A 57,671-nucleotide genomic window follows, 5' to 3' on the forward strand; every position below is an offset into this window, starting at 1 on the left:
ATAAATAAGTTACCTTTAGATATAAAAAATAAAGTAAAAGCTTTTGTTTTGATTACTACTCCATATGATTATGAGTTAGATAGATTAAAGAGTATAGCATCAGAAATTCCTGACAGAACTCCTTTAATTACTCATTTTGAAATGCTTAATTTTGAAGAACCTGGAATGACTAGACATGACTATGGAACTGTAATGTTATTTGATGAAAAGAATAACATGATAGCATATTATACAGCAAGAATTTAATGCTTGAGGATAAAAATAGAGGAAGATAAATGAAAGAAGGGTAAACTAAAGAGTTTATCCTTCTTTTGTATTCTAGATACAGGATATATAACATAAATCTCTTGAATAACTTAATGAAAACAGGTATATTATATAAAGAAGCTTCTCTATGTGGTAAAATTTACTGATGGGGAAGCATATATTTTTATTTTTTCAATTTTAAATTTTTCTGTAATATTAATGAATAAAATTAGTTGTGTTATTGTTAATTAAAAAGTGCATTGCACTTTAGTAATATGGGAGGTCTTTTCATGAAAAAGAGAAATAAAAAAGCACTTGTAAGTAGTCTTGTTACTACATTTATTTTAACATCTACATTAGTACCATTAACAAAGGCTAAGGCGGCAACATCAGTAGAAAGAATGTTTGGCGCAGATAGATTTGTAACAGCCCAGAATGTGGCAACACAAGCTTTTGGTAAAGCTGAAAATGTAGTAATTGTAAACGGACTTGGCTATGCTGATGCAGTAAGTGCAGCGCCACTTGCAAAAATATTAAATGCACCAATACTTCTAGTGGATAATACAAAAAATCCTTATGTAAGCTTGCTAGAGACTTTATGGAAGCTTGGAACAAAAAAAGTATACATAGTTGGTGGACAAGGGGTTGTAACAAAGGAATTAGAAGATAACTTAGCTAAAAGTTATGCAGTAGAAAGAATATCAGGAGATCCTAAGGATGGAAGATATGGTACAAATGCTGCAGTAGCTAAAAAGGTTTTAGAAAAAACAAATGCTACAAAGGCAATTCTTGTAAGTGCTGAAGGCTATGCAGATGCACTATCAGTAGCATCTATTGCAGCTACAAAAGGATATCCAGTTTTATTTGGAAATAAAAATGAAGTTCCGAAGGTAGTAAAAGAAGCAGTACAGGGATTGGAAGTTAAAGCAGTAGGAGGGGAAGGTGTTCTTCCAGAGAAGGTCTTATCTCAGATAGGAGCTGAACGAATTGCTAAAGGTGCGGATAGGTTTGCTACCAATTTAAATGTATTAGATTATTTTAAAAATGAATTAAAATTTGAGAATATATTTGTAGCTGCTGGAGGAAATGATAGTAAACATAAATTTGCAGATGCTTTAGTTGCTTCAGCGGTAGCAGCAAAATACGGATCACCATTAGTTTTAAGTGGATTAGGTACTACAGATATAAGTAAACAGGCTGCAAATCAATATATAAAGGAAAATATGAATAGTAATAACAAGGTTACTATTGTAGGAGGAGGAGCTTCTGTAGATGCTTTTATAGAAAGTGAATTAAAAAATAAAGCAGAAGAGATAAATTCTAAAAAGGAAGAAGTAAATAACGAAAACAAAGATGGATCAAATAATAATAATAATAAAGATGAAGCAAATAGTAACGATAAGGATGAAACAAATAATAATAAAGAACAAGGCCAAGCTAACACCTCGAAATTTAATAGTGTAGAATCAATAAAAATTTTAAGTTTACATCAAATAAAAATTAATTTTGCTAAAGAGATAAATAAAAATTTAGCAGAAAACTTAGGAGCATATCAATTAGATGGTGCTGATTTGAAGGGGAATAGTGGAACAGCTAATGTTTTAGAAGATAAAAAATCTGTTCTTATAACATTTCAAAAACCTTTGAAAGAAAGAACTAATATAACATTTACAGTTAAAGGAAACTTTATAGAGGATAAAGAAACTGGTAAGGATATAGAACAAGCAGAAAAAACATTGTTAGTAATAGACAAGAAGGAACCAACTGTGGAAAAAGTAGAAGCCATAGATAATAGCAGAATATGTATTACTTTTAGTGAGGGAGTAGATTATAAAAGTTTATCTAAGGCAAAGAACTTTAAATTAGATGGAGAAACATTAGATTCCTCAAGGGATATTATAAAGGAAATAGGACCGATTTCTAGTATTAACAATATCAATGGTGATAATATGGATATTGTCAATGGAATAATAATTGAAATTAAATCATCACTAAATAAGGGAAAGCATACATTAATATTTCCAGCAGACAATGATTTAAGAGTAGTAGATACTTCTAATATGCCATTGGATAAAAATGAATATATATTTGAAGTAAAGTAAATTTGTTTAAAAAACTCTGTACATAAATGGAAAGCGTACAGAGTTTTTTATATTTAAGGAATTCTTAAGCAATATTTAATATTATTTATATAGAAATAAGAAATGCCATATGCTAGAATAATTTTATATGGAAATAATTTTTTATATAAAAGGGAGAGAAGTCATGGAAAAGAAAGCAAAATTCAAATTAAGCAAAAAAAGCATAATTATTATTTTAATAATTGTTTTGGTAGCTACAGTAGGAGTTATATATTCTAAAAAAAGCAAAAAAACTACATCTGTTAGTGTAGATATTGGAAAAGTTGAAAAGAAAAAACTTATTCAAGCTACTACTGCAACGGGAAATATTGAAGCAAATTACAGAAACGATATAATATTAAATCCAGCACAAAAGGTTATAAAAGTTTTTGTTAAAGAAGGACAAAAGGTTAAAAAGGGAGATATTTTAGTTAAGTTAGATGATAAGGAATATAAGACTCAATTAGAAAAACAACAGTTAAATCTCCAAAGTGCTAATTTAACTTTATCACAACTTCAAGGTACAAGTACTATAAATGAAAGAAAAAATGCGATAAATGCAGCTGAACAGGCAGAATTAACATTACAAAATGCAAAAAATAATTATTCAGATTTAAAGAAAAAATTTGATCAAAATAAAACATTATATCAAGGCGGATATATATCAAAAAATGATTATGACGCAGCTGATAAGGCGTTAAAAGAAGCTGAAAATAGTGTGAAAAATGCTGAACTTGCTTTAACAAATTCAAAGAATTCTTTATCAAATACAAATGCAAGTACACAGGATAAAATAGCAACCCAAAGAAATCAAATAGCAATTATTGCAGCAGATATTAAGAGTTTACAAGATAAAATAAATGATTGTAATGTAAAAGCTAATGTAGACGGAAAAGTAGTAAAGATGGATGCAAAAGAGGATCAGTATCCAAATACAGGAGATATGATTATAATTGATGATATTTCTAAATATAAACTTTCATTAGATATCAATCAATATGATGCTGTTAATCTAAAAAATGGACAAAAGGCTACAGTGAAGATAAAGGGTATAGATAAAAAATATTCAGCTGTAGTAACGGAAGTTGGACAGGTTGCACAAACAAAGATAAATACAAATGCAAATTCTGGAGGAAATCAGGAATTTAAAATAAATGTAAAGGTAACTATAAATGATTCTGATGATAAAATAAGAGCAGGATATGAAGGCGATGCAGAAATTGTTCTTAATGAAAAAAATTCATCACTTTCAATTGGTTTTGATGGAATTAAAGAAGACAGGGCTAAAAAGGAAAAATATGTGTATGTAGTAGATGGAAATAATAAGGTTTCTAAGAAATACATAAAGAATGGATTAGAAACAGAATATGATGTAGAAGTTTTAGAAGGGCTTAAAGAAGGAGAAAAATATGTAATTAACCCTCCTGAAAATTTAAAAGAAGGGGATATAGTTTCACCAAGAAAATAGTTAAGGGAGGGATTTAATGTGATAATAAGCCTAGAGGATATTAGAAAAGTATATGATACTGGTGCCATTAAACTAGAAGCATTAAAAGGTGTTAATCTTTCTATTCAAGAAAAAGAATTTGTAGCTATAATGGGAGCTTCTGGTTCAGGTAAATCGACGCTTATGAATATTTTAGGTTGTCTTGATAGATTAACTTCAGGTAAATATATTTTAGATGGAGTAGATATATCTTCACTAGATGATAACAGCTTAGCACAAATAAGAAATAAAAAAATAGGATTTGTGTTTCAGGCATTTAATCTTTTGCCTAAGCTTACAGCTTTAGCAAATGTAGAGCTTCCTATGGTTTATGCTGGGGTACCAAAACAAGAAAGACATGAAAGGGCAGTAAAAGCCTTGGAAAGAGTGGGATTAGGTAATAGAATTCACCATAAGCCTAATGAAGTATCTGGAGGACAAAAACAAAGAATTGCAATTGCAAGATCGTTGGTAAATAATCCTTCTATAATACTTGCAGATGAACCTACAGGAAATTTGGACAGTAAATCTAGTGAAGAGATTATGGAGATATTTCAAGGACTTAATGATGAGGGAGTTACCATAGTAATGGTAACACATGAACCAGATATTGCAATGCATACTAAAAGATCCATAGTATTTAGAGATGGAAATATAATTTCAGACAATATAGTAAAGGATAGAATAATAGTAGGGGGGCAGAAATAGATGAATATTTTTGAAAGTTTTCAATCTGCCTTTCAAAGTGTAAGGGCTAATAAATTAAGATCTTTTCTTACTATGCTAGGTATTATAATCGGTATATCCTCTGTAATTACCATAGTATCTATAGGGGATGGTGCTAAGAACTTTATATCAGGAGAATTTGCCGATATAGGTACAAATTTGATAAATCTTAAGGTGAATTCCTCAATAGAGGATACTGTAGAAGAAAGAGATTTCTTTACCATGGAAGATGTAAAACTTATAAAAGATAAAATTCCTGAGGTTACTCATGTAATGCCTGAATTGCAGGGATTTGGTGTGTTAAAAACCGAAAAAAAATTAAAACCTGTAAGGGTAGGACTAAGTAATCCTGATTCACAAAAAATTTATAATATAAAGATGATAAAGGGAAGGTATTTAACTGATCATGATATAGATGCAGCAAAGAATGTAGCCGTCTTAGATGAGCCTACAGCTAAAAAGTTATTTAACAGTGTAGATATTGTAGGAGAAAAGGTAAAGTTTAATGCAGGAGATAGATATATAGATTTGAGTATAATAGGAGTTTGCAAAGATCCTAATGGTAATTTATCTTCAGCTTTTGGTGACAATATGCCAGGACTTATTCTTACGCCTATAACTATAGCAGATAGAATATTTAAATATACAGATATATCAGGTCTTTCAGTTATACTTTCTGATATGACTAATGCAGATGAAATAAGTAATAAGATGATAAGACTTATGGAAAATGTTCACAAGAACAAAGATAAATATTCTGCTCAAAAGGGATTTAAGGAACTAGAAACAATTGATAAGGTTTTAAGTACTTTAACTGCAGTTTTAGGGGCTATAGCTGCTATATCACTTTTAGTTGGTGGTATAGGGGTTATGAATATAATGCTTGTGTCTGTAACTGAAAGAACAAGAGAAATAGGTATAAGAAAGGCAATAGGAGCTAAGACACGAGATATAAAAATACAATTTTTAATGGAATCTATAATACTTTGTCTAATAGGAGGAACTATTGGAACTATACTTGGAATTTCAGTAGGAAAGATAGCAAGTAGTCTTATACATGTAAATGTACCTGTATCAATAAAGGTTATTTTAGTATCATTTGGATTCTCATCTGCGGTAGGTATATTCTTTGGATTATATCCAGCAAATAAAGCTGCCAAATTAGATCCAATAGAAGCATTAAGATATGAATAGTTGACAATAACTAGGAATTAAGAATTAATAGTTAATTCTTAATTCCTAATTATTAATTAGACAATGGGGGTGGTTTAGTGAAGAAATTTAAGATATTTTGCATGATAACAGCAGTAGTATCAATGCTTTCTACTCCAGTTTTTGCCCAGGAAATAAAGGGAAATGTGTTGGATTTAGATACTGCTATTAATAATGCTGTAAAAAATTCTTATATAATTAAACAAAGAGAAAGTATATTGGAAAGTACTGAAAGATCATGTAAAGATCAAGTGAAAATGGCAAATAATATAGACAAGAGAATAAAAGATAATGAAAGATTTAAAGAGCTAATCGGAAAAAATGAAAGAACAAAGGAAGAAGAGGCAGAGTATCAAGTATATGTTAGAATGTATGGAAAACCAATGAGCTATGATGAACTGACAAGTTATTCAAAAACATCTAACATTGTACCAGTAAAAAATAAATTCACAATATTTCAATACACAAATGCTCTTCAAGTAGCAAAAAATAATATTAAGCAAAATGTATATGAAGAATATGGAAAGCTTATTAAGGCTAAGGATGATTTAGATTTAGCAGAAAAGAAGTTTAATGTAGCGGAAAGTGAATTTAAAAAAGTAAATTTGAATGCATCATTAGGAATAATTTCAAAGTTAGAAGGTAATGAAAAGAAAAGTGACTACCTAAAGGAAAAAGAAAATTATGAAAAACTTAAAAGAGAATTGAAAATACAAACTATGAATTTTAATAGACTTATAGGTGTTCCTATAAATACTGAATATTCTCAGTTTACTAAGGAATATTCTAAAGGAACAACATCATTTAAAAGCTATGAAGAATACGTAAATGAAGCGTTGAAAAATAGAGCGGAAATAGTAAATGGAAAAGAATATATATATTATAAGGAGTACGAAAGAGACCTTTCTTCTGGATCAAATTTTGAAAAGAGAGAGAAAGAAATAGGGCAACAGTACTTAGAAACTGCAAGAGATACTGTAGAAATTAAAAAGTTAGATATACAGCTAGAAGTAAAAAGATTATATGATGATTTAGAAGTAAAATATAAAAATTTTGAAAGTATATCAAATGATTATAAGGAAGCTAAAAAAAGTTATGATGAAATATCAACTAAATATTCTATTGGAGTAATAAGTAAAATAGAATATGACAAAGAAACAGCAACTTTTACTGAAAAAATGCTAAATTATCTGAATAAGGATAGGGAAATATTTATATCAAAATTAAAGCTTGAAAATGCATGTTCTTTAGGAACAGATATAAATAAGGGATTATATTAGTGATAGGTAAAAAAGAAGGAGGTACGGTTATGAAAAAATTCACATCAATTATATTAACGGCTTGTATGGTTGCATCATTTAGCAATAATGTGTTTGCTCAAGAAGATAAAAAAGAAGTAAAAAATGAAACAGTGATAAATTTAACAATAACAGACGTGGCAAATAGATTAAAAAATGATAATATAGAACTAAAAATGATAGATGAAAAGATAAAGCTTTATAATAAATTATATGGTAGAGATCATGCAAAGGCTATTGAAGCAGATAATAGTGGTAGAAGTGATGTAGAAAGCAAAAAAACAGCGTTACTATATGCTGGACAATCAGCACAAAGGGCTGAAGATGCAGAACATGAAAAGGATAGTAGGTTTAAAGAAATAAAACATGATTTAGAAAGACAATATTTAAATATTGTAAATTGCGATAGGGAAATAGATATTATAAATAAATCCATGAAAAATGTGGAAGAAGAAATAAAAAAAGTTAATGCCAATGTAGAACAGGGAAAAGTAACAGCTAATACATTAGACTCTCTAAAGGTAAAAAAGGCTCAGCTTTTAGCCTCATTAAATTTGCCTAAAGCTCAAAGAGAAGAGGCATTATTAAAAATAAAACAATATTTAAATATAGATAAGAATACACAGATTAATTTTTATGGAGCTAAAAAAGATTTTATAAAATTTGAAGATACAAACATAAATGATTTAATTAAAAATGCTTTAGATAAAAATTATAATTTAAAAAAGCAAAAACAGAATATTGAATTTGCTAAATTAGAAGAAAAAATATATATGGAATATGGTAGAAATAGTGAAGATGAAGAAACAGATTTAAAAATAAGAATGAATGATTTACAAAATTCTTTTGAAAATGATAAGACGAATTTAGAAGTAGATATATGGAAAGCTTATTATGATTTGATGAGTAAACAAAATATTGCAGAAATAGAGAAATTAAATTTAGAAAATATTAAATCTAAGTATAATGAAATGGAAGCAAAATTAAAGCAGGGGTTAATTGATAAGCTTACATTAGATTCCACAGAACTCCAAATGGAAAAACAAAATGTTACTGCAGAAAAAGCAATAAATGAATATATGATAACTTTAGAATATTTTAAAGATTTATTGGAAGGTTTTTAGTAAAATTTTATGATAAATATCTTATTTAAAAATCAGTTTGTAAAAATTTTTTACAAGCTGATTTTTTCTATATTTAGCTATTGTTAATTATTAAAATATTAGTACGATAATGGGTATGGATTGATATTAATATTTGGCCATGATTTACATGTATAAGACAAAATTAACAATTTATTTTCAAATAGTTGGTTGACAATAAGTCAAAAAAGTTGTTTAATAAAACTGACCAGTCAGTACTAAGTAATAATAAAATGCAAAAATTTAATAAAGAAGAGGGAGAGGGCATGAAATTTCTAAAGGTATTATGGAGCGATATTCGCAACATTTCTAAAAGCAAGTTTTTAAAAATGACAATAATAGCAATAACATTGTTGCCACTTGCGTATGGAGGGCTTTACCTTGCAGCCTTCTGGGATCCCTATGGAAAAACGGAAACTTTGCCCGTAGCTGTAGTAAACCTTGATAAAGGAGGGGAAAGGGAGGAAATACGGGTAAATTATGGTGATGATGTAGTAGATGGACTAAAGAATAATGATAAGCTAGGATGGCGGTTTGTAAAAACCTTGAAGGAAGCGGAAGACGGGCTTGAAGGCGATGATTATTATGCAATGTTAGTTATTCCTAAGGACTTCAGCCAAAGAATACTAGATGTAGAGAATGGTAAACTAAAAAAACCAAAGGTAATATTTAAAGGAAATAAAAAGAAAAATTATGTAGTAGGTCTTATAACTGATAAGGCGTCTGAGGCTATAGAAAAAGAGATAAGAGAAAAAGCTGGATCTAAATTTACAGAAATAGTTGTAGATAAGGTAGAAGAGGTAAGAGATGGGTTAGAGACAGCATCAGAGGCAACTTCCCTTATGAAGGATGGGGTAACACAGTTAAAAGATAAAATTCCTACTATGACAGATGCAATTGGAAAGATTCATGATGGATCTTCTACATTAAATGAAAAATTAGAGGATGCTAAAGATGGAAGTAGTAAATTCATGGAGGGTGTAGGTACCCTGAAGGGCAAGATGCCTGATCTTCTTGATGGAGTGGATAAGCTTGATAATGCAACTTCTATACTAAATAATAATGTAAAGGATGCCTATGATGGAAGTGTAATTCTTAGAAACGGGGCTCTAGGCTTATATGATAAGCTCCCTGATCTATCTGATGGAATAGATAAAATTAATGATGGGTCACAGTCTCTAAAGGAAGCAGTTGGACAAGTAAATGATAACATGCCAGATATGATAGATGGAGTAGAAAAATTAAAGGATGGAGCTTTTGATTTAAGGAATGGGATTGGAAAAGTATCAAAAAATATAAGTGATAAATTAGATACTGAGGAAGATAAGAAAAAAGAAGATAGTGATGAAAAAGATGATGGCAAGTCTAAGAAAAAAATAGATGAGCAAGTAGTTAATAAATTGGTAGAAGGCTTAAAACCATTAATACCTAAATTAACAGATGAAAAACAAGGATTACCATACTTAGCAAGTGGATTAGGAAAAGTAAGTATGGGATTAGATAGTTTAAAAGATAGAGTGCCTGAAGGACAGAAAAAAATTATTCTAGGACTAAAGAGTAAGATTGATGTGGATAAATCAGATATGGATGCTTTAGTACAAGCCTTTAAAGCTGTAGGCACTGAAGATGAAAGTGAAGTTAAAGGAGGACTTTTACAACTCTCAAAGCTTCTTGTTAGAAAGGATATTGATACCACATATTGTGTTATAGAAAATACAATTAAGGATTCAACTAATATTCAAGAAGTAATAAAACAATTAGGAAAGAATTATGGTATTGATATTGAAAATGTACCTAAGGATAAATTACCAGAACAATTAAAACCTCTTAAGGAATTATATGATGGATGCAAGATTATATCATCAACATTAAGTAAATTACATCCTAGTTTTAAAGAATTAGAAGATGGACTAAATATGTATCAGGTAATGTATCAAATGGTGAAATATGATACAGAAACAGTAGATAAATTATCAACAGTTGTAGAAGGACTTAATGCTTTATACGAGGGTTCAGATAAGTTGTATAAAGGATTAGATACACTTTATGACAAGACTAAAGCTTTACAAGATGGAGTAGGTCTTTTATATAATGGATCTAAGGATTTAAATGATGGAACAGATAAGTTCCAAGGAACAATACCTTTAGTTATTAATGGTATAGCTCAACTTTCAGATGGTACAAGAGATTTAAGTGATGGTCTATTCAAATTGGATAAAGGAACACAAACACTTAATGAAAAAGTGGGAGAGTTAAACCAGAAAGTACCTGATATGCAAGAGGGAGTTAGTGAGCTTTATGATGGATCATTCCAATTAACAGATGGTATCTCAAAATTAATTGATGGTTCAGGAAGAATTAAAGATGGATTATCCAGTTTACAGGGAAAGATGCCTGATTTACAGGATGGTGTAGATAGACTTTATGAAGGAACTGCAACTTTAAATTCTAGTCTTACAAAAGGTGCAGAAAAAGTATCAGATAAACTTGTGAGAAGCAGTAAAACCATGGGTGATTTCGTAGCTAAGCCTATAGATTTAGATGATACTCCAGTAGTGGAAGTTGATAAATATGGTCTAGGACTTTCACCATATTTCGTATCTTTAGGATTATGGGTAGGAGCTCTTATGATGTTCTTCTTAATTGGAGATGATGTAGGAAAAGACTTAAATAATGTTAGACCTTCATCAGTAGTATTAGGGAAATACTTGTTCTGTTGTATTATAGGAGCTATTCAGGCTGTATGTTTAAGTTTAGCTGTTTTCAAATTAGGATTAAGGCCTACTAATATACCAGCCTACATAGGATTTAATATATTCCTATCCTGTGTGTTTATTGCTGTAGCCCAGAACTTAATATTCTTATTTGGAGATATTGGAAGATTAAGTGTAGTTTTAATTTTACTATTACAGCTTACAGCATCTGGAGGTACATTCCCAAGAGAACTGCTACCAACGTTCTTCCAGAAGGTAAATCCAGTATTACCATTTACTTATTCAATATCTGCATTAAGAGAAATAAGCTGGGGTGTAAATTCCAATGTGCTTATTAAAGACATAGCAATATTATCTGGAATAGCTATAGCATTCCTTGTAATGTCTATGATATTAAAACGATATACTGATAAATTTAAAAATTTAGTATCAATAGAACATGAAAGGGAAAAATCACTACAAGAAGAAGAAACAATAGATGCACCTACAAATACTATAAGTCAATAATAAATGTTAAATACCAGTTATAGTAGATCTTTTGAATTGGACTATTATAACTGGTATTTGAATAAACAGATCGAATTCAATATTATTCCAAAATACAAGCGAGGTGAAAACGACTTTATAAAGTCGAGTTGTTATGGGAAGAAAAAAATTAATGTTTTTTATACTAACTACTTTTTTATCAGCAGGAATTATTCCTAATATTTCAGACACTGTTTATGCAAAAGATAATTTTAAAGATAATGCTACTGTAGTAGCTTTTGAAGAATATTATGCATCAAGCTCTGATAAATCACAGGGAGATGGAATAAAATTTATTGATAAGAATTTGGAAAAGGTAATAAGAGAGCAAATAAATAAACCAGTAGGACCTATAAAGGAAAGTGATGTATGTAATATAATTGACTTAGATATAAGAAATAAGGATATAAAAAGCATTGAGGGATTACAATATTTCACAGGGCTCAATAGTATAGACGCAGCTAATAATAAAATAAGGGATATATCTCCAATTAAAAAGTGTACATCTCTAGGTAAAATAAATTTTTCCTCTAATAAAATAAAAGATATATCTCCACTTAGTAATTTAAAAATACTTGAGAAGGTGTATTTAAAAGATAATGAAATAAGTAATGTAGAGGCACTTGAAGACTTAAAAGATATAAAAGAGTTAGATCTTGGCAGTAATAAAATAAAAAAACTAAAGCCTATTGCTCATCTAAATAAACTGAAAACTTTGATGCTTTCTGATAACGAGTTAAAGGAGATCGATGATTTAGGTGGATTAGAAAATCTTGAAAGCTTAACTTTAAGTAAGAATAAGATATCTGATATAAGCACCATAGGACTTTTAAGAAATTTAACCAAGCTATATATAGATGAAAATGAAGTAACAGATATAAATCCTCTTGTTAAAATGCCTTATCTTGAAAGAATAAATCTTGATAAGAATAAAGTTAAAAATATTGAGCAATTGGAAGAGAATAGAGAAGATTTAAAATGGGTTAAATATAGAGGAAAAGAAATAACCAATATAGGAAGTTTACATCGTATAATAGAACAAGCTAATGTGAATGTAGCTTTTAAGGATAAAAATTTAGAGAGAGAAGTAAGAAAAAAGATAGAAAAACCAATAGGGCAGTTAAAACTTGCAGATGTAGAGTTTATAAAGGATCTAAATTTATTTGGCAAAAATATAAGAGATATTTCAGGAATTGAGTACTTACGGGGATTAAAGTCATTAAATATTGGAAGAAATAACATAAAAGATTTAACACCAATTAAAGAATTAGATAATTTAGAAGACCTTTATATTTATAAGGGCAAGACTAATGATATATCAGCATTAGAGAATCTTGAAAGTTTGAAAAAACTTCAAATAACAGAAGCAAATATATCAGAAATAACAGCACTTAAAAATTTAACTAATCTTGAGAGTTTAGACTTAAGTGACAATAAAATTTTAGATGTAGAGGACTTAGCAGAATTAAGAAAGCTTGAAACATTAAATCTAAGCAAAAATCATATAAAGGATATAAGATCATTAAAAAATTTAGATGATATGAAAGAACTAAATTTAAATGAAAATAACATAGAAGACATTAGTGCTGTATTATATATGCCAGATCTAGAGAGGATTAATTTTGATAAAAATAAGTTAACTACATTAAAATCTTTAATGAATAATAAGGAACTTAAATGGGTTTCAGTTAATGAAAATAATATAACTAGTTTTGAAGGTTTAGAGAAACTTATAAACATTAAGGAAATTCACGCAGATGACAATAAAATATCAAGGTTAGATGCAATTAAAAATTTAAAAGACTTGGAAACACTAAGTGTTAAAACAAACAAGATAAGTGATTTAAAACCAATAGAGGAGCTGGATTATATCAAAAATTTATATTTATATGAAAATAATATTTCAGATATAACTCCATTAAAAAATATGACAGGTATTACAAGGCTTATTGCAGACAAGAACAATATAAAGGATATAAGCCTTGTAGCAAATATGTCTGAAATTAGGACTCTTTCTTTAGGAGATAACAAAATAACAGATATAAAAGCTGTGAAGAACCTTCAAAGTCTTGAGACTTTAGATATAGGAAACAATGATGTAAGGGATATAAGTGTGTTATATGATTTACCTGAACTTGATAAGCTTGTGGTAACAGATAATGATAACTTACCAAAGCATCAAATAAATGGATTACCAAAAGAAATTCAGATAGTACATTAAATTATAGAAAGTGAATTTAAAAAGTGCATAGTACTTTTTATATGAAGAGGAGAGGTGAGAACTGGTTTTATACCAGGAAAGCTATGAATAAAAAGAAGATTTCTATAATCATTGCAGCCACATTAACGTGTGTAATTAGTTTTTCAGCTATGGCTTATTCTAAGGATGGAAGCTTGAGCATAAAAAATAAAGTTGACAAAGTATTTGCAGCAGGAAATATAGATTCAAATAATATAAAATTCCCTGATAAAAATTTAGATAATGCTGTAAGGGAAGCAATAAATAAGACTGAGAACCAAACCCTTACTAAAAATGATTTGAAAAATGTTACAAAGTTAAATTTGAAAAGTAAAAATATAAAGGATATATCAGGATTAGAATTCTTTGAAAGTCTTCAATACCTAGATTTAAGTAATAATGAAATACTAAATATAAGTTCTTTAGGAGAATTAACTTATTTAAAAGACTTAAATCTTTATAAAAATAAAATAACAGATGTAAAACCTTTAGGAAAACTTAAAAATTTAGAAAAACTTAATTTAAGAGACAATAAAGTTAAAAATATTGAGGGATTAAAAGGTCTTGATAAATTAAAAGATTTAGATTTAGGAATAAATGGTGTATTTCAACCTCAAACATTAAAAGAATTAAAAAGTCTTAAAACCCTTAATTTAGAATGTAATGGTATAGGGGACGCGGAAGATCTAGAAGAATTAAATCAGGTGGAAAACTTAATATTAACTGATAATTCAATAGAAGATGAAGAACCTTTAGCAGTTCTAACTAACTTAAAGAAGCTTTATTTAGATGATAATCCTTTACATCAAATAGGTAAACTTAAGAACTTACCAAATTTAAGAAGGTTAAATATAAATAATAATGATATAGAAGATTTAGGGGAATTAAAAAGCTTTAAGAGCCTTCAGTGGGTAAAATACAGAAATAAAGAAACTGTGGATATGGCAAAGTTAAATGATCTAATCTCCGAGCCAAATAAGGAAGTAAAATTCGCCGACAAAAATCTTGAGATGGCAGTAAGAGATAAAATAGAAAAGCCTACAGGAGCTATAAAAAAGGCTGAACTTCAAAGAATTACTCAACTTAATTTATGGGAGAAAAATGTTACAAATCTTTCAGGTATAGAAAACTTAATAGATTTAAGAGTTTTAAACCTAGGAAAAAATGATATAGTAGATTTAAATCCACTAAAGACATTAAGCAATCTTGAGAATCTTTATTTAACTAAAACTAGTGTAAATAATCTTGCAGCATTAAGCAGTTTAACTAATTTAAAAGCTTTAGTAATAAATGAAACTGATGTATCAGACTTAAAGCCTCTTAAAAATTTAGTTAACTTGGAAAGATTGACTGTAGGGGATAGCAATTTGACATCATTAGCGGGGCTTGAAAATTTAGTTAATCTAGAATCATTAGATGTAAGTAAAAACAATATAGCAGGATTAAATGAAATAAAGGGACTAACTAATCTAACTTCTTTAGGTATAAATGAAAACAATGTGGCAGATTTAAGTCCGTTATCTAACTTGAAAAAGTTAGAGAGAGTATCTTGTAACAAAAATGGGGTAGCAAGTTTAGCCCCTCTTGCAGGACTTCCAGAACTTGAATGGGTAACAGCTAAAGAGAATAATTTAGCTAATGTAGCGGGACTTCAAAATGCATTAAAATTAAAAGAGTTGTTCTTAGATAATAATCATATTTCAGATATATCAGCTTTGGCAAACTTAAAGTCACTAGAAACACTTAGCTTGAGAACAAATAATGTAAGTAATATAAATCCTTTAAGTAATTTAACAAATATGAAGAGTTTATATCTATATAAGAATAATATAAGTTCTCTTGCGCCACTTGGAAACTTAAAAAATCTAGGTACACTTTATGCAGATAAGAATAATATATCTGATATAAGTGCAGTAGCTAATATGAAGAATCTTGAAGTTTTATCTGTAGGAGAAAATACTATTTCAAGTATAGCACCGGTTTCAGGACTACCAAGACTTAAAACATTAGATGTTAGCAGTAATTTAGTTACTGATATAAGCCCAGCTATGGGATTGCCTAAATTAGAAGACTTAGTTATAGTTAGTAATAGAGTTCCAGAGGGACAAATTAATGCAATGCCACCAACTGTAACTGTAACTAAATAGGAACTATATTAAATAGTTTAGATATGTCTGTTAAAAACAATAGTCAACAGAATAGCAGAGGAAAAAATCCTTTGCTATTCTGTTTTTATATTCTATTATTTATAAATTACCATTTAGCAGAGGGAAAAAGTATTAACTACTTTCTACGCTTTATTATATATATAAAATATAACTTACTTTTAAAATAGAAAAGTTTTAAAACATATATGAATTTTCAGAAAATAATGGTATAATTTAACCTATAAAGGATATTTGTTACATAAATTAACATAATATTCTTGAAAACGTTATCTATTAAAGGGGGAAGGACTATGTCATATTTTATTAAAAGGAGTGCCCAAAAGTTACACTTACCTAAAATTTTTAATGGGATATTTTTTACTTTAGTTTTAGTTTTCTCATTTACTTCATTTGTTTTTGCTAAAGAATCAGACAGCTATAATCAAGGTGTGAATTTCGGTAAGGAGTATAAAACTCAAATATTGCAGAATTTAAAAGATATGAAAGAAAAATCTAAACAAAATAATGTTAATTACTCTGACTTGAAAAATAAAGTAGTCCAAACAGAAAATATTTATAAAGAACTTTTGCCCCAAAAATTACAGTGGATAAAAGGTATTTCAGATAGTACTGGTATTTCATATGATGATTTATTAATATTCAATACATTTGATAAAAATTTAGTGGGGTTCGAGGGAGAATGTACAACATTTTTAGCTCATGGAAAAGCACTAAAAGATGGACAAGGTACCATGGTAATGAAAAATCGTGATGTTGGAGCAACTTCACTTTGCGAAGTAGCAATTGAAGAAGGGGCTTCACATGCGAATGATGCTATATATGAAGCAGCTTATATAGATATTCCTCAAGCTAATAAAACTTATAAATTTATAGGTAGTCGTACAGCAGGTCGTTGGGGATATGCTATGGGAATAAATGAGCATCAGGTTATAGTTTCAGATAATGATGCTCCATCAAGAGATACTTTGGCATTTAAATCAGGTTTACATGATAATGATGTTATAAGATTAATACTTGAAAGAGCTAAAACTGCTAAGGAAGGTGTTGAAATAGCAGCTAAACTTTCAGAGAAATACGGAATCGCATGGGGTGGCATAATGTTTGAAATAGGTGACCAAAATGAATTATGGGTTGTAGAAGTTACTGGTCACAGATGGGCAGCAAAGAAATATGACAACACAGTTTCTGCAAGATCAAATCAGTATCAAATTGAAGATGACTATGATTTATGTTCATCTGATTTAGTAAGTTTTGCTGTTAAGCAAGGTTGGGTAAAAGAAGGAACTAAAAAATTAAATTTTAAAAAGACTTATGGTAGTGATATACTTTATCCTGAAGATAATGATTTATCTAAACGTAGAGCAGCTGAAAAAATGTATACTACAGAACAACGTTATCAAAGGGCTTTATCAATAATGAAGAATAACTTTGGTAAAATTACTTTAGATACAATGATGACAGGCTCTCGTGATCACTATGACACATATACTTTACCAAGTGGAAAAGTTGTAGAAACTAATCAAATTCCTTTCTATAGCATGGATGATCCAAAATACGCAGATTGGACAAATAATGAGTTTGTTATAAATACACCAAAAGAAGATAAAGTTTCTGTAAATTTATATATACGCGGATTATGCAGTCATGATTTAGGATGGGGACGTACTATGTCATCAGCAGTTTTGTATTCTAGACCAAATGTACCTAATGAGTTGGGATTAATGCTTCACAGTTTTGCTCCTCCATGTAATTCAGCTTATGTTCCTTTCTATGTTGGTGCAGATAAGGTTCATCCTGATTTCGAAGGACCTGAAGCTGCTGCGTTATTCCAGCAGATAGATACAAGAACATTTGGGTTCTATAAAGTTTATCATGATGCTATAAGAGCTAGATTTGCTCCTTATGAAAAAGATACTTTAGACAAATTACCTGAAATTGAAAAACAATATATTCAATTGAAAAGCAAGGATTCAAAGAAAGCCATAGAATTATTAAATAATTTCTCAATGAATAAATGTAGTACAGCTATAGATTTAGCTAAAGAAGTGCAAAAAGATATTACGAGATTAGCTGTAGAAAAGAATTCTTGGGCTCCAAGAAAAAACGTACAGGTTTTTGTTAATGGAAAAGAAGTTAATTTACCAAATAAAAACTTATTATTAGATCAAAAGTCTCCTTCATTTGTTCAAACAAAGTTTATATTTGAATCAATGGGATATAAATTTGATGTAAAGACTGAATCAAACGGACAAACTATTATAAACATAGTAAAATAGGGGACAGACCCCTGGATAAAAATGTAAAAAGGACAGCTCTTATAGCTGTTCTTTTTTATTGCTTACATAGGAATATGGCAATTGTTTAAAATTTTAATAAATGTATAGAATTAAAAATAAATGAATTAAAAATAAAGGATGATGATAAATGCCTAGAAAAAAGCATCAGTGGTATACAGGAGCTATATTACATGTTATTGCAAGAGGAAATCGCAGAAATGATATATTTAAAGAGCTTACAGATTATAAGCTGTATCTAAGTTATTTAAAAGAAGCTATGGAGTATTATAAAAATAAATATTACATTATTGCATATGTTTTGATGACTAATCATGTACATATCTTGATTGAAACAACTGATAAGGATGTATCTGACTTTGTAAAGAGGGTGCATAGCAGATATGCGTCAAATTTTAATGAAAAATATAATTATGTAGGACACTTGTTTCAAGGAAGATATAGAGGAGAATTAATACAGGATCATAGCTATATGTTGGAAGTTAGTAGATATATTCATTTAAATCCAGTAAGGGCTAATATGGTCAGAAGGCCAGAAGAATACAAATGGAGTAGTTATAATATGTACATAGGAGAAAAAAGAGAAAATATTATATCTTCGGATAGGGTTTTTTCATATTTTCAACAAGATAATAAAAGAGAGCTGTATAAAAGATTTGTGGAAAGTGCTATGTGAATATTTTATTTGGAGGGGGGTCAGACCCCTGGGATATAATCCCAAGGGTCTGACCCCAATATTAAAGTAGCTCATAACTACTAACTATTACAGGTAACTTTAAAGTATCAAGAACTTTTTCTAAAAGAACACCTTCTCTATTAGGATATTTAAAACCATAACTAGCTTTTATACAAGCTGTTATAAATTGAACACTTCTATCTAAGGCAATGGGCAAGCTATCTCCACTAAGTAGGCTACCAACTAAAACACTAGTAAAAGCATCTCCGGTACCAGGATAAAAAGTAGGAATATACTTGCAACTTACCTTCCAAAATATATTATCTTCTTTGCTATATGCTATGACATTAGTAGTTTTATCTCCTCTAATATCAGGAACGCTGGTTATTATTACAGTGTCCGGTCCCATTTCTGAAAGTCTTATCATCCATTCTTTAATTTTAGCTTCACTAATATTTGTATTACATTCTTCTCCTAAAAGATAGGCAGCTTCAGTGAAATTAGGAGTTATTATATTTGCTTTAGCAACAAGTTTTCTCATGTTTTCCACCATTTCAACTGTCATAGTTGTATAAAGCTCACCATTATCAGCCATAACAGGATCAACCACTACTAGACAGCCATTATGACCAAATAAATCTATAAATTTTGAAACAATATTAATTTGTTTAACAGAGCCTAAAAAACCACTGTATATGCAATCAAAATCAATTTTTAGATTATGCCAATGTTCTATATATGCTTCCATAGAATCTGTAAGATCAACAAAGCTATAGCCTTCAAAATCTCCAGTATGGGTAGATAATATAGCAGTAGGAACAGGACAAACCTGTATACCCATAGTAGAAAGTATTGGTATTATAGCAGTTAAGGAAGACCTTCCAAATCCAGATAAATCATGAATAGCAGCTACTCTTTTTACAGGTCGTATCATTTATATCATCCCTTCATTTAAAACAGTTAAAATTAACGACAAAGTTTCATCTCTATTTTTTTCATCAACCCTAAACAAAATTACATCATCTCTTGAACGAATACTATTTATAAAGTCTCCATTGAATTCCTTTAATACTCCAAGAACTAATTTATTTGAATTTAAAGCGTTTATTATGGCGTTTTTAAAATTATTGCAATTGGATTCAATGAACCCTATTTCATCTAAAACAATTATATCATTTGTTTTAATGCAATTATTTATTAATTCAGCTCCAAAGTTATTTAATGAATCCTCATAAATATTTATAATTTTTCTTTTTGTGATATCTCCTGTAGCCATTAAAGCTTTTTTAGTATGATCTTTAATTGAAGTAATATAAAAATCCTTTAGAGTACCGTGAACTATAGACTTTACAGTATATCCATCTACATCACAATTAAGATGGTCTAGTATTTTATATATAATTGTAGTTTTTCCTATGCCTTTTTCACCAGTTAAAAAAATATTATGCAAAGTTTCATCACCCAAGGATATTATATCAAATTATTTACAAAAAATTTAGAAATATTATTTCATATATAATAAAATGGTTAAAACTAATTGGAATTATATGAAATTACTCATCATAATGATAAAGGTTATAGTGGTGGAAGATATACTATAGGTTTTAGTGGCAATATGGATTTATGTAGTTTATTTGTATATAATTAAAAATGTAGAAGGTTGAAAAGTGAATTAAAATATTGGAAGTGATTATTTTGATTTCAGCTATAGTAATGGCATCAGGTTTTGGAAGAAGAATGAAAGCAGAAAAGCTAACAATGATTGTGCAAAACATTCCTATGGTGGAAAGGGTAGTAAAAGAAGCAGAAGGTTCAAAAGTGGAAGAAGTTATTTTAGTATATAGAAGTTATGATGTAAAGTCTATATTTAATAGATATGATATAAAAACTGTTTATAATAGTAAAGCTCATTTAGGTCAAAGTGAATCTATAAAGTTAGGAATAAAAAACTCTAATGATAATACAGAAGGGTATATGTTTTTTGTAGGGGATCAGCCTTATTTAAGCAGGGAAACTATAAATTTATTGATAGATGAATTTAATAAAGATAAATGTTGTATTGTAATGCCAATCTATGGAGGACATAAAGGAAATCCTGTTATATTCCCAGTTAAATTTAAAAAAGAACTATTAATGCTTCAAGGAGATATAGGTGGAAGGGATATAATAAAGAATAATATCCACAATGTAAAATTTATAACAATAGAAGATGCAAAACAGGGAAGAGATATTGATAATATGAAAAGCTATCTAGAGCTAGAGAGGTAATTTAAAATTAAGAATGGAAAATTTAATAATTAGGAATTAGAAAGTTACAAGTTATACGTTATATGTGAGAGATAAGGAAGATGGTAAAATGTTTGAAGATTTAGTGGTAGTAAGAAGCGGAGGAGATTTAGGTACAGCTATAGCACATAAGTTGTTTAACAGTGGATTTAAAGTAGCTATAACAGAAATAGAAAAACCTTTAGTAGTAAGAAGAACTGTATCCTTTGCCCAGGCAATATTTCAAGGATCTATTACAGTAGAAAACATTAAAGGACTAAAAGTTTCGAATTATAAGGATATAGAAAATACATTAAAAGAAGGGTGCATACCTGTAATAATAGATCCTTATTTAAATATACTTAAGGAATGTAATATAGATATTTTAATTGATGCTACTTTAAGAAAGAAAAATGTGGATATGAATGTTAATATGGCTCCATTTACCATTGGTGTAGGACCAGGATTTTATGCTTCAAAGGATGTACATATAGTTATAGAAACAAAAAGAGGACATAATCTTGGAAGAATAATATATGAAGGCGAAGCTGAAAAAAATACTGGAATTCCGGGAGCAATTATGTCATATACTATTGAAAGAGTACTTAGGTCACCTGCATTTGGAATAGTAAAAAGTAAACTAAATATAGGGGACTATGTTAAAAAAGGTGATGTAATAGGAAGCGTAGCAGGGATTGATTTTAAGGCTGAAATAGATGGTGTACTGAGGGGACTTATAATGAATGGAGTTTATGTCCAAAAAGGATTAAAGATTGGAGACATAGACCCTAGAGAAAATAGAGAATATTGTTACAGTATATCTGATAAAGGAAGGGCCATTGCTGGAGGTGTTTTAGAAGCTATACTTTGGCGTAAGAGTTTTTTAAGGAGGAGTAATGTATGGAGCTAGATGTAATGGAAAGAGTTTTAAAAGAGATGCAAGAAAACAGAACAGTAGCTTTAGCGACAATAACAGAAGTAGAGGGAGCATCTCCAGGGAAAATAGGAACAATGATGGGTGTTTTTGAAAACGGACAAACTATAGGTACTGTAGGTGGAGGAAATCTAGAGTACGTAGTAATAAATGAAGCATTACAATGTATAAAAAATGCTGTAAGTAAAGAGTATGAATATAGACTTGAAAACGATGAAGGTTCACTACATATGGAATGTGGAGGCAAGGTAAAGGTATTTATTAAAACTTTTATGGCCTGTAATAAGCTTTTAATTGTTGGAGCAGGGCATGTTGGACAAAGTATTTATAAATTAGGAGAACTTTTAGATTTTCACATTACAGTTTTTGATGACAGAAAAGAATTTGCAAGCGAAGATAATTTTCCAAAGGCTAATGAAATAATAGTTGGGGATATAAAAGAAAGTCTTTTAAAATACCCAATAGATGATAATACATATATAATAATTGTAACAAGAGGTCATAATTTTGATGAAGAAGCTCTAGAAGCTATAATTCATTCTAAAGCAAAATACATAGGGATGATAGGAAGTAAAAATAAAGTTAAAACTATAATGAATAATTTGAAAAATAAGGGAATTGCCGAAGAGGTTTTAAATAGAGTATACGCACCTGTTGGAATAAAACTAGGTGGAGACACCCCTATAGAAGTAGCTTTTAGCATAATGAGTGAAATACTTTTAATTAAAAATGGTGGAAGACTTACACACATGAAACAAACTTTAGATTAGGCTAAAGGCTGATTAAGTCAACAATTATGAACTGAAAAGAGGTGAGATGCTTATGGAGAAGGATTTGCCATTGGAATCAGTGGTTAAAAAAGCTAGCAATAAAAGACGTGGAGTTTCTAAGGAAAGTAAAGTAAATATCATTTTATTTATTTTACTAGTGATATTAATATTTATATCTTTAATTATTGGAAAGTATTACATATCGCCCAAAGTAGTATTAAGTAGTATTGGAAGTAAAATAGTTGGTCAAAGGTTAAATGTTAGTGAGGAAATTTATACTGTTATATTTAATATAAGGTTTCCTAGAGTTTTAGGAGCACTTCTTATAGGAGCAGCCCTTTCTACAGCAGGAGCGGCATATCAAGGTATGTTTAAAAATCCTATGGTATCTCCAGATATTTTAGGAGCATCTTCGGGAGCAGCATTTGGAGCGGCACTTGGTATATTATGCTCATTTAGTATAATTGGAATCCAAATAGTATCTTTCCTATTTGGAATATTAGCAGTATCTGTAACTTGTTTCATAAGCAATAAAGTTAGTAAAAATGCTGATACAACCTTGGTACTTATTCTCTCTGGAATGCTTATATCTACTCTTTTTTCTGCTTTTGTATCTTTAATAAAATATGTGGCAGATCCATATAGCAAGCTTCCGGATATAACTTTTTGGCTTATGGGAAGCCTATCTTCAATAAATAATAAGGATATATACATTATAACTGTTCCAATAATTGTGGGAATAGGGGTAATAATGTTAGTAAGATGGAAGCTTAATATAATGGCTTTTGGAGAAGAAGAAGCTATGGCTATGGGAGTAGAAACTAAAAAATTAAGAGGAATTGTAGTAGCATCATCCACTCTTATAATAGCGTCTTCAGTATCTGTAGCAGGTCTTATAGGGTGGGTAGGACTTATCATACCTCATTTTTCAAGAATACTTGTAGGACCAAATTATAAATATCTTATTCCTACATCAATACTTACAGGAAGCAGTTTTCTTATCTTAGTGGATAATTTAGCAAGAAATTTAGCCTCAACAGAAATACCTATAGGAATACTTACATCTATAATAGGAGCACCATTTTTTCTATATTTAATGATGAATATAAAGAGAGGATGGGTATGATGCTTCAATTAAAAAATGTATGTAATGGATATAAAAATGAAAAAGTAGTAAAGAATATAAATTTAACTGTAAAGCAGGGAGAAGCGGTTTGTATTTTAGGACCAAATGGCGTAGGGAAAACTACTCTTTTTAAAACTATATTAGGATTTATAAAACCTAAAAGTGGAGAAATACTTTTAGAGGGAAAAAACATTTTCAGTATGGATAGAAGAGAGATAGCTAAAATTATAGGATATGTTCCACAGGGGCATATTCCACCATTTCCATACAGAGTGAAAGAAGTAGTGATTATGGGTAGATGCCCGTATATAGGAAGTTTTGGCTCTCCAAGTCTGGAGGATGAAAACTTTGTGGATAATCTTCTCAATAAGTTAAAGATATATGATTTAAGAGACAAATATTATACTGAAATAAGTGGAGGAGAAAGGCAGCTTGTTTTAATAGCTAGAGCTTTGGCTCAAGAACCTAAGTTGCTTATAATGGACGAGCCTACTTCAAACTTGGATTTTGGTAATCAGATAAGAGTATTAGAACATATAAGAAATCTTGTAACTTATTCAAATATAGGATTAGTTATGACAACCCATCATCCTAATCATGTATTTTTGTGTGGTACAGAGGTAGTTCTTATGAAGAATGGAGAAGTATTCAAAAGTGGAGATCCATTAAAAATTATGACAAAAGAAAATTTAAAAGAAATCTATGGTGTAAGTACATGTTTTATTGATGAAGAAAATATAAAGGCTTTTGTGCCTATAATATAAAGGAGGATTTTGTAGATGAAGAAAAAAATATTTTCATTTATTTTATCAATGGTATTTATAATTACTCTTTTTACAGGATGCGGTAGTAAACAGAGTGAAGTGGCTAGCAAAAATTCAAAAGGAGATAAAGTTCAATCAGCTGTTATAAAAGATATGGCAGGAAGAGAAGTAAAATTGCCAGAAAAGATTGAAAGAATATATGGTACTAATCCAGCTGGAACAACTATGATTTATACATTAGCGCCTGACAAATTAGTAGGATGGAATGTTAAGCTTACAGAAGAAGAAAAAAGCTACCTTCCTGAAAAATATAGAAATCTTCCTGAATTAGGAGGATGGTATGGAAAAAATACTACAGGAAATCCTGAAGTTATATTAAAAGCTAAACCTGATATTATAATTCATGTGGCATCAATTAATGATAAGGAAAAGTCAACAGCAGATAGAATACAAAAGCAGTTAAATATTCCTGTTGTAGTTGCAGATACAAGTTTATTAAATTCAGATAAAACTTATGAATTTTTGGGAAAAATATTTAAGGAAGAAGAAAAAGCTAAGAAGTTAGGAGATTATTGTAGAAAAACAATAGATGAAGTTAGAAATGAAGTAAGCAAAATACCTGAAGACAAAAGGATAAGAGTATACTATGCAGAAGGATTAAATGCTTTAGAAACAGAGCCAAAGGGTTCTGTAAGAAATGAAGTTTTAGAGATGGCTGGAGGAGAAAATGTAATAAAGTCAAGTTCAAACAAGAGCAGTTATGGACACACTAAAATATCATTAGAACAGCTTATAAAACTAAACCCACAGGTGATAATAACAAGAGCTACTATAGAAAATGGTAAGATTCAAAGTTCTTATGATAATATAGTGAAAAATAAAGATTGGCAGACTATAAGTGCAGTTAAAGATAAAAAGGTATATCAGATACCACAACTTCCTTATAACTGGTTTGATAGACCAACAACTATAAACAGAATAATAGGAATTAAGTGGATTAATGGACTTTTATATGGCGGAAACAATAAAGAGAACATAAAAAATGAAGCAAAAGAATTTTATAAAGAATTTTATCATTATGAACCTACAGATAAGCAGCTTCAAGAGATTTTATACAGAGCACAGTAGGTAGGAGGACAAAGTAAAGAGTATAGCGTTATAAATTTGTAAAGAATAAAGTGTTAAGTGTAAATTTACTATACAATAATAAAATAAGTTGTTTTTAACAGGTTTAAAATAGTTGAGGCCTTGCGTAATGCAAGGCTTTGTTTTTTAGGTGACAGTTGAGAATGACTTTTTCACTATCTGTACTCTGTAATCTGTGATTTGTACTCTGAGAAAATAGTGTTCCATTAATTAACTGTCAGTTTGGCAAAAAATATATGTTATAATTATTAAAAGGAAAGTTTAACGCAGCAAGGGAGGATAAATAAATGAAAGAGTCAAATAAAAAAGTAGTTATTGGAGTAGTAGCAGCAGTTGTTATAGTAGCAGGTGGAATGATATATTCACATAATAAGCCATCTAAAAGTATTAATGGAAATAATGTTGAAATTAATAATAATCAAGGAAATAAGCCAGCATCGGATTCTACAAGTGAAAATAGTAAGGAAGACCCAAAAAATAAGATTGTTAAGAATGATGATCTAACTAAAAAAATTACAAGTGAAAATATAGTTATAGATGGTCAGGTGTATGTACAAGGTGAATATGCAATGGGAACTATGATCATTAAGGATAATGTAAGTCAGGATAAAATAACAAAAGTTGCTCAAGAATATGCCAATAAGCTAAAGAGCCAGTATAAAGATAAAAAAGTAAATGTGCAAGCGGTTCAAAATGGAAAAAACGTAGCCAATATAACAGTTAAATAGTGAATAAAAACATTTATAAGGGATTTTTGTATATACAAAAATCCCTTATTTCTCTCATTTTCAATTCTTAATTTTTCTAGTGGTAGTCAAAGAGAGGAATTCCTAACTGGTAGTTCTTAATTTCTAATTTAATTATTTATTATTAATTTAAAATATGTAGCCGACATAAGTTTAATATGATATAATGTTGAATGTTTACGCGTTGAATTTTTGCAATTAAATTTGTAGCATAATTTTAGATAAATATAAAAAATATATGGAGGAATGAAAAGGGTATGATAAGTACTAATAATGTAAGTTTAAGATATGGAGCAAGAGCATTATTTGAAGATGTTAATGTAAAATTTACACCAGGTAATTGCTATGGTCTTATAGGAGCTAATGGGGCAGGAAAATCTACATTCTTAAAGATACTTTCTGGAGAAATAGAGCCGAATACAGGTGAAGTTAGTATAACTCCAGGAGAAAGAATGGCAGTTTTAAAGCAGGACCATTTCCAATTTGATGAGCATGAAGTTTTAGAAACAGTAATAATGGGACACGAAAGACTTTATCAGATAATGAAGGAAAAAGATGCTATATATGCAAAAGCAGACTTTACAGATGAGGACGGAATTAAGGCATCAGAATTAGAAGGAGAATTTGCAGAGCTTAATGGTTGGGAAGCAGAATCAGAGGCAGCATCTCTTTTAACAGGACTTGGTATAGGAGTAGAATTACATGATAAAATAATGAAGGATTTAGATGGTGGACAAAAGGTGAGAGTACTTTTAGCTCAAGCTCTTTTTGGAAAACCAGACGTTCTATTACTAGACGAGCCTACTAACCATTTAGATATTAAATCAATTGCTTGGTTAGAAGAGTTTTTAATAAATTTTGAAAATACAGTAATAGTAATATCCCATGATAGACACTTTTTAAATAAGGTATGTACTCATATAGCAGATCTAGATTTTGGAAAAATACAGTTATATGTAGGTAACTATGACTTCTGGTATGAATCAAGTCAGTTGGCATTACAGATGGCTAAAGACCAGAACAAGAAAAAAGAAGAAAAAATTAAACAGCTTCAGGAATTCGTTGCTAGATTTAGTGCAAATGCATCTAAATCAAAGCAGGCTACTTCTCGTAAGAAAATGTTAGATAAAATAAATCTTGATGATATAAGACCTTCTTCAAGAAGATATCCATTTGTAGGTTTTAAGCCAGATAGAGAAGCAGGAAATGATTTGCTTTTTGTTGAAGGAATTACAAAGACTATAGATGGTGAAAAAGTTTTAAATAATGTTAGTTTTATTGTGAATAAAGGGGATAAAATTGCATTCGTTGGGGATAACAGTATAGCAAAAACTGCTCTTTTCCAAATACTTATGGGAGAAATGGAAGCAGATAGTGGAGAATTTAGATGGGGAATAACAACTTCTCAATCTTATTTCCCTAATGATAACAGCAAATATTTTGATGGAGTAGAATTGAACTTAGTGGATTGGTTACGTCAATTCTCAGAAGAAAAAAGCGAAACCTTTATAAGAGGTTTTTTAGGAAGAATGCTATTCTCAGGAGAAGAAGCTTTAAAGAGTGCCAGTGTATTATCTGGAGGAGAAAAGGTAAGATGCATGTTATCAAGAATGATGCTTAGTGGAGCTAATGTAATTATATTAGATGAACCAACAAACCATCTTGACCTAGAATCAATTACAGCAGTAAACAATGGACTTATTAATTTCCCAGGAACAATATTATTTTCTTCTCATGACCATCAGTTTGTGCAAACTGTTGCTAACAGAATTATAGAGATAACTCCAGATGGAATTATAGATAAACAGATGACTTATGATGAATACTTAGAATCAAAATAGTATAAACAAAATAAATGTAAATAGAATAGTATATTAGAATTTTTATCCCATGGCTATATTTATAAAATTTTTATTATGTTAAATATAAATTTTATAAATATGTCATGGGATAATTTAATTAAATAATAGTTAAGATATTAAACTCTTTTCCTTTTTATTTTCATCCTGTAAATTTATCTTTTCATTTAAAACTTTGTGTATAGTTGAGTCGCTTATTTTCAACTTCACATCAAAGGTCTTAGCATAGGCTGTCCCCCATTCGAATATGGAATAAAGAATTGGAAGAAGACTTATTCCATAGTGTGTCAAACTATATTCTACTTTAAGGGGTTTTTCATAGTAAATTTTTTTATTAATAATGCCTAATTGAATAAGTTCTTTTAACTCACAACTAAGTACTTTTTCACTTATTCCATCTAAAGATTTTTTTAGTTGACCAAATCTAATATTACCATTTCTTAAATACCAGAGTATCATCAATTTCCATTTCCCACTTAATATCTCAGAGGTAAGTTCTACACCACAGGTATAAAGGTCTTTTTTTGTTTTTATCATGATAGATCAGCCTCCTATGAATTTACATATATTTTAGAAAATATTACATGAATGAGAGTATATGACAAAAAAGTAACTACTTGTTGAATGATGTGTTCTATAGTAATATTATAATATAAAATCAAGATATAATCAAAATATACAAATAAATATATCATTATATCACACATATATAATCATAATATTGTGATTGTTAATATATAATTAATTAAAGGTTAAAATAAACTTGCTCAGAATGTAAGTTTTAATATTATATATGGGGGTATTAATTATGGAGAATATAATTGTAAAAATAGAAGAAGGGATAGCTGAAGTTATTATTAATAGGCCTAAATCTTTAAATGCGTTAAATAGTGAAACTTTAAAGGAATTAGGAATAGCAATAAAGCAGATATCAGAAAACAGAGATATTAAGGTTTTAATAATAACTGGAGCAGGTAACAAAGCTTTTGTTGCGGGTGCAGATATAACTGAAATGAAGGATTTAAATGCAGCACAAGGAAGAGAGTTAGCAAGACTTGCACAAAAAGTATTTTCAGATATAGAAAATATGCCACAAGTTGCTATAGCTGCAGTTAATGGATATGCACTAGGAGGAGGATGTGAACTTTCTATGGCATGTGATATAAGGGTTGCTTCTACCAAAGCAAAATTTGGACAGCCAGAAGTTAATTTAGGAATAACTCCTGGTTTTGCAGGTACTCAAAGGCTTCCAAGGTTAGTTGGTAAAGGAGTAGCAAAAGAACTTATATTTACTACAGATATGATAGATGCAAAAGAAGCTTACCGTATAGGACTTGTGAATAAAATCTATGAACCAGAAGAGTTAATGATAAAAGTAAAAGAAATGAGTAAAAAAATAATGAGTAAAGGAAGTTACGCTGTTAGCTTAGCAAAAGCTGCTGTAAATAATGGAATGAATATGGATACTGAATCAGCTTATAATTATGAAGCTGATATATTTGGACTATGTTTTGCAACAGAAGACCAAAAGGAAGGTATGAAAGCATTTGTGGAAAAAAGACAAGCTAATTTTAAAGGATGTTAGTAAGTTAAATAAGTAAAAGAAAGGGCTGATATGGGGTGAAAGTTTTAAAAGCTTATGAAGCTGCGGAATTAGTAAGGGACGAGGATATTATTGTAACAGGAGGTTTTGTGGGGAGTTGTTGTCCAGAAGCTCTTAGTTCTGCATTAGAAAAACGTTTTTTAGATACAGGCTGTCCTAAAAATTTAACTTTAGCTTATGCAGCAGCTCAAGGAAATGGTAAAGGAAAAGGAGCAGATCATTTTGCACATGAGGGTATGATAAAGAGAGTTATAGGAGGTCACTGGAATTTATCCCCTAGGTTGGGAAGTATGGCTATAGAAAATAAAATAGAAGCGTATAATTTGCCACAAGGAACACTTTCGCAGCTTTTTAGGGATATTGCAGGGAAAAGAATAGGAACTATAACTCATGTTGGATTAAATACTTTTGTAGATCCAAGAATGCAAGGTGGAAAACTAAACGAAATAACAAAAGAGGATATTGTAAAACTTATAGATATTGAAGGAGAAGAAAAGTTGCTTTATAGATCATTTCCAATAGACATATGTTTTATAAGAGGTTCTTTAGGAGATGAAAATGGAAATATTACGTTACAAAGAGAAGTTGCAACTCTTGAAGCTACTTCTATAGCGCAAGCCACTAAAAATAGTGGAGGAGTTGTTATAGTTCAAGTAGAAAAAATAGTAGCTTCTGGAACACTTGACCCTCGTCTTGTAAAAATACCAGGAATATATGTAGATGGAATTGTAGTTGCCAATACGGGGGAACATGAGCAATCCTTTGAATGTGAATATAATCCAGGGGCAACTGGAGAAATAAGAGTACCTATAAATAGTATAGAAAAAGCTACACTTAATGAAAGAAAAATAATAGGGAGAAGAGCAGCATTAGAACTTAAGCCGAATACTATTGTAAATTTAGGCATAGGAATTCCAGAAGTAATAGCATCTGTAGCTAATGAAGAAAACATTAGTGAATATATGACATTAACAGTAGAGGCAGGAGCAGTAGGTGGAATACCTGAGGGAGGATTAGCTTTTGGAGCATCAATAAATCCTGAAGCAATTTTGGATCAAGCTTATCAGTTTGATTTCTATGATGGAGGAGGTTTGGACCTAGCATTTTTAGGGTTAGCTCAAGCTGATAAAGATGGAAATATAAATGTAAGTAAATTTGGGCCACGTATAGCGGGATGTGGTGGTTTTATAAATATAACTCAAAATGCTAAAAAAGTATTTTTCTGTGGAACTTTTACTGCAGGAGGGCTAGATGTAGAAATAAAAGACGGAAAATTAAAAATTTTGCGAGAAGGAAAAGTAACTAAGTTTATAAATCAGGTGGAACAGGTAACATTTAGTGGAAAATACGCAAAGAATATAAAGCAACCTGTTATGTATATAACTGAAAGAGCAGTTTTTGAGTTAAGAGAAGATGGTTTATATCTTACAGAAATAGCACCAGGAATAGATTTGAAAAAAGATATATTAAGTTTAATGGAGTTTACACCTAAAATGGATGGAGAACCTAAAATCATGGATGAACGTATCTTTTATGATAGACCTATGGGATTGAGAAAATAAAGTTGCTCTTAGCTTTAGTTAGAGTTTATTTATAGAGGAAATTTAGATTGTAGAGCATTGCTATATAAATATTGGTATTGGAAGGGGAGGAAATATACATGGATTTTAATTTATCAAAACAACAAGAAATGATAAGAAATATGGCTAGAGATTTTGCTGAAAAAGAACTTAAACCTATAGTCATAGAAAATGATGAAAGTAGTGAATTTCCAGTAAAGTTGTATAAAAAGATGGGGGACATGGGGCTTATAGGTCTTCCGTATCCAAAGGAATATGGAGGAACAGGTGGAGACTATCTATCCTATGTTTTAGCAGTTGAGGAGATATCAAAAGTACATGGATCTATGGGAATTTCATATTCAGTTACTACTTCACTTTGTGCAGGAGCTATATTTAATTATGCTTCTGAAGAACAAAAGAAAAAATATCTTCCAGATATACTTTCAGGAAAGAAATTTGGATCTTTTGGTTTAACTGAACCAAACGCAGGATCAGATGCAGGAAATGGCCAAACTATTGCTGTAAAAGAAGACGATTATTATATATTAAACGGATCAAAATGTTTTATTACAAATGGACCTTTATCAGAGACTTTTGTAGTATTTGCTGCAACAGATAAGAGTAAAGGACCTAAGGGAATATCAGCCTTTATAGTAGAAAAAGGTTTTGAAGGATTTTCTATAGGGAAAATTGAGAATAAATGTGGAATAAGATCAGCTCAAGTATCAGAGCTTATCTTTAAAGATTGTAAGGTTCCTGTTGAAAACTTAATTGGGGAAGAAGGAAAAGGCTTAGGAATAGGATTAAGTACGTTAGATGGAGGAAGAATAGGAGTTGCAGCTCAAGGACTTGGAATAGCAGAGGGAGCTTTTGAAATAGCAAGGCAATATATGAAGGAGAGAGTTCAATTTGGAAAGCCCATATATAAAAATCAATATTTAAGTTTCAAAATGGCAGAGTTAGACTTAGAAATTGAACAGGCAAAGTATATATTATATAAAGCTGCTCTTGATAAACAAGCAGGAAAACCATACTCTGTTTCAGCAGCTAAAGCAAAACTTGCTTGTACAAATGCAGCCATGCATGTAACAATAGAAGCGGTTCAAATGCTTGGTGGATACGGTTATATGAGGGAATATAATGTTGAAAGAATGATGAGAGATGCTAAAATAACACAGATTTATGAAGGGACTAATGAAATACAAAAAATGATTATAGGTGGGAGTTTATTTAGATAAGAAAATAATAAATATAAAATCCTGTGCAATTAGATTGCACAGGATTTTATATTGAAGTACTATTATATAACTAATTCAAACTAATTATAGGCTAGTATCTTCTTCTGGAACCATTAAATTAACATTGTTATTATGAAAATAATCAACAATATCTTTTTTTGGTGTCTTATCTGTAATAAATATATCTACATCCTTTAAGTCACAATAAGTCATTAGAGAAACTACTCCTAATTTTGAGTTATCTGCTAATACTATGATTTCTTTACTTTTTTCTATAACAGCTCTTTTTACTTCATATTCAAAAGGTGAGGAATTAGTTACCCCTTTTTCTATAGTAACTCCTGTAGTAGCCATAAAGCATTTAGAAATATTATAGTTTTTTAGAAAACTTACAGCTTCAATTCCAATCAATGAATTAGTTTGTCTAAACAAAGATCCTCCAGTAGATAGTATATTTAAATTTGCATATGGAAAAGATTTTACTATTGCATTGACGTTGTTAGTTACTATGGTTAAGTTCTTCCTATCTGCTAAGAAAGGAATCATATGAATAGTAGTAGTTCCCGAATCTATAAAAATTATATCTCTATCTTCAACTAATTTGCTAGCTTCCTTGGCTATAAGTTGTTTAGAGAGCTTATTTGTTATTTCTCTTTGTCCAAAAGGAATGGTAGGCTGTTTATTTTTGTTATTTAAAGTAATTCCACCATATATTTTTTTGATAGTACCCATTTTTTCTAGTTCTGTAATATCTCTTCTTATAGTATTTTTAGAAACATTAAATAAAGAACATAAAGTATCTATAGAAACATTTTCATGCTTTAATACATAATTTTCAATTTCTCTTATTCTACTTTCTTTTAACATTTATACCTCCAATAATATATTATTTCGTGATTAAGTAAATTGTGGAGCTTTGTAAACTTAATTATATAATATGGATGAGAATATTACAAGTGAAATATAATAAAATTACCCAAAAGGTTACTAAAAATATTCCATAATATATTTAAAATATACACAAAATTACAATAAAATGTTGACAGTTGGAAAATAATGTGGTAATATTTAACCAAAATATAATCAAAATATCAATGAAATATAATCATAATTGTATCAAAAATTGTATATATATAAATTGAGAATGGGGGGATATCATGGCTTATAATATAATACTTCCAAAGTGTATCGTATATGGCGAAAATGCCTTAGAAAAATCATCTGAACATATCAAGACATTAGGTAAGAAGGCACTAATAGTTACTGATAAAATAATGCTGAATATAGGAAACGTGTCAAAACTAACAAAGCTTTTAGAAAACAATCTTATAAGTTACACATTATATAGCGAAGTTAATTCAGAGCCAACTGATTTAATTGTAAATAGTGGGGTAGAGAAATATAAAAACGAGAAATGTGATTTTATAATCGGTCTTGGAGGGGGAAGTCCAATTGATTCAGCTAAAGCTATTGGTGCTATGGTTGTAAATCCAGGAAGTATAAATGATTATATGGGAAAGTTAATAGACAAGCCTTTACCAAACATTGTAGCCATTCCAACAACAGCAGGAACTGGATCAGAAGCAACACAATTTACTATCATATCAAATACCAAAGAAAATATAAAAATGTTACTTAAAGGTAAAGCTTTAATGCCTACATTAGCAATTATTGATCCAGAGTTTACTATAACTTCACCACAAAAAGTTACAGCAGCTACTGGAATAGATGCATTAACTCATGCTATTGAGGCATACACTTCAAAATGTTCTAATCCATTGGCAGATACATTTGCATTATCTGCAGTTAAACGTATCTTTAATAATTTAAGAAGAGCATATAAAAACAGCAATGATTTTGAAGCAAGGAATGAAATGAGTATTGGAGCACTTGAAGCAGGTATTGCTTTTAATAATTCATCAGTTACTATAATTCATGGTATGAGTAGACCAATAGGAGCTTTATTTCATGTGCCACATGGTGTTTCAAATGCTATGCTAATTGTTAGATGTCTGAATTTTGCCATTAAAGGAGAAGAAAAAAGGTTTGCCAATATATCTAGAGCAATAGGAATATGTGAAACAGAAACATCAGATATAGATTGTGCAAATAAGTTAGTAGAGGAAATTGATAAATTATGCAAGGATATCGATATACCAACATTAGAAAAGTTCGGAGTAGATGCTGAAAAGTTCTTTCAAAACATAGATAAAATGGCTGAGGATGCTTTAATAAGTGGAAGTCCTTTGAATACTAGACGTGAGCCAAGCAAAGAGGACATAATAAAAATTTATAAGGAATTGTGGGAATAAAACTATGGCTATTGTAAATATGAAAGAACTTTTAATAAATGCGCAGCAAGAAAATTACTGTATAGGGGCATTTAGTATAGCTAATATGGAAATGATAATGGGAGCGCTAAAAGCGGCAGAAGAAACAAGATCTCCTATTATACTTCAAATTGCAGAAGTCCGTCTTAAATATTCTCCTCTTTCTTTAATAGCACCAATGATGATAGAGGGAGCACGACATGCAGAGGTACCAGTAGCAGTTCATCTAGACCATGGAGAAAGCCTTGATACCATAGAAGAGGCATTAACTTTAGGATTTACTTCTGTTATGTATGATGGATCTCATCTTCCCATAGAAGAAAATATTAAAAACACTAAAAAAGTTATAGCTATGGCAAAGAAATATGGTGCAGCAGTAGAAGGAGAGATAGGCATAATTGGTAAAAAAGAAGATGGTTCAGGAGATGGTGAGTCGCTTATAACCAGAGTGGAGGATGCAAAGAAATTTTATGATGAAACAGGAGTTGATGCATTAGCAATAGCTATTGGTAATGCACATGGAGTTTACACAAGTGCACCAAACCTTAATTTTACCAGATTAAAAGAAATTAGTACTAGTATAAAAGTACCCTTAGTTTTACATGGTGGTTCAGGAATTACAGAGGAAGGGTTTAAGGAATCCATAGAATATGGCATAAAGAAAATAAATGTGGCAACAGCTACTTTTAATAGTGTAGTAAAGAGTGTGGATAAGTTATTTAAAAGTTCTAATACAGTGGACTACTTTACTTATCATAACAATGTTATAGAGGCTGCCTATGAAAATATTAAAAAACATATAAAAATATTTGGCAGTTATAATAAAGCATAATTAAAGGGGAGGTAATTTTGGTGAATAATATTAGATTTCATGAGGAAAAAGAAATAGACGTAGTTCCTATAGGAAGAGTAGCTATAGATTTTAATCCTAATGAAATAAATAGGCATTTAGAAGAAAGCAGAACTTTTACAAAATATGTGGGTGGATCTCCTGCGAATATAGCTGTAGGACTAGCTAGATTAGGAAAAAAAGTAGGGTTTATTGGAAAAGTATCCGATGATCAATTTGGAAATTTTGTAATAAGTTATTTTCATAAAGAAGGAATAGATATATCTCAGATAGGTAGAGCTAAGAATGGAGAGTCCTTAGGACTTACTTTTACAGAAATTTTAAGTCCTGCAGAAAGCAGTATATTAATGTATAGAAATGGTATAGCGGATTTGCAATTATGCCCAGAAGATATAGATGAAGAATATATAAAAAATACTAAAGCTATAGTTTTATCAGGCACTGCTTTAGCTGCAAGCCCATCTAGAGAAGCAGCTTTTATGGCGTTGGAATATGCAAAGAAACATAACACTAAAATTATATTTGATGTGGACTACAGAGAATATACATGGAAGTCAAAAGAAGAAATAGCTGTTTATTATGCTTTAGCAGCAAGAATGAGTGATATAGTTATTGGATCTAGAGAAGAATTTGATCTTATGGAAAGAATAATAAGCCCTGAAGGAAGCGACGATAGAGAGACTGCAGATAGATGGATAGGTTATGGAAATAAAATTGTTGTAATAAAACATGGAAAAGATGGTTCTACAGCTTATACAGATGATGGAGAAATGTATAAAATAAAACCATTCCCTGTAAAACTCTTAAAATCTTTTGGCGGAGGAGATGCATATGCATCAGCATTTATATATGGACTAATGGAAGGATGGAATGTTATAGATGCTTTAGAATTTGGTAGTGCATCTGCAGCAATGCTTGTGGCTAGTCATAGTTGTTCAGAGGCTATGCCAAATGTTGAAGAAGTTAAAGAATTTATAAGAAAAGCAAAAGAAGAGCATGGGGAAATGGTAGTGAGAGATTAAGAATAGGGAGGAATAAATTGTGGTTGAAAAACTTAAGCAGTTTAAAGAAGGATATAACTCATTAACACAGATAAATGGAAAGCATAGTGAAATGCTAATGGATATAGGTGTTTATAAGTTAAAAGTTGAAAAAGAAGAACAATTTATAGATGGTAATAAAGAAAGTGCATTTTTATTACTATCAGGGAAAGCTTTAATAAAGTGGGGGGATGAGGAACAGGAAATTGAAAGAAATTCCTTATTTGATGAAGAGCCGTGGTGTTTACATGTACCTAAGAATGTTAAAGTTACAATTAAGGCACTTAAGGATTCAGAGGTGTTAATTCAAAAGGCAATTAATGAAAAAGAATTTCAGTGTAAACTTTATACACCAAAAGAATGTAGAAACGATGTATTTGGAGAAGGTGTATGGAATGATACAGCAAAAAGAGTTGTAAGAACTATTTTTGATTATTCTAATGCTAATTATTCAAATATGGTAATAGGTGAAGTTATAACTTACCCAGGAAAGTGGTCAAGTTATCCTCCACATCATCATCCACAACCAGAAGTTTATTATTATAGATTTAATAAGCCACAAGGATTTGGATGTTCTGTAATAGGAGAAGATGTATATAAAGTTACAGATAACTCTATAGCAACGATTAAGGGAGGATTGGTACATCCACAGATCTCAGCGCCTGGGTATGCAATGTATTATTGCTGGATGATAAGACATTTAGAAAATAACCCTTGGAAAGATAGAATTAATGAAAAAGAACATGAATGGCTTTTAAAGTCTAATGTTAAGATATGGCCTGACAAGTAGGAAGGGAGGAGTTATTTTGAACACAATTAGAATGACAACAGCTCAAGCACTTGTAAGATTTTTAAATGAACAATATGTGGAATTCAACGGAAAAGAATACAAATTTATAAAAGGAATTTTCACAATATTTGGACATGGTAATGTTTTGGGATTAGGTCAAGCCTTGGAGGAGAATCCAGGACATTTGGAAGTATACCAGGGACATAATGAACAAGGAATGGCACATTCGGCTATAGCATTTGCAAAACAAAGCCATAGAAAACAAATATGTGCATGTACATCTTCTGTTGGACCTGGAGCAGCTAATATGGTAACTGCTGCCGCTACTGCCACTGCTAATAATATCCCTGTACTTTTGCTGCCAGGAGATACTTTTGCAACAAGACAACCAGATCCAGTACTTCAGCAAGTTGAGCACATTCATAACTTGTCCATTACTACAAATGATGCTTTTAAGGCTGTAAGTAAGTATTGGGATAGAATAAATAGACCAGAACAGCTTATGACAGCTATGATAAATGCTATGAGAGTTTTAACAGATCCTGCGAATACAGGAGCAGTAACAATAGCTTTACCACAAGATGTACAAGGAGAGGCATATGATTTTCCTGAATATTTCTTTAAAAAGCGTGTTCATAGAATAGAAAGAAGATTGCCATCAAAAGAGGCATTAAATGATGCGGTTAATTTAATAAAAAGAAAGAAAAAGCCGCTGATAATATGTGGTGGTGGAGTAAGATACTCAGAGGCTAGTGAAGAACTTAAAATTTTTACAGAAAAATTCAATATACCATTTGGAGAAACACAAGCTGGAAAGAGTGCTATTGAATGGGATTATAAATTTAACTTAGGAGGCATAGGTGTAACAGGAAACCTTGCAGCAAATACAATAGCTAAAGATGCAGATTTAGTTATAGGAATAGGAACCAGATTTACAGATTTTACAACTTCATCAAAGTTATTATTTCAAAATGAAAATGTAGAATTTCTGACTATAAATGTATCAGAGTTTCATGCAGACAAGCTTGATGCAACAAAAGTAGTAGGGGATGCTAAAGAGATTTTATCTTCTTTAACTAAGGAATTGGAAAAGGAAGGATATAAATCAGACTATAAATATGAAATATCAGAGGTAAAAGAAGCGTGGGAAAAAGAGCTTAATAGATTATTTAATATAAATTACACAGGAAAAGATTTTACTCCAGAAATATGTGGACATTGTGATAAGGCTTTAGAAGAATTTTATAAAGAATTTAATTCTTGTTTAACACAAACAGAAGTATTGGGAGAATTAAATAAGCTTTTAGATGATAATGCAATTATAGTAGGGGCAGCAGGAAGTTTGCCAGGGGATTTGCAAAGAGTATGGTGTCCTAGAAAACCTAATACTTATCATGTGGAATATGGTTATTCTTGTATGGGGTATGAAATAGCAGCAGCCTTAGGAATTAAACTTTTAGAAGAAGATAAGGAAGTTTATGCTATGGTGGGAGACGGAAGCTATTTAATGCTTCATTCAGAACTTGTTTCAAGCATAAGAGAGGGAAAGAAAATAAATATACTTTTATTTGATAATGCAGGATTTGGTTGCATAAATAATTTGCAAATGGCTAATGGAATGGGAAGTTTTGGGACGGAATTTAGATATAGAAATAAGGGCACAGGCAAACTTGATGGAAAGCTTTTTAAAATTGATTTTGCTAAAGCGGCAGAAGCATATGGAACAAAGACCTATACAGTAGAAAATATAGAAGAACTTAAGTTAGCTGTGGAGGATTCCAAGGCACAAAAGGTTTCAACCCTAATTCATATTAAAGTACTTCCAAAGACTATGACTAATGGATATGGATCTTGGTGGCATGTAGGAGTAGCAGAAATATCAAAAAATAGTAAGATACAAGAAGCATATAAGGATAGAATTGAACACTTAAATAAAGCTAGGAAATATTAAAAGAATATATAAAATATTAAATTTAAGGAGGAAAAGTAATGATTAATTTAGGAATTATTGGTTTTGGAAGAATTGGAAAGGTGCATGCAGAAAGCTTAACAAAGTATGTTCCCAATGCCGTAGTAAAAGCTATTGTAGATCCATTTATCGATGAAAAAGGCATAAAGCACGCAAAGAATATGGGGATTAGTTGTGTGTATAAGGATTATAAAGAAATATTAAATGATCCAGAAATCAATGGAGTACTAGTATGCTCTTCTACTGATACTCATTCAAAGATATCAATTGAGGCCTTAAAAGCAGGAAAACATGTATTTTGCGAAAAGCCAATTGATCATGATATTAACAGAATAAAGGAAGTTTTAGATGAAGTTAAAAAATCAAAGCTTAAATTTCAAGTAGGATTTAATAGAAGATTTGATCACAATTTTAGAACTATAAAAAATACTGTTGAATCGGGGAAAATTGGAGATCCACATATTATAAAGATTACCTCAAGAGATCCAGAAGCGCCTCCAGCAGAATATGTAAAGGTTTCAGGAGGAATTTTCTTAGATATGAGTATACATGATTTTGATATGATACGTTATTTATCAGGCAGTGAAGTAGAGGAAGTATATGCATTAGGTAATGTACTTGTAGACCCCAAAATAGGAGAAGCAGGAGATGTGGATACTGCCATAATAACATTAAAATTAGCAAATGGGGCTCTAGGAGTTATAGACAATAGCAGAAAAGCTGTCTATGGATACGATCAAAGAGCAGAAGTGTTTGGTTCAAAGGGTTCAATTGCCGTAAGTAATGATACAAATTCTACAGCAATAATTAGTACAGAAGAGGGCATAATTTCAGAGAAACCTTTATATTTCTTCTTAGAAAGATATATGCAATCCTTTGCTGATGAAATAAAAGAATTTGTTACTTCTATAGAAAATGATAAAGATGTACCAGTAAATGCTTTGGATGGACTTAATTCTGTGTTGATAGGGCTTGCAGCTACAAAGTCCTTAAAGGAAGGAAGACCAGTTAAAATTTCAGAGATTTAATCTAACTATAACAAATGAAAGCTTATATATTTCTAATAAAAATCAATAAAATGTATACCTTTAAATTAAAATGATAATTTATATATTCAAAGTTTATATATTTAGAGAAATGGGGGAATAAAAATGTTTAATAAAGATAAAGTAAAAATTGGTATAGCTCCTATAGCGTGGACTAATGATGATATGCCTGAATTAGGATCAGAAAATACTTTTGAGCAATGTGTAAGTGAAATGGCTTTGGCAGGATTTAAAGGAACGGAGGTTGGAAATAAATATCCTAAAGATACAACTATTCTTAAAAAAGCTTTAGAGCTTAGGGGAATGGAAATAGCTAGTGCATGGTTTAGCGCTTTTTTAACTACAAAACCTTATGAAGAAACAGAAAAAGCATTTATAAAACATAGAGATTTTCTTTATGAAATGGGAGCAAAGGTTATAGTTGTATCAGAACAAGGACATAGCATCCAAGGAAAGATGGAGACACCTATATTTAAAGAAAAACCAATATTTTCTGAGGATGAATGGGACAAATTATTCAATGGATTAAATAAACTTGGAAAGCTTGCTCAAGAAAAGGATATGAAGCTTGTATATCACCATCATATGGGGACAGGGGTGCAGACTACAGAAGAAATAGACAAGTTAATGGAAATGACAGATGCAAACTTAGTATATCTTTTATATGATACTGGACATCTTGTATTTTCAGGAGAAGATCCTATAACTATTGTAAAAAAATATGTAAATAGAATTAAACATGTTCACTTAAAAGATATAAGAATGGATGTCGTAAAAGAGGTAAAAGGCAAGGAAATGAGCTTTTTGCAAGCTGTTAAATCAGGAGCATTTACTGTGCCGGGGAATGGATGTATAGATTTTAAGCCTATATTTGATATATTAGCTGAAAATAAATACGAAGGATGGCTTTTAGTTGAAGCAGAACAAGATCCAGCAAAAGCAAATCCACTTGAATATGCTATAAAAGCTAGAAAATATATAAAAGAAAAAGGGGAAATTTAGATATAATTTTGATTTTAGGGGGTGTGGAAAATGGAGAAGATAAAAGTTGGAATTGTTGGACTTGGAAGGCTTGGAAGAAAACATGCTGAAAATATAGCCTTTAGAATACCTAGCGCAGAACTTACAGCAGTTTGCAGTGTAGTTAAAGAGGAAGTTGAAGATATTCAAAAAAAATGGGGAATTAAATATGGATATATAGATTATGATGAAATGCTTAAAAATAGTGAGTTAGATGCTATATTTATATCTTCACCTTCAGGATTTCACTGTGAACAAATAATAAAAGCATTGGAAAAAGGATTTCATGTATTTAGTGAAAAACCCCTTGGACTTTATCTAGAAGAAACTGAAAGAACGGCAAAGATAGTTAACAAGTATAAGGATAAACAAGTATTTATGCTTGGATTTATGAGAAGATATGATAGTTCTTATGCATATGTAAAGAAAAAAATAGATGAAGGTATTATTGGAAAACCTGTATTTATAAGATGCTATGGGTTGGATCCAGCTAATAGTATGAAAAGTTTTTTAAAATTTGCTAAGAACAGTTACAGCGGCGGATTGTTTTTAGATATGGCTATTCATGATTTAGATCTTGCAAGATGGTATCTAAATTCAGAAGCTAAAAGTGTATGGGCAATAGGAGGAGCATATGAATATCCTGAATTTAAAGAAATAAATGATGCAGAAACAGGAGCAGCTTTAGTTAAGTTTGAAAATGGAACTATGGGAATGTTTTTAGCAGGAAGAAATTGTGCGCATGGATATCATATAGAAACAGAAATAATTGGAACCAAAGGAACTTTAAGAGTAGGAACTATACCAGAAAAGAATTTAGTTACTATATTTAATGATAATGGAGCTATAAGGGAATGTTCTGAAGGGTTTTTAGAAAGATTTGAACAAGCTTATTTAAGCGAAACAGAAGAATTTATAAATTGCATATTGGAAAAGAGACAGCCAGATGTGACAGTTGAGGATGGTGTAAATGCAACAGCATTAGCTTATGGATGTAAAAAGTCTTTTGAGACTGGTGAATTAGTAAATTTTTAAAGATGGAGTTGTAAAAAAGTGGCATGCTGATTTGTCATAAAAGAGTATGTGAAAATATCAGTATGCCTTAACTATATATGTATAAAAAATATATAGTTTTTGATAAATAAAAATATACGCTTAACAATGATTATAATAGAAAAAAATTAGTTTGTAAAATGAAAACGTTCACTATAAAATAGGGGGGATATAGTTGAGCTCAATGACATTTATATCATTTGTATTTTTTACAGCATTAGTAGCTGTATTATCATGGATTAAAACACGTAATGATGACTTGTCTAGTCAAGATGGATATTTTCTTGCAGGAAGAAGTTTAACAGGGGTATTTATAGGTGGTTCATTAATGTTAACAAATTTGTCTACAGAGCAGTTAGTAGGGCAAAATGGCCAAGGGTATAGATATACGATGGCTGTAATGGCTTGGGAGGTAACATCAGCTTTTGCATTAATACTTATGGCACGTATATTCTTACCAAGGTATCTAAAGAGTGGAATAACTACTATTCCTAATTTTTTAGAAGAGAGATATGATGCTACCACTCGTAGAATAATATCCCTATTATTTTTGATAGGAAATGTAGTAGCATATCTTCCAACTGTATTATATTCAGGTGCCTTAGTTTTAAATAGTATATTCAATGTTCAAGAAGTAGTAGGTGGTTCAGAATTAAAAGCTATAATAATAATGGTTTGGGCCATAGGAATAGTTGGTTCAATATATGCCATATTTGGAGGGCTTAAGGCAGTTGCAGTGTCTGATACTTTTAACGGAGTTGGGCTTTTGATTGGTGGATTTATGATAACTATATTAGCATTATGTAGGTTAGGAGAAGGAAGTTTTCAGTTAGGAGTTAATACTTTAGTTACAACTAGCCCAGAAAAGCTAAATGCTATAGGAGGATCTGATTCACCTGTACCTTGGACTACATTATTTACAGGTATGCTTTTTAATAATTTATATTATTGGTGTACAAATCAAACAATAGTTCAAAGAACTTTAGGAGCAAAAAATTTAGCAGAAGGGCAAAAGGGAACACTTTTAGCAGGATTTTTAAAATTAATAGGTCCTCTATATTTAGTTTTACCTGGAATAATTGCATTTAATTTATATGGGGGATCAATTTCTAATCAAGACATGGTGTATCCAAAGTTAGTAGTGGATATTTTGCCTAAACCTTTAGCAGGATTTTTTGCAGCGGTATTGTTTGGAGCTATACTAAGTTCATTTAATAGTGCTTTAAATAGTTCATCAACATTATTTACATTAGACATATATAGACCAATGTTTAAACCAGAAGCTACAGATGAAGACTTAATAAAAGTTGGCAAAAATTTTGGAACAATTTTATCCGTATTATCTATGCTTATAGCACCAGTTATAATGTATGCACCATCAGGTTTATATAATTATTTGCAAGAATGTAATGGATTCTATAATGTGCCTATTTTAGCTGCTATTTTAGTAGGATTCTTTACAAAAAAAGTACCTGCTATAGCACCCAAAATAGCCTTAGTATTTCATATAATATTTTATAGCTTATCAAAGATATTTCTTAATCATATAAACTTTTTACATGTACTAGGATTTTTGTTCCCAGCATGTGTAATAATTATGATTATAATAGGAAAAATCAAACCTCGTGAAGTAGAATATGTACAACAATACACTAAACAAGTTGATATAACTCCGTGGAAAAATGTTAAGATAGCATCAGCTATTATATTTATATTAATGCTCTGCGTATATGCCTTATTCTCAAAAATAGGTATAGCAGCATAAGCTTTTATTTTAGAGAAGCGTTTAATTAATAATTAATATTTTAGGGACAGTTAATGATTTTTTAATAAAATCATTAACTGTCCCTTCTATTTTTCTTGTTATCTATAATTTTAAGGTTTTTTATAGAGCAATGAAAGAAAATCATACTTAACTGTCAATTGAAATGATCTTATTGTGGACTTAAAGAAGAGAGGATACTTTTATGATTGACAGTGGCAAAATTTGGATATAAAATTTAATTGTAATGACAAATATTGTAAGAATATAAAGGGGGATATTTATGATTAGCAAAAAGACCTTAAACAAAGTTGTAGCTTCCATAACTTTGTCAGTAGTACTGGCAACTTCATCAGTTTCTTATGTTTTTGCAGCTCCTTATGCACCAGATTCATACTATAAACAGACTCCAGAAATAATACAAAATTATTTTCCAAAACCACAAGAACCTATACTTACACCAGCATTTGCTAAGGGAAAAGAGAATTTCACATCTCATGAAGAAATGATGAAATTTATTTATGATTTACAAAAGTCCAGTAAATATATGAAGGTATCTATAATAGGTGAAACTCAAGAAGGAAAACCTATACCTCTTCTAATATTTAGCAAACCTTCCTATGATAAATCAGCAGATATATTAAAATTAGATAAGCCAGTAGTTTGGCTTCAAGGACAAATTCATGGAAATGAACCAGCAGGTGGAGAGGCTATGCTTGGAGTAGCTAGAAATTTAGCTATAGGTAAGTTTGGGGAAGAAGTTTTAGAAAAGGTTTCTGTAGTTATTTTACCTAGATTTAATGGAGATGGTTCATATTATTATGATAGAAGAACTGCTACAAATATAGATTCAAATAGAGATCATTTAAAATTTGATAATATGGAAACCATAGCAATACACAAAGCTTTTAATAAGTTTATGCCTGAAGTTGTAGTAGATGCCCATGAATATGGAGTAGAATCAAACTTTAAGAGTGTAGGAAAAAAAGGATCTCTAACAGCCTATGATGTTTTAATATCTTCAGCTAAAAACTTAAATATTCCTAAAGAAGTAAGAAGTGTTTCAGACAGCTTATTTGTAAATAATGCTGAAAAGGATTTAGCAGCAAATAAATATACAAGCCATATGTATTATACGGTATCGAAGAAAGGAAATGATTTTACTATTTATGAAGCAGGTACTGATGCTAAAATAGGTAGAAATGCCTATGGACTACAGCCTTCATTCTCCTTCTTAGTTGAAACTAGGGGAATCGGCATAGGAAAAGAAAACTTTGAAAGAAGAGTAATGAGTCACATCATAACATCCCAAAATATAATAAAAACTACAGCAGATAATGCTAAATTGGTTAAGGATACTGTAGATAATGCTAGAAAGAGAATAACAGAATTAGGAGAAAAGGTAGATACTTCAGATAAAATTGTTATTGCAAGTGAAAGTAAAAAGATGGCAAAGTCAACTTTAGATATAATAGATGTAGAAACTAGTAAAAAAGTAGAATTAAATGTAGACGTATTCAGTACTACTGAGGGAAAACCAGTAGTAGAAAGGGTAAGACCTACAGCTTATATTCTACCACCAGCTTATCATGAGGTAGCTAAAAGGCTATCTTATTCCGGAGTTACTGTAAGAAAATTAAATAATGATGTGGAATTGTCAGTAGAAGCATTTAAGGTTACTGATAAAAAGATTGATACAAACTATTATGAAGGTCATTTACGCAACAGTGTTACTGTGAATACAAGCAATAAACTTATTAAATTTCCTAAGGGAAGTTATGTATTCAATATGGCTCAGCCAAATGCTAATATAATTTCAATGACGCTAGAACCAGATGCTGAAGATAGTTTTGTTAAATTTAACTTAATTCCCGTAGATATAAATGAAGAAGTGCCAATATATAGATATATGCAGAATAATAAATTAGATACTTATATTACAGAACTGCAATAAACGTGTAAAAGTTAAATAATTAGAAGTTTTTATTCTTGATTAAAAAGATCATATTGATTTTTTTAATCAAGAATTTTTTATTTTGCAGAATTTAATTACTATTTAGAATATTTAAAGAGAAATAAGAGAAAAAATAGAAATGGTATATGAACCTATAGTATTATAAAAATAGTTACAGAAACTTTACATAAATGTTACAAATATAATTGTAACTGTTTTACCAAAAGTTAATCTTATTTTAGGGGGTTAGGTTATGAATAAAAAGAAATTACTTAGTATTACTTCATTAGTTGCATCCCTAGTATTAACTGTTGGGTTAGTTGGATGTGGAAAAAGTTCAGCGCCTACAGCTGATACAACAAAACAGCAAGAACAGAAAGAAGAAAAACCTAAAATTGACTTAAACAGAGATGCTAAGGGTAAGAATGGTGTTGTAGCAGCAGCAAAGCCTGAGGCATCACAGGTTGGGGTAGACATCATGAAAAAAGGAGGAAATGCTATAGATGCCGCAGTAGCTACAGCTTTTGCACTTGGAGTAGTTGAGCCAAATGCTTCAGGAATTGGCGGAGGCGGATTTATGCTAGTCAGATTTGCAAAAACCGGTGAAGAAGTCTTCATAGACTTTAGAGAAACAGCACCAGGGAAAGCAAAACCAGATATGTACAAGCTTGATGATAAAGGAAATGTAGTAAATAATGAATCTGTTATTGGAGGAAAATCGGTTGCAGTGCCAGGAGATGTATCGGGACTTTTAACAGCTTTAGAAAAATACGGAACAATGAAAAGGGAAGATGTTATGCAGCCAGCTATAGATTTAGCAGAAAAGGGATTTAAAGTAACATCAAATTTCTCAGGAATAATTAAAGATGAGATTGGGAATATAAATAAATTTGAAGCAACAAAGAAAATATACACAAAAAATGGACTCCCTTTTGAAGAAGGAGATACTATAAAGAATCCGGATTATGCTAATACATTAAAACTAATAGCCAAAGGAGGTAAAGATGCTTTCTATAAGGGAGAACTTGCAAAAGAAATAGCAGATGCAGTTCAAAAAGCAGGAGGCATACTTACTGTAGAAGATTTAGCAAATTATTCAGCAAAAATGAGAAAACCGGTAAAGGGAACTTATAGAGGATATGAAATAGTTTCTGCACCGCCAGCAAGTTCAGGTGGTACTCATGTAATAGAATTACTTAATATGATAGAAAGTTATGATGTAAAATCCATGGGAATAAATACCACTGAATCTTTACACTTATGGTCAGAAGTTTCAAAAATAATGTTTGCTGATAGGGGAAAATATATGGCAGATACAGATTTTATAAAAGTTCCTTTATCAGGTTTAGCATCAAAAGAGTATGCTAAAGAGCAAGTTAAGAAAATAGATAAAAATAAATCAGTAGACAAAGTACAACCAGGAAACCCAAATAAATATGAAAGTGGAAGTACAACTCACTTCTCAGTTATGGATAAGGAAGGAAACATGGTTGCTGTAACTAAGACTATAAATCACTTCTTTGGATCTTGTGTAACAGTTCCAGGTAGAGGTATGTTATTAAATGATGAAATGGATGACTTTGAATTTAAACCAGGTCTTTCAAATTCAATTGCTCCAGGAAAGAGACCATTAAGCAGCATGACACCAACACTAATTCTTAAAGATGGAAAACCAGTTATGACAATAGGTTCACCAGGAGCTACAAGAATAATAACAACAGTTGCACAGGTAATAAGTAATGTGATTGACCATGGTATGGATATTCAAACAGCCATAAATACACCAAGAATGTATGACAAGAGTGGAGAACTTAATTTAGAAGGTGGAATAGATCAAAAGGTTATAGATGAACTTAAAGGAAAAGGTCATAAAATTAAAACTACGAAAGAATACGATTTATTCTTTGGGGGAGTGCAAGGTGTAATGTTGGAAGCTTCAGGAGATTTACACGGTGGAGCTGACCCAAGAAGAGATGGACAAGCGGTAGCATATTAATAATATTTTTTAGGAGGATATATTTATGACAAAAAGAAAGATGAATGGTATATTAGGACTATTAGTTTCAGTGGCACTATGCACATCTTTAGTGGCTTGTGGATCAAAAACTGAAAGTAAACCTGCAGCAGGTGATAAGGCTGCTATAACAGATACAAAAAAGGAAGTTAAAGGTTTAGATAAAGCTATAGCAGAACAACCAATACTTTTGACTTCTGTTGGACAAAGTGCTGATTTAGAAATGGTAAAGGCTTTAATGGATAATGCAGGATTAAAATACAACTTAAATAAAGTTGTAAAAGGCAGTGAAATTAAAGATGAAAAAACATTAGTACTTGCTGTAGGAGGAAGTTCAAAAGGACTTGGTGCAGCAGGCATTAAGGCAGAAGATGAATTAAAAAGAACTGAAGAATTAATAAAAGCTGCAAAAGATAAAAAAATGACTATAATTGCAACACATGTTGGAGGAGAAAATAGAAGAGGAGAGCTTTCTGATAAATTTGTAAAGCCATCTTTAGAAAATGCTAACTATATTATTGTAGTAGAATCAGGAAATAAAGATGGATTATTCACAAAGATAGCTTCAGAAAAGAATATTCCAATGGATTCAGTTAAGAGTATAGCTGATGTTATGAATCCTCTAAAAAAGGCATTTAAATAAAATTTAATATTGGGGGAGTGATTCTCCCCCTCCAAAGATAGGAGGGATTAATTTGCAAATTGAATTTATTATATTTATTGCAATGATCTTAGTATTTATAGTTGGATGTTTTCTTTTAAAGCTTCCGGTAAGTATTTCTATGGTACTAGCATCAATTACTGGTACATTAATAGGAGGAGAAGGAATTCCTATCAGACATTTAGTAGAAGGAACTTTTGGATATATAGATACAATATTAGTTATTGCTACCGCCATGATATTCATGAAAGTAGTACAAGAATCAGGAGCATTAGATGCACTAAGCTCATCTATAGTAAACAAATTCTATAAAAAGCCTGCCATATTATTAATTTTTCTAATGTTCATTGTAATGTTTCCAGGAATGATAACAGGTTCTTCCACAGCCTCAGTATTAAGTGCAGGAGGTATAATAGCTCCAGTACTTATGATGATTGGAATACCTAAAATTGAAACTGCTGCAATAATTGCTATGGGTGGAATTCTTGGAATGATTGCACCTCCAGTAAATGTTCCAGCTATGATAATTGGTGGAGGAATTGATATTCCTTATGTAGGTTTTGGTACACCTCTTTTATTATTAACTGTTCCAACAGCTATTTTAACAGTACTATTTTTAGGCTATAAATATACAAAAAATTTCGATTATAGCAAGGTTGCAGAGCATATTGCTTCAACAACAGAAGAAAAGAGAGGTTTTAAACTTTTTATTCCTATAATAGTAGTTCTATTCTTAATGGTTATTACAAAGTTCTTGCCAGGTGTAATACCTGATTTGGGAATGCCATTGATATTCACTGTAGGTGCAATATTAGGATTATTTACTGGCAAAAAAATAGATATATTAAAGGCATGTAAAGAAGCAGTTAATAGTGCACTGCCTGTTTTGGGAATATTAATGGGAGTAGGAATGTTTATTCAAGTTATGACACTCACTGGTGTTAGAGGATTCATTGTAACAAGTTGTTTAAGCCTTCCATCAATCCTACTTTATTTAGGAATAGCGATAGCAATACCAGCATTTGGTGCAGTATCTTCTTTTGGAGCTGCTTCGGTTTTAGGAGTACCTTTCTTACTAGCACTGCTTGGTAAAAATGAAATAGTAACAGCAGCAGCATTATCATTTATTGCAGGATTAGGAGATTTGGTTCCACCAACAGCATTAGCAGGAATGTTTGCAGCTCAGGTTGTAGGTGAAGAGGACTATGTAAAAGTATTAAAGAAATGTAGAATACCAGCTCTATTCATAGTGGTATATGGATTGGTATTTATAGTATTTGCTAAAGAAATTGCTTCCTTTATCTATTAAAAGTGAGGTGTGTTAAATGACTTTAATATATAGATTATTAGTAGGTATAGTTCTTGTGTTTACTCTATGGAATTTGTTTGATGAGGAAGATATTAAAAAACAAGCCAATGCAGCATTGGTATTAATTCCTCTAATTCTAAGAGTATTGATGATTAAATAGGAATGGAGGGAAGAAAATGAAAAAAACTAAAATAACAGCAGCAATATTTCTGTGCCTTTCATTATGCTGTGATGTAGTTGCTGGACAATCCTTTTTATCTATGCGTAAAGAGGAACCTATTGTAAAGGGGCCTGGTGTATCAGACATTAAAATGTTAAGTGAGTATTTCCCAGGATTAAAAGGGACTAATGGAGATACAAAAGTATATGTGTTTAAGGGAAAAGACCAGGGAGGAAGTATGCTTGTATTGGGAGGAACCCATCCAAATGAACCTTCAGGATTTATATCAGCAGTAACTTTGATAGAAAATGCGCAGCTAAATAAGGGAACACTTTATGTAATTCCAAGAGCCAATAATAGTGGTTTTACTCATGACGATTCTCAGGAAGGTTCACCGCAAAAATTCACTATAAAAACCGCTAATGGAGAAAGATGGTTTAGATATGGTTCTAGAGCTACTAACCCAGTTGATCAATGGCCAGACCCTGATGTATATATTCATGCGTCTTCAGGACAAAGTCTATCTGGTAGTGAAACAAGAAATCTTAACAGAGGTTATCCAGGAAGAGCAGATGGAACTCTTACAGAGAAAGTTTGCTATGGAATAGCTGAATTAATAAAAAAAGAAAAAGTAGATATAACAGTAGACTTGCATGAAGCATCCCCAGAGTATCCTGTTATAAATGCTACTGTAGCTCATGAAAGGGCAATGCCTATGGCATCTGTAGCAGTTATAAACTTACAGCTTCAAGGGATACAAATGGGATTAGAACCTTCACCAAAAAATCTTCATGGACTAACTCATAGAGAACTTGGAGATTTTACAGATACCCATGCAGTGCTTATGGAAACTGCCAATGCAGCTCAAGGAAGACTTAGAGGAAAAACAGATGCAAATCTTGTTGTAACAGGTAAAGATAAAGCTTATGAAAAAGCAGCAAAGCTTGGAAGATTATTTGTTCCTTATGATGAAAATGGACACCCTATGGAAGAAAGGGTTGGAAGACATTTATCAGGAATAAATGAATTTGCTAAAGCTTATACAAAGGAAAAGCCAGATAGAGGTATAGTTATTGAGAATATACCAAGTTACAATGAAATGTTGACTAAAGGATTAGGTGATTTCTTGAAACCCCTTCAATAAATTTATATAAGGCATTTAAAAAGTAACTAGTCACTTTTATATATTTGACTAGTTATTTTTTAAAATCCCTGAAACCTCGGCATGTTTGCTTATGTCGGGGTTATTAAGCAATTATAGTAAATTTGAATAATTTTAAATTTTTATTAATTTGGTGGAGTGAAATTTCATTTTTATTCTCTGTTTTTTATTTATTATGTGAAAAAGAGGTTAGATATAAATGAAGAAAAAAGGAATTATTATATTTGTTTTAGTTTTGGCATTTATGAGCGGATTTAAATATATGGGGACAGTTCATGAAAGTTATTGTATTATGGAGCAAAGTGGCTTGAAGAGCCCTGTATATTATGTAAAGGGGAAAGAAAAAGGACCGAAGATATTTGTAATAGGTGGGATACATGGAAATGAAATTGGAGGAATAGAGGCAGCAGAAAAAATAAGAAAATTAAGAATAAAAAAGGGAACAATTATTGTAATTCCTAGGTCTAACATAGAAGCTTGTAAAAATGAAGAAAGAAATCCTTATTATATGCAGGATTTGAATAGAAATTTTCCAGGAAAAAATAATGGTACAGATACAGAAAAATTAGCTTACGAAATATATGGTTTAATTAAGAGGGAGAAGCCAGATATAGTAATTGACTTGCATGAGTGGGAAAGTAATTCACCTGCCATTATTTTTAATTCAACAAATAATATATTTTCCCTAATACTTGATATAATTGACAAAATGAATAATAATGTAATAAAAATGAGTAATTTTTCATATTACAGTACTCCACCAGTAGGTTCAATTAATAAAGAAGTGTCTGAAAAGCTAAATATCCCTGTAATAACTATAGAAAGTGATATGAAAGAAAAGTTAGAAGACAGAATAAATATGCATATGTATATCATAAATACAGTACTAAAATATTATAGAATGGATGAATAGTATGGATATATTAATTATAATAATAAGTCTTTCTTATATGGTTTACTTGTTAATAGAGTACAAACAAAACTTAAACAGAAGAAAAAAATTTCTTCATATAATACATGTAAATGGTACAAGGGGGAAGTCCTCTACCTGTAGACTTATAGAGGCAGCTTTAAGACAGGGAGAATATAAGGTTTTTTGTAAAACTACTGGTACAAGTGCAAGAACTATTGATGTGTTTGGAGAAGAAAAGCCAATTAAAAGAAAAGGAAAGCCAAACATAAAAGAGCAAATAAGAATATTAAAAGAAGCTGAAAAGCAAGGAGCAGAAGTTGTAGTTATTGAATGTATGGCAGTAAAGCCAGAACTTCAATATATAGCACAAAATAGAATATTAATGGCAGATATATCTGTAGTTACCAATGCTAGAAGAGATCATTTAGAGGAAATGGGACCAACTTTACGGGATGTAGCAGAGTCTCTAGGTAATGTAATGCCGAGGAAAGGATATTTTGTTACAGGAGAAAAAAATTATATAGATTACTATAGAAAAAAAGGAGAAGAATTAAAAACGGAGGTTATACTTGCCTCCAGTTATGAAGAGGAGGACACAGTAGACTTTGGAGAAAATGTAGGAATAGCATTAGAAGTTTCTAGCATATTAGGTGTTAATAAAGAAACTGCTTTAAAGGGCATGAAAAATTATAAAAGAGATCCCGGAGTATTAAAAATATACAATATCAAAACTGATAGCAATAATGAAGTGTCTTTTGTAAACGGTTTTGCGATAAACGATCCAGATTCCACTAAAAATATATATGAACATTTACATAAAAAAGGATTATTCAATAATAAAGAAGTTATAATCATGATAAATAATAGAAGGGATAGAGCTTATAGAATGGCTCAGCATATAAAGCTTATAAATGAATTATCGCCTAATAAGGTGTGGATAAGTGGATATTATCTAAATCTAATGAAGGACAAGCTTATAAGAGAGGGAATAGAAGACAAAAAAATAATTATGATAAAAAATGTACAAGATATAAATATGAAGGAAATAAACAGGGATACAGTTATTTTTGGAATAGGAAATATAGTTGGAAATGGAGAGAAAATAATAAGTTATGTTGAAAGAGTAGGTGATAGTAATGTCAAATAACATAATTATTTTAGGAATTATAATTAGTATTATTTTTTATGAAATAACAGAAATATCACCAGGGGGAATGATAGTACCTGGATACATAGCTCTTTTTTTAGATCAGCCATTAAGAATTGTACTTACTATATTTTTAAGCATGGCTACTTTGTATTTGGTAAACTTTTTATCTGAATACACTATAATTTACGGAAAAAGAAAATTCTCATTAATGGTAATAGTAAGCTTTATGCTAAAGTTTTTATTTAAAGAAAGCACAGAAGTACTATCAATAAGTATAATAACCACATCTGCCATAGGGTATATAGTTCCAGGTATAACAGCACAAGATATGGACAGGCAAGGCATATTAAAAACAGTATCCTCCATGCTATTAGTGGCTTGTATTATTAAACTAATAACTATAGTTATAGGAAGAGGAATATTAGTATGAGGAAAAAATTTAAAAAGGCAGATGGAATAATTATGGTACTTGCAGTATTTTTACTTGCATTTACATTTTTTATAAAAGGTGAAAGAGTTAAAGTTAAAGACAAATGGTATAAAGAAAAAATCCAAGCGGCTTCTCTTATGAATGAGTGCATGAAAGAAATTAAAGAAGAAAAGCTTAGAAGAAATATAAAAATAGATAAGAAATATGATATAAACTCTACAGGACTTATTGGAGTTGAAATGAGCAAAATAACTACTACATCTGGGGCTTTAGAAGCTAAAAGGACTTCTACTAATCCTAATTTTGCAGCAGTGATAGTTCATATGATGAAAAAAGCTGGATTAAAGGAAGGTGATGAAATAGGAGTGAATTTTTCTAGCTCATTTCCAGCTCTTAATATAGCAGTATTATCTGCCTGTGAAGTCTTAAAGGTTAATCCTATAGTAATATCCTCAATTGGAGCATCTACATGGGGAGCTAACATACCAGAGTTTAACTATATGGATATGGAAGAACTTTTATATAGAAAGAAAATATTAAGTAATAAATCTACTGCTATATCTATAGGAGGAGCTGAAGATATAGGAAAGGATATGGAGCCAAAAGTAGTAGAAGAAATTTTAAAAAGAGCTAGAAATTATGGAAGAATAATAATTCACCAAGAAGATTTACAGCAAAATATAAAAGAAAGATATTCTATTTATACAGGAGATAATAGGAATATAAAAGCTTTTATAAATGTAGGTGGGAATATTGTATCTCTAGGTGAAACAGAAGATTCAGCAGACATACCTCCAGGGTTAATTAGGACGGATAAATATAAAGTAAACTCTAAATCAGGACTTATTCAAATGTTTCTACAAAAGGATATTCCAGTAATACATATATTAAATATTAAAAAATTAGCTTCAGATTATGGGGTGGGAATAGATCCAATGCCATTGCCTAAAGTGGGACAGGGAGAAATATATTATGCTTATGAATATCCTTTTGGAATTATATCATTAGTTTTAGGTATTACTATTATAACTATTATAATCTACGGAAGTAAGGTAAGGAGTAAATATGACTAAAGAAAATATTGAAATAAAGTTCAATAGAATAGGTATTGTTTGGGGAATTATTTTAATCTTAGTTGGTATAATAGCTCCGATTATTATAAATGTACAAAATTTTGGAATATATAATTTGCTGTTTAGTAGTATAAGAAATAATGATAAAAGTGAACTTATAATAGCAGCATTTAGACTTGTAATATTAAATAGTATAAGAGGACTACCACATTATTTAGGAACTTTTTTAATAGCAGAATCTATAGATGTAAGTATGAAGGAAAAAAAGGTTCCACATGTTAGAGGTGCTGTAGCAGTGATAATAATACCTTTAGTATATGTTGTAATCCAACAAATTCATGATATTAGATATGACCTAGGGATACCAGCTTCTATTATTATATTTTCTATAGTGCTTTTAGAAAAACTAAATTTTTCTACAGTAAATATATTTAAAAAATCAGCTATAATAATACTTTTGCTTATGGGAGTTCAGTGGATGGATATAATTCCAGAGCTTTCAACTTTCAAATTTGGAAGAGGGGAAACTTCACAAGATATAAAAAATATTGCAAACTTTATTCATTGTTCACAAGTGCTTACAATGACTGCTGTAATGTTTTTTGTTATATTTACTGTCAGCGCATTACTTATAATTAAACTTGTAAGTGATGAACATAAATTAATTGTTACCACAGAAGAAAATAAGAGGGTACAAAGTGAGCTGGCAGAAGCTAGAATAAAGGCTCTAGAAGCTAGAAACTATATAGAAATTAAAAATTTAGTTCATGATTTAAAAACGCCCCTAACGGCTATGCAGGCATTAGTCAGCGTAGTGGAGCTTATGGAGCAGGATAAAAAAAAGCTTTCTTATTTAAGCAGAATAGAAGGGTCTATAGATAAATTAAGTGAAATGATTTCAGAAATACTTTATGAGGAAAAGAAAAATGTAATAAATACAGATGAGTTAATTCAATTCGTTTTATCTCAAGTTTCACCACTCCCTTATGCTGAAAAAATAAAGTATGAAAATACAGCTAAGGAAAGCAAAATATTTGTAAACAAAATAAGAGTTTCACGAGCAATTGTAAATGCTTTAGACAATGCATATAATGCCATAGATAAGAAAAATGGAAGTATAAGTATAAGTGTTTATGCTATGGGTAGGCAAGTCTTTATAAATATAAAGGATAATGGAATTGGTATAGAAGAAAAGACTATTCCTAAAATATGGAATATAGGTTTTAGCACTAAAAAATCTACAGGTCTTGGTATGAGTTTTATACAAAATGTTGTAAAAAAACATAAGGGATATGTAGGAATTGATAGTGAACCTAATAAAGGAACTTGTGTAAAAATAATTTTACCTGAGGTGATAGATTATGAGCAGTGTAAAAATATTAGTCATTGATGATGATAAGGAAATACTATTTGCTATGTCAGCCATATGCGAGTACCAAGGATGGATACCGTTAACGGCTAGTAGCGTAGATGAGGGGGTCGAAAAATTTAAACAAATAAAGCCGGATATAGTACTAATGGATTATCATTTACCTAAAATAAACGGAGTCCAAGGAGTTAAAATGCTAAAAGAAATTTCAAATAACATTCCTATTATTGTTTTAACTATTGAAGAGAATGAAAAGGTAGCCTATGAATTTATGAAGGCGGGGGCTAGCGATTTTGCATTAAAGCCTATAAAGGCTTTAGATATAATTTCAAGGATAAATGTACATTTAAGATTAAAAGAGACTATGGAAAATGTAAATAAAAGTGTTAATGAATATTCAAAGGGTATAAGCGTAGAAACTTTGGAAAAGATTGAAAATTACATGAGTGGATTAAGTGATTATATTAGTATAAATAACATATCTAAAAATACTGGACTTGCTTACCAAACAATACATAGATACCTTCAATATATGATAGATCAGGGAAAAGTTGAGGTTCACCAAAGTTATGGGAAGATAGGGAGACCTAAACAAGGGTATAAATTAAATTCTAGGTAATAAAATATGATTTTATTTGTATGTTTTTGCATATTGTTAAAAAATTGTTTGATAAGAATATATGGGTATTATACTTGGAACATGTTGTTAATATTTATAAATTTGAATATAATTGATATGAGGGTCATATATAAATAA

48 protein-coding genes (1 of these 48 only partly in view) are annotated in these 57,671 nt (G+C 30.5%); 44 read left to right on the top strand and 4 right to left on the bottom strand.

Annotated features, from left to right (window positions below):
• The 12 genes from T514_RS0105685 to T514_RS0105740 all read left to right on the top strand — a co-directional run.
• Positions 1-246, top strand: the 3' end of a protein-coding gene (locus T514_RS0105685; RefSeq protein ID WP_027623903.1) for a DUF5050 domain-containing protein. It extends 1,509 nt beyond the left edge of the window; the window shows 246 of its 1,755 coding nt (coding positions 1,510-1,755); the start codon falls outside the window, past its left edge; the stop codon is at positions 244-246.
• 290 nt (positions 247-536) lie between these two features.
• Positions 537-2,348: a cell wall-binding repeat-containing protein gene (locus T514_RS26045; RefSeq protein WP_084284320.1), complete on the top strand. Its 1,812-nt coding sequence runs from the start codon at positions 537-539 to the stop codon at positions 2,346-2,348.
• Positions 2,349-2,511: 163 nt separating this feature from the next.
• Entirely contained in the window at positions 2,512-3,834 is a 1,323-nt protein-coding gene (locus tag T514_RS25560; protein ID WP_027623904.1) for an efflux RND transporter periplasmic adaptor subunit, read from the top strand.
• Between the two features lie 21 nt (positions 3,835-3,855).
• Complete coding sequence (locus T514_RS0105700; RefSeq protein ID WP_479723126.1) at positions 3,856-4,560, top strand: ABC transporter ATP-binding protein; 705 nt, start codon at positions 3,856-3,858, stop codon at positions 4,558-4,560.
• Positions 4,561-5,772, top strand: a complete 1,212-nt coding sequence (locus T514_RS0105705; RefSeq protein ID WP_027623906.1) for an ABC transporter permease — start codon at positions 4,561-4,563, stop codon at positions 5,770-5,772.
• Between the two features lie 77 nt (positions 5,773-5,849).
• Positions 5,850-7,070 carry a TolC family protein gene (locus T514_RS0105710; RefSeq protein WP_027623907.1) on the top strand — a complete coding sequence of 407 codons (1,221 nt, stop codon included), beginning with the start codon at positions 5,850-5,852 and terminating at the stop codon, positions 7,068-7,070.
• 29 nt (positions 7,071-7,099) lie between these two features.
• Entirely contained in the window at positions 7,100-8,212 is a 1,113-nt protein-coding gene (locus tag T514_RS0105715) for a TolC family protein (RefSeq protein ID WP_027623908.1), read from the top strand.
• A gap of 284 nt (positions 8,213-8,496) precedes the next feature.
• On the top strand, positions 8,497-11,451 hold the full coding sequence (locus T514_RS0105720; protein WP_027623909.1) for a YhgE/Pip family protein: 2,955 nt from the start codon (positions 8,497-8,499) through the stop codon (positions 11,449-11,451).
• A gap of 133 nt (positions 11,452-11,584) precedes the next feature.
• The gene (locus tag T514_RS0105725; protein ID WP_084284328.1) at positions 11,585-13,690 is read left to right on the top strand and encodes a leucine-rich repeat domain-containing protein; all 2,106 of its coding nucleotides are present in this window, start codon (positions 11,585-11,587) and stop codon (positions 13,688-13,690) included.
• An 83-nt stretch (positions 13,691-13,773) separates the two neighbouring features.
• A complete protein-coding gene (locus T514_RS0105730; protein WP_027623911.1) occupies positions 13,774-15,855 on the top strand; it encodes a leucine-rich repeat domain-containing protein in 2,082 nt (693 codons plus the stop codon).
• A gap of 311 nt (positions 15,856-16,166) precedes the next feature.
• A complete protein-coding gene (locus tag T514_RS0105735; protein WP_027623912.1) occupies positions 16,167-18,152 on the top strand; it encodes a C69 family dipeptidase in 1,986 nt (661 codons plus the stop codon).
• Positions 18,153-18,300: 148 nt separating this feature from the next.
• Complete coding sequence (locus T514_RS0105740) at positions 18,301-18,846, top strand: transposase (RefSeq protein ID WP_027623913.1); 546 nt, start codon at positions 18,301-18,303, stop codon at positions 18,844-18,846.
• 61 nt (positions 18,847-18,907) lie between these two features.
• On the opposite strand, the gene T514_RS0105745 is transcribed toward T514_RS0105740, so the two are convergent.
• Together T514_RS0105745 and T514_RS0105750 are read right to left on the bottom strand one after the other, a co-directional pair.
• Positions 18,908-19,780, bottom strand: coding sequence for a pyridoxamine kinase (locus tag T514_RS0105745; RefSeq protein ID WP_027623914.1), 873 nt, complete (start codon positions 19,778-19,780; stop codon positions 18,908-18,910).
• Positions 19,781-20,296, bottom strand: a complete 516-nt coding sequence (locus T514_RS0105750; RefSeq protein WP_027623915.1) for a nucleoside-triphosphatase — start codon at positions 20,294-20,296, stop codon at positions 19,781-19,783.
• A gap of 236 nt (positions 20,297-20,532) precedes the next feature.
• On the opposite strand from T514_RS0105750, the gene T514_RS0105755 reads away from it, so the two are divergent.
• The 8 genes from T514_RS0105755 to T514_RS0105790 all read left to right on the top strand — a co-directional run bounded on the left by T514_RS0105755 (position 20,533) and on the right by T514_RS0105790 (position 28,438).
• Entirely contained in the window at positions 20,533-21,114 is a 582-nt protein-coding gene (locus tag T514_RS0105755; RefSeq protein WP_156939803.1) for a nucleotidyltransferase family protein, read from the top strand.
• Between the two features lie 64 nt (positions 21,115-21,178).
• Entirely contained in the window at positions 21,179-22,021 is an 843-nt protein-coding gene (yqeB, locus tag T514_RS0105760; protein ID WP_242850557.1) for a selenium-dependent molybdenum cofactor biosynthesis protein YqeB, read from the top strand.
• Complete coding sequence (locus tag T514_RS0105765) at positions 22,012-22,815, top strand: XdhC family protein (RefSeq protein ID WP_027623918.1); 804 nt, start codon at positions 22,012-22,014, stop codon at positions 22,813-22,815. Before yqeB ends, T514_RS0105765 begins: the two co-directional genes overlap by 10 nt.
• A gap of 52 nt (positions 22,816-22,867) precedes the next feature.
• On the top strand, positions 22,868-23,941 hold the full coding sequence (locus T514_RS0105770) for a FecCD family ABC transporter permease (protein WP_156939804.1): 1,074 nt from the start codon (positions 22,868-22,870) through the stop codon (positions 23,939-23,941).
• A complete protein-coding gene (locus tag T514_RS0105775; protein ID WP_027623920.1) occupies positions 23,938-24,705 on the top strand; it encodes an ABC transporter ATP-binding protein in 768 nt (255 codons plus the stop codon). The genes T514_RS0105770 and T514_RS0105775 overlap by 4 nt, the downstream gene beginning before the upstream one ends.
• Positions 24,706-24,720: 15 nt before the next feature.
• Positions 24,721-25,833 carry an ABC transporter substrate-binding protein gene (locus T514_RS0105780; RefSeq protein WP_027623921.1) on the top strand — a complete coding sequence of 371 codons (1,113 nt, stop codon included), beginning with the start codon at positions 24,721-24,723 and terminating at the stop codon, positions 25,831-25,833.
• A gap of 305 nt (positions 25,834-26,138) precedes the next feature.
• On the top strand, positions 26,139-26,579 hold the full coding sequence (locus T514_RS23905; protein ID WP_156939805.1) for a hypothetical protein: 441 nt from the start codon (positions 26,139-26,141) through the stop codon (positions 26,577-26,579).
• Between the two features lie 275 nt (positions 26,580-26,854).
• Positions 26,855-28,438 carry an ABC-F family ATP-binding cassette domain-containing protein gene (locus T514_RS0105790; protein ID WP_027623922.1) on the top strand — a complete coding sequence of 528 codons (1,584 nt, stop codon included), beginning with the start codon at positions 26,855-26,857 and terminating at the stop codon, positions 28,436-28,438.
• A gap of 129 nt (positions 28,439-28,567) precedes the next feature.
• Here T514_RS0105790 and T514_RS23910 read toward each other — a convergent pair whose 3' ends face one another.
• On the bottom strand, positions 28,568-28,993 hold the full coding sequence (locus T514_RS23910) for a winged helix-turn-helix transcriptional regulator (protein ID WP_051541813.1): 426 nt from the start codon (positions 28,991-28,993) through the stop codon (positions 28,568-28,570).
• A gap of 271 nt (positions 28,994-29,264) precedes the next feature.
• On the opposite strand from T514_RS23910, the gene T514_RS0105800 reads away from it, so the two are divergent.
• The 3 genes from T514_RS0105800 (at position 29,265) to T514_RS0105810 (ending at position 32,859) form a co-directional block, all read left to right on the top strand.
• Entirely contained in the window at positions 29,265-30,041 is a 777-nt protein-coding gene (locus T514_RS0105800) for a short-chain-enoyl-CoA hydratase (RefSeq protein ID WP_027623923.1), read from the top strand.
• Positions 30,042-30,076: 35 nt separating this feature from the next.
• Positions 30,077-31,621, top strand: coding sequence for an acyl CoA:acetate/3-ketoacid CoA transferase (locus T514_RS0105805; RefSeq protein ID WP_027623924.1), 1,545 nt, complete (start codon positions 30,077-30,079; stop codon positions 31,619-31,621).
• Positions 31,622-31,719: 98 nt separating this feature from the next.
• Entirely contained in the window at positions 31,720-32,859 is a 1,140-nt protein-coding gene (locus T514_RS0105810; RefSeq protein ID WP_027623925.1) for an acyl-CoA dehydrogenase family protein, read from the top strand.
• An 84-nt stretch (positions 32,860-32,943) separates the two neighbouring features.
• Here the strand turns inward: T514_RS0105810 and T514_RS0105815 are convergent, their stop codons facing one another.
• The gene (locus T514_RS0105815) at positions 32,944-33,726 is read right to left on the bottom strand and encodes a DeoR/GlpR family DNA-binding transcription regulator (RefSeq protein WP_027623926.1); all 783 of its coding nucleotides are present in this window, start codon (positions 33,724-33,726) and stop codon (positions 32,944-32,946) included.
• Between the two features lie 290 nt (positions 33,727-34,016).
• Here T514_RS0105815 and T514_RS0105820 point away from each other — a divergent pair, with 290 nt between their 5' ends.
• From T514_RS0105820 to T514_RS0105920, 21 genes are all read left to right on the top strand, one after another.
• Complete coding sequence (locus T514_RS0105820; protein ID WP_027623927.1) at positions 34,017-35,171, top strand: iron-containing alcohol dehydrogenase; 1,155 nt, start codon at positions 34,017-34,019, stop codon at positions 35,169-35,171.
• A gap of 4 nt (positions 35,172-35,175) precedes the next feature.
• Positions 35,176-36,021 (top strand): class II fructose-bisphosphate aldolase, encoded by an 846-nt coding sequence (locus tag T514_RS0105825; protein ID WP_027623928.1) that lies wholly within the window; start codon positions 35,176-35,178, stop codon positions 36,019-36,021.
• 20 nt (positions 36,022-36,041) lie between these two features.
• A complete protein-coding gene (gene iolC / locus T514_RS0105830) occupies positions 36,042-37,061 on the top strand; it encodes a 5-dehydro-2-deoxygluconokinase (protein WP_027623929.1) in 1,020 nt (339 codons plus the stop codon).
• 19 nt (positions 37,062-37,080) lie between these two features.
• Positions 37,081-37,869: a 5-deoxy-glucuronate isomerase gene (locus T514_RS0105835; RefSeq protein ID WP_027623930.1), complete on the top strand. Its 789-nt coding sequence runs from the start codon at positions 37,081-37,083 to the stop codon at positions 37,867-37,869.
• A 16-nt stretch (positions 37,870-37,885) separates the two neighbouring features.
• Positions 37,886-39,820 carry a 3D-(3,5/4)-trihydroxycyclohexane-1,2-dione acylhydrolase (decyclizing) gene (gene iolD, locus T514_RS0105840; RefSeq protein ID WP_027623931.1) on the top strand — a complete coding sequence of 645 codons (1,935 nt, stop codon included), beginning with the start codon at positions 37,886-37,888 and terminating at the stop codon, positions 39,818-39,820.
• A 38-nt stretch (positions 39,821-39,858) separates the two neighbouring features.
• Complete coding sequence (iolG, locus tag T514_RS0105845; RefSeq protein ID WP_027623932.1) at positions 39,859-40,866, top strand: inositol 2-dehydrogenase; 1,008 nt, start codon at positions 39,859-39,861, stop codon at positions 40,864-40,866.
• 123 nt (positions 40,867-40,989) lie between these two features.
• Positions 40,990-41,886 (top strand): myo-inosose-2 dehydratase, encoded by an 897-nt coding sequence (gene iolE, locus T514_RS0105850; protein ID WP_027623933.1) that lies wholly within the window; start codon positions 40,990-40,992, stop codon positions 41,884-41,886.
• A 30-nt stretch (positions 41,887-41,916) separates the two neighbouring features.
• Positions 41,917-42,939 (top strand): Gfo/Idh/MocA family protein, encoded by a 1,023-nt coding sequence (locus T514_RS0105855; RefSeq protein ID WP_027623934.1) that lies wholly within the window; start codon positions 41,917-41,919, stop codon positions 42,937-42,939.
• 202 nt (positions 42,940-43,141) lie between these two features.
• On the top strand, positions 43,142-44,722 hold the full coding sequence (locus T514_RS0105860; RefSeq protein WP_207640923.1) for a solute:sodium symporter family transporter: 1,581 nt from the start codon (positions 43,142-43,144) through the stop codon (positions 44,720-44,722).
• A 280-nt stretch (positions 44,723-45,002) separates the two neighbouring features.
• Entirely contained in the window at positions 45,003-46,673 is a 1,671-nt protein-coding gene (locus T514_RS0105865; RefSeq protein ID WP_027623936.1) for a M14 family metallopeptidase, read from the top strand.
• A gap of 253 nt (positions 46,674-46,926) precedes the next feature.
• Entirely contained in the window at positions 46,927-48,669 is a 1,743-nt protein-coding gene (gene ggt, locus T514_RS0105870; protein ID WP_027623937.1) for a gamma-glutamyltransferase, read from the top strand.
• Positions 48,670-48,694: 25 nt separating this feature from the next.
• A complete protein-coding gene (locus T514_RS0105875) occupies positions 48,695-49,330 on the top strand; it encodes a DUF6305 family protein (protein WP_034868194.1) in 636 nt (211 codons plus the stop codon).
• A gap of 52 nt (positions 49,331-49,382) precedes the next feature.
• Positions 49,383-50,657 (top strand): TRAP transporter large permease subunit, encoded by a 1,275-nt coding sequence (locus tag T514_RS0105880; protein WP_027623939.1) that lies wholly within the window; start codon positions 49,383-49,385, stop codon positions 50,655-50,657.
• 16 nt (positions 50,658-50,673) lie between these two features.
• A complete protein-coding gene (locus T514_RS26930; protein ID WP_169735805.1) occupies positions 50,674-50,817 on the top strand; it encodes a hypothetical protein in 144 nt (47 codons plus the stop codon).
• A 16-nt stretch (positions 50,818-50,833) separates the two neighbouring features.
• Positions 50,834-51,961 carry a M14 family metallopeptidase gene (locus T514_RS0105890; RefSeq protein WP_027623940.1) on the top strand — a complete coding sequence of 376 codons (1,128 nt, stop codon included), beginning with the start codon at positions 50,834-50,836 and terminating at the stop codon, positions 51,959-51,961.
• A 217-nt stretch (positions 51,962-52,178) separates the two neighbouring features.
• Positions 52,179-52,892, top strand: a complete 714-nt coding sequence (locus T514_RS25565; protein WP_027623941.1) for a succinylglutamate desuccinylase/aspartoacylase family protein — start codon at positions 52,179-52,181, stop codon at positions 52,890-52,892.
• Between the two features lies 1 nt (position 52,893).
• Positions 52,894-54,039: a poly-gamma-glutamate synthase PgsB gene (pgsB, locus tag T514_RS0105900; RefSeq protein ID WP_027623942.1), complete on the top strand. Its 1,146-nt coding sequence runs from the start codon at positions 52,894-52,896 to the stop codon at positions 54,037-54,039.
• Positions 54,029-54,472 carry a poly-gamma-glutamate biosynthesis protein PgsC gene (gene pgsC, locus T514_RS0105905; protein ID WP_027623943.1) on the top strand — a complete coding sequence of 148 codons (444 nt, stop codon included), beginning with the start codon at positions 54,029-54,031 and terminating at the stop codon, positions 54,470-54,472. The genes pgsB and pgsC overlap by 11 nt, the downstream gene beginning before the upstream one ends.
• Complete coding sequence (gene pgsW / locus T514_RS0105910) at positions 54,469-55,545, top strand: poly-gamma-glutamate system protein (protein ID WP_027623944.1); 1,077 nt, start codon at positions 54,469-54,471, stop codon at positions 55,543-55,545. Before pgsC ends, pgsW begins: the two co-directional genes overlap by 4 nt.
• A complete protein-coding gene (locus T514_RS23920) occupies positions 55,538-56,935 on the top strand; it encodes a sensor histidine kinase (RefSeq protein ID WP_051541815.1) in 1,398 nt (465 codons plus the stop codon). The genes pgsW and T514_RS23920 overlap by 8 nt, the downstream gene beginning before the upstream one ends.
• On the top strand, positions 56,907-57,533 hold the full coding sequence (locus tag T514_RS0105920; RefSeq protein ID WP_027623945.1) for a response regulator: 627 nt from the start codon (positions 56,907-56,909) through the stop codon (positions 57,531-57,533). Before T514_RS23920 ends, T514_RS0105920 begins: the two co-directional genes overlap by 29 nt.
• Positions 57,534-57,671 lie beyond the last annotated feature (138 nt).

The organism is Clostridium lundense DSM 17049, assembly GCF_000619945.1.
Classification (GTDB): Bacteria; Bacillota; Clostridia; order Clostridiales; family Clostridiaceae; genus Clostridium_AO; species Clostridium_AO lundense.

What these genes read in the sequence shown, in the direction of transcription:
- T514_RS26045 (WP_084284320.1), top strand. Translation starts at nt 537, where the DNA reads ATGAAAAAGAGAAATAAAAAAGCACTTGTAAGTAGTCTTGTTACTACA.
- T514_RS25560 (WP_027623904.1), top strand. Translation starts at nt 2,512, where the DNA reads ATGGAAAAGAAAGCAAAATTCAAATTAAGCAAAAAAAGCATAATTATT.
- T514_RS0105705 (WP_027623906.1), top strand. Translation starts at nt 4,561, where the DNA reads ATGAATATTTTTGAAAGTTTTCAATCTGCCTTTCAAAGTGTAAGGGCT.
- T514_RS0105715 (WP_027623908.1), top strand. Translation starts at nt 7,100, where the DNA reads ATGAAAAAATTCACATCAATTATATTAACGGCTTGTATGGTTGCATCA.
- T514_RS0105720 (WP_027623909.1), top strand. Translation starts at nt 8,497, where the DNA reads ATGAAATTTCTAAAGGTATTATGGAGCGATATTCGCAACATTTCTAAA.
- T514_RS0105725 (WP_084284328.1), top strand. Translation starts at nt 11,585, where the DNA reads ATGGGAAGAAAAAAATTAATGTTTTTTATACTAACTACTTTTTTATCA.
- T514_RS0105730 (WP_027623911.1), top strand. Translation starts at nt 13,774, where the DNA reads ATGAATAAAAAGAAGATTTCTATAATCATTGCAGCCACATTAACGTGT.
- T514_RS0105735 (WP_027623912.1), top strand. Translation starts at nt 16,167, where the DNA reads ATGTCATATTTTATTAAAAGGAGTGCCCAAAAGTTACACTTACCTAAA.
- T514_RS0105740 (WP_027623913.1), top strand. Translation starts at nt 18,301, where the DNA reads ATGCCTAGAAAAAAGCATCAGTGGTATACAGGAGCTATATTACATGTT.
- T514_RS0105745 (WP_027623914.1), bottom strand. Translation starts at nt 19,780, where the DNA reads ATGATACGACCTGTAAAAAGAGTAGCTGCTATTCATGATTTATCTGGA.
- T514_RS0105765 (WP_027623918.1), top strand. Translation starts at nt 22,012, where the DNA reads ATGGAGCTAGATGTAATGGAAAGAGTTTTAAAAGAGATGCAAGAAAAC.
- T514_RS0105770 (WP_156939804.1), top strand. Translation starts at nt 22,868, where the DNA reads ATGGAGAAGGATTTGCCATTGGAATCAGTGGTTAAAAAAGCTAGCAAT.
- T514_RS0105775 (WP_027623920.1), top strand. Translation starts at nt 23,938, where the DNA reads ATGATGCTTCAATTAAAAAATGTATGTAATGGATATAAAAATGAAAAA.
- T514_RS0105780 (WP_027623921.1), top strand. Translation starts at nt 24,721, where the DNA reads ATGAAGAAAAAAATATTTTCATTTATTTTATCAATGGTATTTATAATT.
- T514_RS23905 (WP_156939805.1), top strand. Translation starts at nt 26,139, where the DNA reads ATGAAAGAGTCAAATAAAAAAGTAGTTATTGGAGTAGTAGCAGCAGTT.
- T514_RS0105790 (WP_027623922.1), top strand. Translation starts at nt 26,855, where the DNA reads ATGATAAGTACTAATAATGTAAGTTTAAGATATGGAGCAAGAGCATTA.
- T514_RS23910 (WP_051541813.1), bottom strand. Translation starts at nt 28,993, where the DNA reads ATGATAAAAACAAAAAAAGACCTTTATACCTGTGGTGTAGAACTTACC.
- T514_RS0105800 (WP_027623923.1), top strand. Translation starts at nt 29,265, where the DNA reads ATGGAGAATATAATTGTAAAAATAGAAGAAGGGATAGCTGAAGTTATT.
- T514_RS0105810 (WP_027623925.1), top strand. Translation starts at nt 31,720, where the DNA reads ATGGATTTTAATTTATCAAAACAACAAGAAATGATAAGAAATATGGCT.
- T514_RS0105815 (WP_027623926.1), bottom strand. Translation starts at nt 33,726, where the DNA reads ATGTTAAAAGAAAGTAGAATAAGAGAAATTGAAAATTATGTATTAAAG.
- T514_RS0105820 (WP_027623927.1), top strand. Translation starts at nt 34,017, where the DNA reads ATGGCTTATAATATAATACTTCCAAAGTGTATCGTATATGGCGAAAAT.
- T514_RS0105825 (WP_027623928.1), top strand. Translation starts at nt 35,176, where the DNA reads ATGGCTATTGTAAATATGAAAGAACTTTTAATAAATGCGCAGCAAGAA.
- iolG (WP_027623932.1), top strand. Translation starts at nt 39,859, where the DNA reads ATGATTAATTTAGGAATTATTGGTTTTGGAAGAATTGGAAAGGTGCAT.
- iolE (WP_027623933.1), top strand. Translation starts at nt 40,990, where the DNA reads ATGTTTAATAAAGATAAAGTAAAAATTGGTATAGCTCCTATAGCGTGG.
- T514_RS0105855 (WP_027623934.1), top strand. Translation starts at nt 41,917, where the DNA reads ATGGAGAAGATAAAAGTTGGAATTGTTGGACTTGGAAGGCTTGGAAGA.
- T514_RS0105860 (WP_207640923.1), top strand. Translation starts at nt 43,142, where the DNA reads ATGACATTTATATCATTTGTATTTTTTACAGCATTAGTAGCTGTATTA.
- T514_RS0105865 (WP_027623936.1), top strand. Translation starts at nt 45,003, where the DNA reads ATGATTAGCAAAAAGACCTTAAACAAAGTTGTAGCTTCCATAACTTTG.
- ggt (WP_027623937.1), top strand. Translation starts at nt 46,927, where the DNA reads ATGAATAAAAAGAAATTACTTAGTATTACTTCATTAGTTGCATCCCTA.
- T514_RS0105875 (WP_034868194.1), top strand. Translation starts at nt 48,695, where the DNA reads ATGACAAAAAGAAAGATGAATGGTATATTAGGACTATTAGTTTCAGTG.
- T514_RS26930 (WP_169735805.1), top strand. Translation starts at nt 50,674, where the DNA reads ATGACTTTAATATATAGATTATTAGTAGGTATAGTTCTTGTGTTTACT.
- T514_RS0105890 (WP_027623940.1), top strand. Translation starts at nt 50,834, where the DNA reads ATGAAAAAAACTAAAATAACAGCAGCAATATTTCTGTGCCTTTCATTA.
- T514_RS25565 (WP_027623941.1), top strand. Translation starts at nt 52,179, where the DNA reads ATGAAGAAAAAAGGAATTATTATATTTGTTTTAGTTTTGGCATTTATG.
- pgsB (WP_027623942.1), top strand. Translation starts at nt 52,894, where the DNA reads ATGGATATATTAATTATAATAATAAGTCTTTCTTATATGGTTTACTTG.
- pgsC (WP_027623943.1), top strand. Translation starts at nt 54,029, where the DNA reads ATGTCAAATAACATAATTATTTTAGGAATTATAATTAGTATTATTTTT.
- pgsW (WP_027623944.1), top strand. Translation starts at nt 54,469, where the DNA reads ATGAGGAAAAAATTTAAAAAGGCAGATGGAATAATTATGGTACTTGCA.
- T514_RS23920 (WP_051541815.1), top strand. Translation starts at nt 55,538, where the DNA reads ATGACTAAAGAAAATATTGAAATAAAGTTCAATAGAATAGGTATTGTT.
- T514_RS0105920 (WP_027623945.1), top strand. Translation starts at nt 56,907, where the DNA reads ATGAGCAGTGTAAAAATATTAGTCATTGATGATGATAAGGAAATACTA.